58 protein-coding genes (2 of these 58 cut by a window edge) are annotated in these 57312 nt (G+C 58.5%); 22 read left to right on the top strand and 36 right to left on the bottom strand.

All coding sequences use genetic code 11. The features are described from left to right. The 7 genes from gltA to E4P32_RS21640 form a co-directional block, all read right to left on the bottom strand. Nucleotides 1-216 carry the 5' portion of a citrate synthase gene (gltA, locus tag E4P32_RS21670; protein WP_116435633.1) on the bottom strand. The gene continues 1089 nt to the left of window position 1, outside the view, so the window shows 216 of its 1305 coding nt (coding positions 1-216); the start codon lies at nt 214-216; its stop codon lies off the left edge, out of view. A 191-nt stretch (nt 217-407) separates the two neighbouring features. Next, nucleotides 408-677, bottom strand: a complete 270-nt coding sequence (locus tag E4P32_RS21665; RefSeq protein ID WP_116435632.1) for a succinate dehydrogenase assembly factor 2 — start codon at nt 675-677, stop codon at nt 408-410. 149 nt (nt 678-826) lie between these two features. Further along, on the bottom strand, nt 827-1537 hold the full coding sequence (locus tag E4P32_RS21660; protein WP_016833000.1) for a succinate dehydrogenase iron-sulfur subunit: 711 nt from the start codon (nt 1535-1537) through the stop codon (nt 827-829). Nucleotides 1538-1548: 11 nt separating this feature from the next. Next, complete coding sequence (gene sdhA, locus E4P32_RS21655; protein ID WP_029363160.1) at nt 1549-3327, bottom strand: succinate dehydrogenase flavoprotein subunit; 1779 nt, start codon at nt 3325-3327, stop codon at nt 1549-1551. Between the two features lie 2 nt (nt 3328-3329). Further along, a complete protein-coding gene (sdhD, locus tag E4P32_RS21650; RefSeq protein ID WP_029363159.1) occupies nt 3330-3695 on the bottom strand; it encodes a succinate dehydrogenase, hydrophobic membrane anchor protein in 366 nt (121 codons plus the stop codon). Nucleotides 3696-3697: 2 nt separating this feature from the next. Further along, nucleotides 3698-4108 carry a succinate dehydrogenase, cytochrome b556 subunit gene (sdhC, locus tag E4P32_RS21645; protein ID WP_116435631.1) on the bottom strand — a complete coding sequence of 137 codons (411 nt, stop codon included), beginning with the start codon at nt 4106-4108 and terminating at the stop codon, nt 3698-3700. A 142-nt stretch (nt 4109-4250) separates the two neighbouring features. Next, entirely contained in the window at nt 4251-5036 is a 786-nt protein-coding gene (locus tag E4P32_RS21640) for a GntR family transcriptional regulator (protein WP_116435630.1), read from the bottom strand. A 419-nt stretch (nt 5037-5455) separates the two neighbouring features. Between E4P32_RS21640 and E4P32_RS21635 the strand changes: the two genes are divergently transcribed. The 5 genes from E4P32_RS21635 (at nt 5456) to E4P32_RS21615 (ending at nt 12305) form a co-directional block, all read left to right on the top strand. Then, a complete protein-coding gene (locus E4P32_RS21635; protein WP_050477250.1) occupies nt 5456-6445 on the top strand; it encodes a malate dehydrogenase in 990 nt (329 codons plus the stop codon). 67 nt (nt 6446-6512) lie between these two features. Further along, a complete protein-coding gene (locus E4P32_RS21630) occupies nt 6513-7544 on the top strand; it encodes an aldolase/citrate lyase family protein (RefSeq protein ID WP_116435629.1) in 1032 nt (343 codons plus the stop codon). Between the two features lie 17 nt (nt 7545-7561). Beyond that, entirely contained in the window at nt 7562-8080 is a 519-nt protein-coding gene (locus E4P32_RS21625) for a hypothetical protein (protein WP_116435628.1), read from the top strand. A gap of 122 nt (nt 8081-8202) precedes the next feature. Next, nucleotides 8203-10896, top strand: coding sequence for an aconitate hydratase AcnA (gene acnA, locus E4P32_RS21620; RefSeq protein ID WP_116435627.1), 2694 nt, complete (start codon nt 8203-8205; stop codon nt 10894-10896). A gap of 182 nt (nt 10897-11078) precedes the next feature. Next, the gene (locus E4P32_RS21615) at nt 11079-12305 is read left to right on the top strand and encodes a DUF2863 family protein (protein WP_116435626.1); all 1227 of its coding nucleotides are present in this window, start codon (nt 11079-11081) and stop codon (nt 12303-12305) included. Between the two features lie 155 nt (nt 12306-12460). Here the strand turns inward: E4P32_RS21615 and E4P32_RS21610 are convergent, their stop codons facing one another. The 15 genes from E4P32_RS21610 to phaC all read right to left on the bottom strand — a co-directional run bounded on the left by E4P32_RS21610 (nt 12461) and on the right by phaC (nt 27183). Continuing rightward, on the bottom strand, nt 12461-12967 hold the full coding sequence (locus tag E4P32_RS21610) for a chemotaxis protein CheW (RefSeq protein WP_016832990.1): 507 nt from the start codon (nt 12965-12967) through the stop codon (nt 12461-12463). Between the two features lie 21 nt (nt 12968-12988). Further along, nucleotides 12989-15118, bottom strand: a complete 2130-nt coding sequence (gene cheA / locus E4P32_RS21605) for a chemotaxis protein CheA (protein ID WP_116435625.1) — start codon at nt 15116-15118, stop codon at nt 12989-12991. A 55-nt stretch (nt 15119-15173) separates the two neighbouring features. Then, nucleotides 15174-15539 (bottom strand): response regulator, encoded by a 366-nt coding sequence (locus E4P32_RS21600; protein WP_007876463.1) that lies wholly within the window; start codon nt 15537-15539, stop codon nt 15174-15176. Nucleotides 15540-15689: 150 nt separating this feature from the next. After that, nucleotides 15690-16244 (bottom strand): chemotaxis protein, encoded by a 555-nt coding sequence (locus E4P32_RS21595; RefSeq protein WP_116435624.1) that lies wholly within the window; start codon nt 16242-16244, stop codon nt 15690-15692. Between the two features lie 43 nt (nt 16245-16287). Continuing rightward, nucleotides 16288-17217, bottom strand: a complete 930-nt coding sequence (gene motB, locus E4P32_RS21590) for a flagellar motor protein MotB (RefSeq protein WP_116435623.1) — start codon at nt 17215-17217, stop codon at nt 16288-16290. A gap of 33 nt (nt 17218-17250) precedes the next feature. Continuing rightward, entirely contained in the window at nt 17251-18111 is an 861-nt protein-coding gene (gene motA, locus E4P32_RS21585) for a flagellar motor stator protein MotA (RefSeq protein ID WP_116435622.1), read from the bottom strand. A 174-nt stretch (nt 18112-18285) separates the two neighbouring features. Continuing rightward, entirely contained in the window at nt 18286-19062 is a 777-nt protein-coding gene (locus tag E4P32_RS21580; protein WP_116435621.1) for a class I SAM-dependent methyltransferase, read from the bottom strand. Nucleotides 19063-19127: 65 nt separating this feature from the next. After that, entirely contained in the window at nt 19128-19718 is a 591-nt protein-coding gene (flhC, locus tag E4P32_RS21575; RefSeq protein ID WP_116435729.1) for a flagellar transcriptional regulator FlhC, read from the bottom strand. A gap of 127 nt (nt 19719-19845) precedes the next feature. Continuing rightward, on the bottom strand, nt 19846-20163 hold the full coding sequence (gene flhD / locus E4P32_RS21570) for a flagellar transcriptional regulator FlhD (protein WP_116435620.1): 318 nt from the start codon (nt 20161-20163) through the stop codon (nt 19846-19848). 471 nt (nt 20164-20634) lie between these two features. Continuing rightward, nucleotides 20635-21813, bottom strand: a complete 1179-nt coding sequence (locus E4P32_RS21565; protein ID WP_116435619.1) for a cystathionine beta-lyase — start codon at nt 21811-21813, stop codon at nt 20635-20637. Between the two features lie 72 nt (nt 21814-21885). After that, complete coding sequence (locus E4P32_RS21560; protein ID WP_233526713.1) at nt 21886-22329, bottom strand: hypothetical protein; 444 nt, start codon at nt 22327-22329, stop codon at nt 21886-21888. Further along, nucleotides 22329-23705: a 30S ribosomal protein S12 methylthiotransferase RimO gene (gene rimO, locus E4P32_RS21555; RefSeq protein ID WP_116435617.1), complete on the bottom strand. Its 1377-nt coding sequence runs from the start codon at nt 23703-23705 to the stop codon at nt 22329-22331. Before rimO ends, E4P32_RS21560 begins: the two co-directional genes overlap by 1 nt. 108 nt (nt 23706-23813) lie before the next feature. Next, nucleotides 23814-24371, bottom strand: a complete 558-nt coding sequence (gene phaR / locus E4P32_RS21550) for a polyhydroxyalkanoate synthesis repressor PhaR (protein WP_116435616.1) — start codon at nt 24369-24371, stop codon at nt 23814-23816. A gap of 169 nt (nt 24372-24540) precedes the next feature. Next, complete coding sequence (locus E4P32_RS21545) at nt 24541-25281, bottom strand: 3-ketoacyl-ACP reductase (RefSeq protein WP_116435615.1); 741 nt, start codon at nt 25279-25281, stop codon at nt 24541-24543. Between the two features lie 165 nt (nt 25282-25446). Next, nucleotides 25447-27183, bottom strand: coding sequence for a class I poly(R)-hydroxyalkanoic acid synthase (gene phaC, locus E4P32_RS21540; protein ID WP_116435614.1), 1737 nt, complete (start codon nt 27181-27183; stop codon nt 25447-25449). Between the two features lie 66 nt (nt 27184-27249). Between phaC and E4P32_RS21535 the strand changes: the two genes are divergently transcribed. Further along, nucleotides 27250-27495: a hypothetical protein gene (locus E4P32_RS21535; protein ID WP_116435613.1), complete on the top strand. Its 246-nt coding sequence runs from the start codon at nt 27250-27252 to the stop codon at nt 27493-27495. 108 nt (nt 27496-27603) lie between these two features. Here E4P32_RS21535 and E4P32_RS21530 read toward each other — a convergent pair whose 3' ends face one another. Both E4P32_RS21530 and E4P32_RS21525 read right to left on the bottom strand, forming a co-directional pair. Then, nucleotides 27604-27840, bottom strand: coding sequence for a hypothetical protein (locus E4P32_RS21530; protein WP_116435612.1), 237 nt, complete (start codon nt 27838-27840; stop codon nt 27604-27606). After that, on the bottom strand, nt 27837-28568 hold the full coding sequence (locus tag E4P32_RS21525; protein WP_116435611.1) for a sulfite exporter TauE/SafE family protein: 732 nt from the start codon (nt 28566-28568) through the stop codon (nt 27837-27839). Before E4P32_RS21525 ends, E4P32_RS21530 begins: the two co-directional genes overlap by 4 nt. A 165-nt stretch (nt 28569-28733) precedes the next feature. Between E4P32_RS21525 and E4P32_RS21520 the strand changes: the two genes are divergently transcribed. Next, nucleotides 28734-29639, top strand: a complete 906-nt coding sequence (locus E4P32_RS21520; RefSeq protein WP_116435610.1) for a LysR substrate-binding domain-containing protein — start codon at nt 28734-28736, stop codon at nt 29637-29639. Here E4P32_RS21520 and pgeF read toward each other — a convergent pair. Both pgeF and E4P32_RS21510 read right to left on the bottom strand, forming a co-directional pair. Continuing rightward, nucleotides 29632-30381 (bottom strand): peptidoglycan editing factor PgeF, encoded by a 750-nt coding sequence (gene pgeF / locus E4P32_RS21515; protein WP_116435609.1) that lies wholly within the window; start codon nt 30379-30381, stop codon nt 29632-29634. The genes E4P32_RS21520 and pgeF overlap by 8 nt on opposite strands. Nucleotides 30382-30387: 6 nt before the next feature. Further along, nucleotides 30388-31446: an RluA family pseudouridine synthase gene (locus E4P32_RS21510; RefSeq protein WP_116435608.1), complete on the bottom strand. Its 1059-nt coding sequence runs from the start codon at nt 31444-31446 to the stop codon at nt 30388-30390. 63 nt (nt 31447-31509) lie between these two features. Between E4P32_RS21510 and E4P32_RS21505 the strand changes: the two genes are divergently transcribed. Together E4P32_RS21505 and E4P32_RS21500 are read left to right on the top strand one after the other, a co-directional pair. Continuing rightward, nucleotides 31510-32310 carry an outer membrane protein assembly factor BamD gene (locus E4P32_RS21505; protein WP_116435607.1) on the top strand — a complete coding sequence of 267 codons (801 nt, stop codon included), beginning with the start codon at nt 31510-31512 and terminating at the stop codon, nt 32308-32310. 247 nt (nt 32311-32557) lie between these two features. Next, on the top strand, nt 32558-34168 hold the full coding sequence (locus E4P32_RS21500) for a methyl-accepting chemotaxis protein (protein ID WP_116435606.1): 1611 nt from the start codon (nt 32558-32560) through the stop codon (nt 34166-34168). Nucleotides 34169-34217: 49 nt separating this feature from the next. Here E4P32_RS21500 and yaaA read toward each other — a convergent pair whose 3' ends face one another. Beyond that, nucleotides 34218-34994: a peroxide stress protein YaaA gene (gene yaaA, locus E4P32_RS21495; protein WP_116435605.1), complete on the bottom strand. Its 777-nt coding sequence runs from the start codon at nt 34992-34994 to the stop codon at nt 34218-34220. 332 nt (nt 34995-35326) lie between these two features. Here yaaA and E4P32_RS21490 point away from each other — a divergent pair, with 332 nt between their 5' ends. The 9 genes from E4P32_RS21490 to E4P32_RS21450 all read left to right on the top strand — a co-directional run bounded on the left by E4P32_RS21490 (nt 35327) and on the right by E4P32_RS21450 (nt 43784). Then, entirely contained in the window at nt 35327-37045 is a 1719-nt protein-coding gene (locus E4P32_RS21490) for a methyl-accepting chemotaxis protein (protein ID WP_116435604.1), read from the top strand. A gap of 307 nt (nt 37046-37352) precedes the next feature. Next, nucleotides 37353-37640: a hypothetical protein gene (locus E4P32_RS21485; RefSeq protein WP_116435602.1), complete on the top strand. Its 288-nt coding sequence runs from the start codon at nt 37353-37355 to the stop codon at nt 37638-37640. Then, on the top strand, nt 37630-38151 hold the full coding sequence (locus E4P32_RS21480; protein WP_233526712.1) for a putative toxin-antitoxin system toxin component, PIN family: 522 nt from the start codon (nt 37630-37632) through the stop codon (nt 38149-38151). The genes E4P32_RS21485 and E4P32_RS21480 overlap by 11 nt, the downstream gene beginning before the upstream one ends. 115 nt (nt 38152-38266) lie before the next feature. Next, nucleotides 38267-39427, top strand: a complete 1161-nt coding sequence (locus E4P32_RS21475) for a pyridoxal phosphate-dependent aminotransferase (protein WP_116435600.1) — start codon at nt 38267-38269, stop codon at nt 39425-39427. Between the two features lie 28 nt (nt 39428-39455). After that, the gene (locus tag E4P32_RS21470; RefSeq protein WP_116435599.1) at nt 39456-40163 is read left to right on the top strand and encodes an enoyl-CoA hydratase-related protein; all 708 of its coding nucleotides are present in this window, start codon (nt 39456-39458) and stop codon (nt 40161-40163) included. Nucleotides 40164-40294: 131 nt separating this feature from the next. After that, nucleotides 40295-41464 carry a GNAT family N-acetyltransferase gene (locus E4P32_RS21465; protein WP_158559741.1) on the top strand — a complete coding sequence of 390 codons (1170 nt, stop codon included), beginning with the start codon at nt 40295-40297 and terminating at the stop codon, nt 41462-41464. A gap of 151 nt (nt 41465-41615) precedes the next feature. Next, nucleotides 41616-42308, top strand: a complete 693-nt coding sequence (locus E4P32_RS21460) for a glutathione binding-like protein (RefSeq protein WP_116435597.1) — start codon at nt 41616-41618, stop codon at nt 42306-42308. Between the two features lie 166 nt (nt 42309-42474). Continuing rightward, nucleotides 42475-43218: an NAD(P)-dependent oxidoreductase gene (locus E4P32_RS21455; RefSeq protein ID WP_116435596.1), complete on the top strand. Its 744-nt coding sequence runs from the start codon at nt 42475-42477 to the stop codon at nt 43216-43218. Continuing rightward, nucleotides 43215-43784, top strand: a complete 570-nt coding sequence (locus E4P32_RS21450) for a cupin domain-containing protein (protein WP_233526711.1) — start codon at nt 43215-43217, stop codon at nt 43782-43784. Before E4P32_RS21455 ends, E4P32_RS21450 begins: the two co-directional genes overlap by 4 nt. 12 nt (nt 43785-43796) lie before the next feature. Here the strand turns inward: E4P32_RS21450 and E4P32_RS21445 are convergent, their stop codons facing one another. From E4P32_RS21445 to mfd, 6 genes are all read right to left on the bottom strand, one after another. Beyond that, entirely contained in the window at nt 43797-44249 is a 453-nt protein-coding gene (locus E4P32_RS21445; RefSeq protein ID WP_116435595.1) for a MaoC family dehydratase, read from the bottom strand. A 124-nt stretch (nt 44250-44373) separates the two neighbouring features. Continuing rightward, the gene (locus E4P32_RS21440) at nt 44374-45024 is read right to left on the bottom strand and encodes a CoA transferase subunit B (RefSeq protein WP_116435594.1); all 651 of its coding nucleotides are present in this window, start codon (nt 45022-45024) and stop codon (nt 44374-44376) included. A gap of 12 nt (nt 45025-45036) precedes the next feature. Continuing rightward, on the bottom strand, nt 45037-45732 hold the full coding sequence (locus E4P32_RS21435; RefSeq protein WP_116435593.1) for a CoA transferase subunit A: 696 nt from the start codon (nt 45730-45732) through the stop codon (nt 45037-45039). A gap of 111 nt (nt 45733-45843) precedes the next feature. Continuing rightward, complete coding sequence (locus E4P32_RS21430; RefSeq protein ID WP_116435592.1) at nt 45844-46224, bottom strand: hypothetical protein; 381 nt, start codon at nt 46222-46224, stop codon at nt 45844-45846. Between the two features lie 48 nt (nt 46225-46272). Further along, nucleotides 46273-47121, bottom strand: coding sequence for a phosphoserine phosphatase SerB (serB, locus tag E4P32_RS21425; RefSeq protein WP_116435591.1), 849 nt, complete (start codon nt 47119-47121; stop codon nt 46273-46275). Between the two features lie 29 nt (nt 47122-47150). Next, on the bottom strand, nt 47151-50597 hold the full coding sequence (mfd, locus tag E4P32_RS21420) for a transcription-repair coupling factor (protein ID WP_116435590.1): 3447 nt from the start codon (nt 50595-50597) through the stop codon (nt 47151-47153). Between the two features lie 167 nt (nt 50598-50764). Between mfd and ispD the strand changes: the two genes are divergently transcribed. From ispD to E4P32_RS21405, 3 genes are all read left to right on the top strand, one after another. Next, nucleotides 50765-51514, top strand: a complete 750-nt coding sequence (gene ispD, locus E4P32_RS21415; RefSeq protein WP_116435589.1) for a 2-C-methyl-D-erythritol 4-phosphate cytidylyltransferase — start codon at nt 50765-50767, stop codon at nt 51512-51514. 20 nt (nt 51515-51534) lie between these two features. Beyond that, a complete protein-coding gene (gene ispF, locus E4P32_RS21410; RefSeq protein WP_116435588.1) occupies nt 51535-52038 on the top strand; it encodes a 2-C-methyl-D-erythritol 2,4-cyclodiphosphate synthase in 504 nt (167 codons plus the stop codon). A gap of 162 nt (nt 52039-52200) precedes the next feature. Beyond that, nucleotides 52201-52404 (top strand): cold-shock protein, encoded by a 204-nt coding sequence (locus E4P32_RS21405; RefSeq protein WP_053197264.1) that lies wholly within the window; start codon nt 52201-52203, stop codon nt 52402-52404. Nucleotides 52405-52646: 242 nt separating this feature from the next. Here the strand turns inward: E4P32_RS21405 and aceB are convergent, their stop codons facing one another. Further along, the gene (gene aceB, locus E4P32_RS21400; RefSeq protein WP_116435587.1) at nt 52647-54233 is read right to left on the bottom strand and encodes a malate synthase A; all 1587 of its coding nucleotides are present in this window, start codon (nt 54231-54233) and stop codon (nt 52647-52649) included. A gap of 181 nt (nt 54234-54414) precedes the next feature. On the opposite strand from aceB, the gene E4P32_RS21395 reads away from it, so the two are divergent. Continuing rightward, nucleotides 54415-55323: a LysR family transcriptional regulator gene (locus tag E4P32_RS21395; protein WP_116435586.1), complete on the top strand. Its 909-nt coding sequence runs from the start codon at nt 54415-54417 to the stop codon at nt 55321-55323. Between the two features lie 31 nt (nt 55324-55354). Here the strand turns inward: E4P32_RS21395 and E4P32_RS21390 are convergent, their stop codons facing one another. After that, the gene (locus E4P32_RS21390) at nt 55355-56611 is read right to left on the bottom strand and encodes a serine hydrolase domain-containing protein (RefSeq protein ID WP_116435585.1); all 1257 of its coding nucleotides are present in this window, start codon (nt 56609-56611) and stop codon (nt 55355-55357) included. Nucleotides 56612-56620: 9 nt separating this feature from the next. Next, a protein-coding gene (thrC, locus tag E4P32_RS21385; RefSeq protein ID WP_116435584.1) for a threonine synthase crosses the window boundary here: on the bottom strand, nt 56621-57312 show its 3' end. It continues 769 nt past the right edge of the window; only the last 692 of its 1461 coding nucleotides appear in the window; its start codon lies beyond the right edge, outside the window; its stop codon occupies nt 56621-56623.

The raw sequence follows: 57312 nt of genomic DNA, 5'->3' as shown, positions 1-57312 counted from the left end.
CAGCAGCTCGCCCTTGTCTCCGTCGATGTAAGTGATCGACGAATTACATGCCGCAGTCGACATGAAGCCCGGGTCATAAGTGAACTTGCCGGTGGCGCCGTACAGTTTGCGGATGTCGATGACATCCGGACCGATGGTGCCCTTGTAGACGGGGAAATCCAGGGACGGCGTGCCATCCGAGAACGACAGGGTCGCTTTGATATCTGAGGTGGGCATAGTTCTTCCTTCAGCTGTGATGATGAATCGTTAATCAAAAATCGAAAATCAACCGCTTTAGAGCCTGTTGCAAAATGAACTGCGCCTCTGCGCCCTGCCCGACGCAGGATGCCGCCAAATTCACTTTGCAACAGCCTCTAATACAACGCCGGCCGCTTTTGAACCAATCTTGCCAGAACTCCGTGGAACGTTCAGGCGCTACGCAATTTTTTGAGCAAGGCGTGGACTTGCGGCAAGTCCACGGCTGCTTCAGGCTCCTTGCGCACAAGGAGCAAGTCCATCAGGTCGTTGTCGCCAAGATCCATCAGGCGAGAAAACGCATCGACTTCGTCGTCGCTCATGCTCTCTTCATTGGCGTCGAGATAACGCGTCAGGATGAGATCGTTTTCCAGCAATCCGCGACGGGCGCGCCAGCGCAAGCGTGCACGTTTGGCGGGATCGTCTTGATGGCTTTGGGACATGGATTCAAATCACTTCTTAATCGGTGCTGACTTCATTCTTCCGGCCACACTGGCGAACCGACGCGGAAGGCAATCACTGGTGAAACATGCATTGAACATGGATAAAACCACGGGCGGGAGTCGCCTCCCGCCCGCTTGCTGCAAACTGCTTATACCGCGCGGCGAACCATCAGTTCCTTGATCTTGCCGATGGCCGCGTTCGGGTTCAGACCCTTCGGGCAGACATCGACGCAGTTCATGATGGAACGGCAACGGAACAGGCGATACGGATCTTCCAGATCGTCCAGGCGCTGGCCGGTCGCTTCGTCGCGGCTGTCCGCGATGAAACGATAAGCCTGCAGCAGGCCGGCAGGACCGACGAACTTGTCCGGATTCCACCAGAACGACGGGCACGATGTCGAGCAGCAAGCGCACAGGATGCACTCATACACGCCGTCGAGTTCTTCACGCTGTTCAGGCGATTGCAGACGCTCTTTTTCAGGAGGAATGCTGTCGTTGATCAGGTAAGGCTTGATCGAATCGTATTGCTTGAAGAAGTTGGTCATGTCCACGATCAGATCGCGGATCACAGGCAAACCTGGCAACGGCTTGAGAACGATAGGCTCGCTCAGTTCGTTCAGGTTGGTGGTGCAGGCCAGGCCGTTCTTGCCGTTGATGTTCATCGCATCGGAACCGCACACGCCTTCACGGCACGAACGGCGCAGCGCCAGCGAATCATCGACGTCGGACTTGATGCGTTGCAGGGCATCCAGCAGCATCTTGTCGGTTGGCTTCAGCTCGACGGTCAGGTCTTGCATGTACGGCTTTTCATCCTTGTCCGGATCGTAGCGGTAGATCTTGAATTTCAGAGTACGTGTCATGTTCTGACCTTTTAGAAAGTACGTGCTTTAGGTTTAAATGTTTCGACTGTCAACGGTTGCATGTTGACTGGTTTGTAGTCGAGACGATTCCCCTCGGAAAACCACAGCGTGTGCTTCAGCCATTCGACGTCATCGCGCTTTTCATAGTCGCGGTGAGCATGCGCGCCACGCGATTCCTTGCGGGCTGCTGCGGAAGTGATGGTTGCCTTGGCTGTTTCAATCAGATTGTCCAGCTCAAGCGCTTCGACGCGTGCAGTGTTGAAGACCTTGGACTTGTCCTTGAACGAGACGTGCTTGCGACGCTCATCCAGCTCCATGATCTTGGCACGGCCTTCGTTCAGCAGTTCGTCGGTACGGAACACGCCGCAGTAGTGCTGCATCGTGGCGCGGATCGCGTTGGCGACGTCCTGCACGCGCTCGGAACCGGTGCTGGTTTCCAGACGTGCGACACGTTCCATGGCGCGATCGGTTGCATCCGATGGAATCGGCTTGTGGCTGCGATCCTGCAAACGGCTTTCAACGATGTGATTGCCGGCGGCACGACCGAACACCACCAGATCCAGCAGCGAGTTGGTGCCCAGACGGTTGGCGCCGTGCACCGATACACAGGCGCATTCGCCGATGGCGTACATGCCCTGTACCACTTCCTTGTACGAACCGTTCTTCGGTGCGACGACCTGACCATACACGTTGGTCGGAATACCGCCCATCTGATAGTGAATGGTCGGCACGACAGGAATCGGTTCCTTGGTCGCATCAACGTTGGCGAACTTGTGCGCGATTTCCAGAATCGACGGCAGACGCTTTTGAATCGTATCCGCGCCGATGTGGCGCAGGTCCAGCAGCACGTGATCCTTGTGCTGACCGACGCCGCGGCCTTCCTTGATTTCCTGGTCCATCGAACGCGACACGAAGTCGCGCGGCGCCAGATCCTTCAGCGTCGGCGCATAGCGCTCCATGAAACGTTCGCCATTGCTGTTGATCAGGATGCCGCCTTCGCCGCGCACGCCTTCAGTAATCAGCACGCCCGCACCGGCCACGCCGGTCGGATGGAACTGCCAGAATTCCATATCCTGCAGCGGCAGACCTGCACGCGCCGCCATACCCATGCCGTCGCCGGTATTGATGAACGCGTTGGTGGATGCAGCCCAGATACGGCCTGCGCCGCCGGTTGCAAACAGCGTGGTCTTGGCGTGCAACATCATGATTTCGCCGGTTTCCATTTCCAGCGCAACCACGCCGATCACATCCCCTTCGTTGTCGCGAATGACGTCAATCGCCATCCATTCAACGAAGAAGTGCGTCTTGGCGCGGACGTTGCGCTGATACAGCGTGTGCAGCAGTGCATGACCGGTACGATCGGCTGCAGCACAGGCGCGCGCCACCGGCTTTTCGCCGAAGTTGGCGGAGTGACCGCCGAACGGACGCTGGTAAATGGTGCCGTCCGCATTACGGTCGAAAGGCATGCCGAAGTGTTCCAGCTCGTAGACAGCCTTCGGTGCTTCGCGGCACATGAATTCGATGGCGTCCTGGTCACCCAGATAGTCCGAACCCTTGACGGTGTCGAACATGTGCCAGTACCAGTTGTCTTCCGACATGTTGCCCAGCGATGCACCGATGCCGCCTTGGGCAGCGACCGTGTGCGAGCGGGTCGGGAAAACTTTGGACAGAACCGCGACGTTCAGACCGGCTTCAGCCAGTTGCAACGAAGCGCGCATGCCGGATCCGCCGGCGCCGACAATAACCGCATCAAAGCGGCGTGTAGGAATTGTGGATTTGATAGCTGCCACGATTACACTCTCCACAAAATCTGTGCAGCCCATCCGGCGCACACAACCAGCCACAGGATCGTGGCAACTTGCAAGACCAGGCGCACGGCGACCGGCTTGACGTAATCCATCCAGATATCACGCACGCCAATCCAGGCGTGGTAGAACAAGGCCATGAAGGCTGCGAACGTCGCCATCTTGAACCACTGATGCGAGAACATTGCCGCCCAGCCGTCGTAAGAGAAACCGCTGGAAGTCAGGAAGCACACCAGCAGAACGACGGTGTACAAAGCCATGACGACGGCGGTAGCGCGTTGCGCCAGCCAGTCGCGCATGCCGTAATGAGCACCCACGACGAGGCGCTTCGATCCGATATTATTGTTTGCCATTTTTAGAATGCTCCGAACAGTTTCAATGCCACTACGATCATCAGTGCGATGCTGACGACCAGGACGCCGGCCGACGACTTGCGCGCGCTGTCCTTGTCCAGACCGATGTGGTTGTCCATGATCAGATGGCGGATGCCGGCACAGAAGTGATGAAGATATGCCCAGGACAGGGCGAGGACGACAAGCTTGACGAACCAGTTGGAGGCAAAGCCTTTGAGGTACTCAAAAGTGCCTTCGGAGAGCAGACTGTTATCCAGCAAATACAGGATGAACGGCAGCATCAGGAACAGGAACAGGCCACTGACACGGTGCATGATCGACACCAACGCAGCCAGCGGCATACGGTAACCAGCAATTTGGGTAATATTAATGTTACGAAATTGTGGCCGTGGTGGTTTAGCGGCTTCAGACATAACAAGGTTCTCCTCAGATTTAAAACAATCCCGCAATTTTCGCCGATTTCATGAACCTTCACCAACACTTATTCTGCTTCGCAGCAAATTAGGTATTTCAAAGTCGACGAACGGATGCGAGCAAAGGACATCCCCTGCAGGTTTAATTCAGTTCGCTCTGGTAGTGATAATTCAACGTCAAATACAAGCCGCGCCGCATCTCTACCGGCTTGTCGCCATAGGTAAAGGAAGCGCGGTCCACACTCAACAAAGGCGTTTGGGGCGGAACCCCCAGCAATTCCGCAGACTCCGGATCCGCCCCCACGGCACGAATCTGCTCTTCAGCGCGAATCATGCGTGTCCCGAATTCGGTTTCAAACAGGCCGTACAACGGCCCTTTATATTCAATCAGACGTTCCGCGGTGAGCCCTTTGAAGATCAGACCGGGCAACCAGATTTCTTCAAGTATGGTCGGAACGCCGTTAAATGATTTTACCCGTTTGATGAAGATCACGGAGTCGCCCGACTTCATGTCGAGCTGACGCGCCACTTCGGCCGATGCGCGCACGCGCTTGACTTCGATGATCTTGTTTTCTGCGCGCTGCGGACCGTCCGTATCGGCGGTCAATCGCAGGAAACGGAATTGCGCATGCGTTTCATGATGCGTGGCAACAAACGTGCCCTTCCCTTGCCGCCGCACCACCAGGTTTTCAGCAGCCAGCTCGTCGATCGCCTTGCGCACGGTCCCCTGGCTCACCTTGAAACGGTTGCCGAGTTCGACTTCGCTGGGGATCAGTTCGCCCGGCTTCCACTCGCCTGATTCCAGACGCTGCGTGATCAAAGCCTTGATTTGCTGATAGAGGGGACTGAAGGTAGGAGCTGCTCCGGCGACACTGGTGCCCACGCTTTGCGCGTCGCTGTTGTTCAGATTGGGCAGGCTGGAGCTCATAACCCCAAATTTGACCACAAAAACCCTGCTTGCGTCCAGTAAAAAGTATTTAATAAGATGTCTTATATAAGACATAAGATAGCGATTGACAGACCACAAAGGCAAGCCTACACTCGCGGGCATATTCGGAGACGAGCGGGGTTTTTGACCCGCGTTCGTATCGCCAGACCTCAAGGCTGCGCAATTTTCCTTGCTCCGGTTTGCTGCCGAGATGGCAAAACAACTGACTGCCTGCGCTTTCGACGGTATGATTACAGTCTCTTGAAAGAATACGAAGTAATTGCCGGTGTCTTACCGAGACCGGCGAGGAGTTGGGAAGCACTTCCAGGGCTTGTTTCAGCGCGTTTGCAGCAGGTTTTGCGAGCGCCTCCCGACTCCGGCAGTATTGAACGCTTTCTATCACCACTTTGGAGATTCACATGGCTAAAGCCCCCAAGCGTGTTGCCGTAACTGGCGCCGCCGGTCAAATCGGTTACTCCCTCCTCTTCCGCATTGCTAACGGCGACCTGCTCGGCAAAGACCAGCCAGTGATCCTGCAACTGCTGGAAATCCCAGACGAAAAAGCACAGAAAGCCCTCAAGGGCGTCATCATGGAAATCGATGACTGTGCATTCCCGTTGCTGGCCGGCGTGACCGCGCACAGCGACCCGATGACCGCATTCAAGGATGCCGACATCGCCCTGCTGGTTGGCGCCCGCCCACGCGGCCCAGGCATGGAGCGCAAGGATTTGCTGGAAGCCAACGCACAAATCTTCACCGTGCAAGGCAAGGCGCTGGACGCAGTTGCTTCGCGCGACGTCAAGGTTCTGGTGGTCGGCAACCCAGCCAACACCAACGCTTACATCGCCATGAAGTCGGCACCAAATCTGCCGGCCAAGAACTTCACCGCCATGCTGCGTCTGGACCACAACCGCGCGCTGTCGCAAGTTGCGGCCAAGATCGGCCAACCCGTTTCGGCCATCGAAAAGCTGTGCGTCTGGGGCAACCACTCGCCAACCATGTACGCCGACTACCGTTTCGCGACAGCAGACGGCAAGGCCGTCAAGGATCTGATCAACGATCAGGTCTGGAACAAGGACACCTTCCTGCCGACAGTCGGCAAGCGCGGCGCAGCGATCATCGAAGCGCGCGGCCTGTCTTCGGCAGCATCGGCAGCCAACGCAGCGATTGATCACGTGCATGACTGGATCCTCGGCACCAACGGCAAGTGGACCACCATGGGTGTGCCATCGGACGGTTCTTACGGTATTCCTGAAGGCACCATGTTCGGCTTCCCGGTCACCACCGAGAACGGCGAATACAAGATCGTCCAAGGCCTCGAAATCGACGAATTCTCCCAAGAGCGCATCAACATCACGCTCAAGGAATTGTCGGAAGAGCGCGAAGGCGTCAAACACCTGGTCGGCTAATTGACCAGCGCGCGGCGGGCTTTCACAGCCGCCGCGTCATTTTGCATACATTCGGAATTCAGCAGCAATGCATCCCACCCAGGTCTTGTTCCCAGGCACCCGACAACCGGTCTCACTACCGGTCTGCGACCATTACGCCGGCTCTGAAAAGCTGATGCGCAAGTCGATCGCCCTGCAACAAGAGCTCGGCCCGGTTTTTGATATCACCCTCGACTGCGAAGACGGCGCCAGCGCCGGCAACGAAATCGCACACGCGCAACTGGTTGGCTCCTTGATCGCCGGCGACGACAATCGCTTCGGCCGCATCGGCGCCCGCGTGCATGACGTGACCAGCCCCTTTTTCGAACAAGACGTTGCGACGATCTGCGCTGCCGCCGCCGTTGCCAATGCCTCGCAACTGGCTTACCTGATGCTGCCCAAGGCGGACGGTCTGGCCGATGTGCAACGCGCCATCGCCACCATCTCCCGCCACACCAGCGAAGCTGGCCGCCGCACGCCGCCGCTGCACGTGCTGATCGAGACTCACGGCGCCCTGGAAGACGTGCACCAGATCGCAGCGTTGCCGCAGGTTGAATCGCTGTCCTTCGGCGTGATGGATTTTGTGTCGGCGCACTATGGCGCCATCCCGGCCGCGGCGATGCGCTCGCCCGGCCAGTTCACGCACCCGCTGGTGGCGCGCGCCAAACTGGAAATTTCCGCCGCCTGCCACGCGCACGGCAAAGTGCCGTCGCATAACGTCACCACCGAGATCCAGGATGCTGCGGTGGTCACCGGCGACGCCGGCCGCGCGGCGCAAGAATTTGGCTATACCCGGATGTGGAGCATCCATCCGAACCAGATCAAGGCGATCGTGCAAACCCTCTCCCCCGCCGACGACGAAATCGGCGAAGCGGCACAAATCCTGCTTAAAGCCAGGGACGTGCAATGGGGCCCGATACAGCACGGCGGCACGCTGCATGACCGTGCGAGCTACCGTTATTACTGGAGTATTCTGCAGCGCGGCCATGCCGGCGGCGCTGTTTTGCCTGTGGAAGTCGCAGCCTGGTTTGCAGAAACCGGCACGACCGCTGCACCGATTTCAACCACCCTGCAACATTGAACATTAACTGACGCACGATGAAAAAATATCTGACCGCCCTGACCCTCGTAAGCGCCCTCTTCGCCGTCGGCATGCCGTCGGCATTCGCCGAGACCGGTGCGCCTGCGACAACCCCCACCAAGAAAAAGCCGACCAAGAAAAAAGAAGCGCATCCCAAAGCTGCTTCCGTAGCCGCCAAGCCTGCTGAAAAAATGGCGCTCTCTTCGGACGCGGACGATGACGAAAACGAGCCGGAAATCGGCGGCACCAAGTCGGCCGACTTCAACTGCGAAATGGGCAACAAGCTGACCATCTACAAGAACGACGACGATGACAAGCACATCGCCATCCGCTGGAACAAGCGCATCAACCGCCTGACCCGCGTGACCACCACCACCGGCGCCAACCGCTTCGAAAACCGCAAGGTCGGCCTGGTCTGGATCGGTATTCCCGCCAAGGGCATCCTGCTCGACTCCAAGAAGGGTCAGCAACTGGCGAACGAATGCAAGAACGTAGAACCGGCGACTGCAGAAGCGCCGGCAGCCCCGAAAAGCTAAGCAGCAAACAGGCAACAAGATTCAGCACGAACTCAGAAGTAAAGCAGTCCCGTATTTGCAACGAAACCAAGCTTCGTAGCGCCAACAAACTTATACCATCCGTAATCTAAGGAGAAGAGGCCATGTCCCGCAACACATTGAACACCCTAAAGGAATTCAGCATTTCCGGTTCCAAGAAAGGCAAGTTCTACTCACTGCCCGCCCTGGAAAAGAAACTCGGGATCAACATCTCCCGTCTGCCAGTGTCGATCCGTATCGTGCTGGAATCCGTCCTGCGTAACTGCGACGGTCAGAAGGTGACTGAAGAGCACGTCAAGCAATTGGCAAGCTGGAGCGCCAAGGGTGCCCGCGTCGATGAAATCCCGTTCGTGGTAGCCCGCGTGGTGCTGCAGGACTTCACCGGCGTTCCTCTGCTGGCCGACCTGGCCGCGATGCGCAACGTCGCCAAGAAGCTGGGCAAGAATCCAAAGAACATCGAGCCGCTGGTTCCGGTGGATCTGGTCGTCGATCACTCGGTACAGATCGACCACTACCGCGAAAAGAAAGCCCTCGACCTGAACATGAAGCTGGAATTCCAGCGCAACAACGAGCGCTATCAGTTCATGAAATGGGGCATGCAGGCATTCGACACCTTCGGCGTCGTGCCTCCGGGCTTCGGCATCGTCCACCAGGTGAACCTGGAATACCTGGCGCGCGGCGTGCACAACAAGACCGGTGTCTACTACCCTGACACGCTGGTCGGTACTGACTCGCACACCACCATGATCAACGGCATCGGCGTGGTCGGCTGGGGCGTCGGCGGCATTGAGGCGGAAGCCGGCATGCTGGGGCAACCGGTCTATTTCCTGACACCTGACGTGGTCGGCGTGCACCTGACTGGTCAGTTGCGCGAAGGCTGCACCGCAACCGATCTGGTCCTGACCATCACTGAACTGCTGCGCAAGACCAAGGTTGTGGGCAAGTTTGTCGAATTCTTCGGCGAAGGCACCAAGTCGCTGTCGCTGACCGACCGCGCCACCATCGCCAACATGGCGCCTGAATACGGCGCCACCATGGGCTTCTTCCCGGTCGACGAAGCAACCATCGACTACTTCAAGGGCACCGGTCGCACCAAGGCGGAAATTGACGCGTTCGAATCCTACTTCAAGGCACAGAACCTGTTCGGTATTCCAAAGGCCGGCGACATCGACTACACCAACGAAGTGTCGCTGGATCTGGGCACCGTTGCACCGTCGCTGGCTGGTCCTAAGCGTCCGCAGGACCGTATCGAAATCGGCAACGTCAAGTCGACTTTCGCCGACCTGTTTGCCAAGCCTGTCGCAGAAAACGGCTTCAACAAGAAGATCGAAGATCTGACGAAGACCTACACCAACGCCGACGGCGTCGATGTCAAGAATGGCGACGTGCTGATCGCTGCGATCACATCGTGCACCAACACATCGAACCCAAGCGTGCTGCTGGCAGCAGGCCTGCTGGCCAAGAAGGCGGTTGAAGCCGGTCTGAAGGTTGCTCCGCATATCAAGACGTCGCTGGCGCCTGGCTCGCGTGTCGTGACCAAGTACCTGGAAGCAGCCGGCCTGTTGGGCTATCTGGAAAAACTGGGCTTTGGCGTGACCGCTTACGGTTGCACCACTTGCATCGGTAACGCCGGCGACCTGACACCAGCAATGAACGAAGCAATCGTCAAGAACGACATCGTGGCTTCCGCCGTATTGTCCGGCAACCGTAACTTCGAAGCGCGTATCCACGCGAACATCCGTTCGAACTTCCTGGCATCGCCTCCGCTGGTCGTGGCTTACGCCATCGCCGGCAACATGAACGTCGACCTGATGACGCAACCGGTCGGCAAGGGCAAGGGCGGCAAGGAAATCTTCCTGGGCGACATCTGGCCGACTTCGCAAGAAATCGAAAAGCTGTTGAAGTTCGCGATGAACGCCAAGGTGTTCAAAGAGAACTACGCCGACGTCAAGGGCGCTCCAGGCAAGCTGTGGGAAGCCATCAAGGGCGTCGCTGCCGGTCAGGTCTACAACTGGCCGACTTCGACTTACATCGCAGAACCACCGTTCTTCGAGAACTTCACCGAAGTACCGACAGCTGCAGCAACAGGCATCAGCGGCGCACGCGCCTTGGGCGTGTTCGGCGACTCGATCACTACCGACCACATCTCCCCGGCCGGTTCGATCAAGGACTCCAGCCCAGCGGGCAAGTGGCTGCAAGCCAACGGCGTGCTGAAGGCGGACTTCAACTCCTACGGCTCGCGCCGCGGCAACCACGAAATCATGATGCGCGGCACATTCGCCAACGTGCGTATCAAGAACCTGATGGTGCCTGGCGTTGAAGGCGGCGTGACTGTTCACCAACCGACCGGCGAACAAATGGCGATCTATGATGCAGCCATGAAGTACGTCAACGACGGCGTGCCAACCATGGTGTTCGGTGGTGAAGAGTACGGTACCGGCTCCTCGCGCGACTGGGCTGCCAAGGGCACCCAATTGCTGGGCGTGAAAGCTGTGATCACACGTTCGTTCGAACGTATCCACCGCTCGAACCTGGTCGGCATGGGCGTGCTGCCGCTGCAATTCATCGGCACCGACAGCGTCCAGACTCTGGGCATCACAGGCGAAGAAACGTTCGACCTGAAGGGCCTGGAAGGCGAGATCAAGCCACAGCAAGAAGCAACTCTGGTGATCCATCGCAAGAATGGCGAAACCAAGGAAGTCAAACTGCTGTTGCGCATCGATACGCCAATCGAAGTCGACTACTACAAGCACGGCGGCATCCTGCCGTTCGTTCTGCGTCAACTGCTGGCAGCTTAATCAGCCTCTTGCAATGAAAAACGCCGGTTTCGACCGGCGTTTTTTTATGCGCGCTGCAAGACACTCTGTGAAGCCCTCCCCATAAGCGCGTTGACGAACTGACATGCCGGTCAGCAACACCCGCCCCGATGTCGAATCAACTACAATAGACATTCTCATCATTTGATTGTCAATATTTCATCATGCGCCGCCCCGCCAAACGTTCGTCCTCCAGGTTGTCCGCTGAAAGCCAGCGCCTGGTCAATTCATCACAAGCGGTCGCCGGCTCCACCAGTCGTCTCGAAGAACGAGCCTGGGAACGCACCCTCGATCTGCAATTGCACAAGCAGCTGAAAAGCAATCACCAGGGCATGATCGACGCCGCCCTCGATCACCTGTTCAAATCCGATCTGGACGGCTACGACGTCTTGGTGGAAGCAGTCGAAGCCAACAGCGAAGCCTGCGCACTCGATTACGACGGCAAGGTCTACAGCGTGCAATTGCTGGCGCTGCCGGTGCTGGCCTGGACGCGTTTCAGTATTGCCTCCGGCAACCTGCCCGCCGACGTGCGCAACGGTTTGTTCGCCCACCTCCATGCCCACGTGCTGGCCGACAACGTGCATCTGGCGCTGGCGCCGGCCTTGTACGCGATTGAACAGCTGCCGCGCCACCATGCCGATGTCTTCGCACTGGCGCAGCGCATGGGCCAGTCCGCGCTCAAGCAAAGCGCGCCGCAGCTGTCGCTGGAGCAAACGCCGACCGCGCCGTTCCTGGCCGACACGCGCTACCTGATCGCTGCGGTCGCAGTGCCGACCGGCGCGCCGGTGTTCCGCTGGCAGATGGATGAGCATGGCTCGGTCGTGCACGAGAGGGAAACCGCACTCAAGGCCTGGACCACCCAGGCGACACCGCTGCTGACCCGCTTCCTGCCCGGCTGCAACGTCGAGCTGCTGCTGCCGCAGCCGTATTACTTCGCTTGCCGCGAAGCGGACAAACGCATCCGCCCAGCCGCCATTCGCGCCGCCGATCATTACCTGACCCAGACGCTGGGCCTGGCTTCGTCTGAGCTGCATGCCAACATCGGCAGTTTTTGCGAGAACATCAACGGCCAGATAGACGAGTACCGCGTCGGCTTCAGCCTCGGCAACGATGACGGCGTTGTGTACGGCATCGTGTGGCCGCTGTACGAACAGGAAGATGGCGATGAAGTGCGTGACCTGTCTGCGCCGGACAGTGCCCTCACGCCGATGGAAGAGATCCTCGCTGTATTGCGCGAGTGCGGCATCGTGCAGATCAAGCTGCATGAGGAACGCTATACGATGGAGTTCTGCGACGATTGCGGTACGCCGTTATTCCCGGCGCCCGATGGTGATCTGGTGCACGCCGAAATGCCGGAAGACGTACCCGCATCGACTGAACACTTCCACTAAGCCGCGTCTTCTGCCTACCGGCAAGCGTGCAGAATGCTTGCCGGCTTGCCGGCACACGCGTCCTTCGCTACTCTCACAATCCAAAAAAGAAAACGGGCGCCTGCCGCAGAGCCATGCGGCAGGCGCCCGTTCCCGGACTTGATGCTTGCAGCGGCTTAAGCGGCCAGCTTCTCGATCAGGCCCATATCAGCGCTGGACATCAGCTTGTCGATGTCGACCAGAATCAGCATGCGCTCATCCAGTGTGCCCAGACCGATCAGGTAGTCGGAATCGAACGTCGTGCCCATTTCCGGCGCCGGCTTGATTTGTTCCGGCGACAAGGTGATCACGTCGGACACGCTGTCGACCACCATGCCGACCACGCGGCCGGAAATGTTCAGGATGATCACAACGGTGAATTGATCGTAGGTCGGTTCGCCGAGCTGGAACTTGATGCGCATATCGACGATGGGAACAATGATCCCGCGCAGATTGACGACACCCTTGATGAACTCCGGCGAATTGGCGATACGGGTCACGGCTTCATAGCCGCGGATTTCCTGAACTTTCAGGATGTCGATGCCGTATTCTTCCTTGCCAAGCGTGAAGGCCAGGAACTCATTCCCGGCGCTGTCGGACTTCTCGCCGAAGCCGGAAATATTTTTAGAAATGGTGTCAGACATGATAATGGCCCTTATAAAAAATCAGGAAAATACAGATTCGTCGTTCAATTGCCGGCTTGATCGTAACAAGGCGGCAACGTCGATAATCAAGGCTACGCCTCCGTCACCCAGAATAGTAGCACCAGAAATCCCTGCAACCTTACGATAATTGGATTCCAGGTTCTTGACAACAATTTGCTGCTGGCCGATCAGATCATCGACGAACAATGCAGCTTTCTTGCCATCCGATTCCAGGATTACCACCAGCCCCAGCGACGGATCGGTGAATGTCGGCTCGATATTGAAAATTTGATACAGCGGAATCAGCGGCAGATATTCGCCACGGACTTTGATGACCTTGCCCTGGCCGCTGATTTCCTTGACGTCCTGCGTCGCCGGTTGCAGCGACTCGACCACATAGCCGAGCGGCAGGATGTAAATCTCGTGGCCAATCCGGATCGACATGCCATCCAGGATCGCCAGCGTCAACGGCAGCGAAATCGAAATCGTCGTGCCAAAACCCTTGCTGGAACGAATATCGACTGCACCGCCCATGGCCAGGATGTTGCGCTTGACGACATCCATGCCGACGCCACGACCGGACACATCGGTAACTTGTTCCGCGGTCGAAAAGCCCGGCTCGAAAATCAATTGCCAGACGTCGCCGTCGCTGAGGCTGTCGGACACTGCCATGCCTTGCTGCTTGGCCTTGGCCAGAATCTTGTCGCGGTTGAGACCGCCGCCGTCATCGGTGACTTCAATGATGATGTTGCCGCCCTGGTGTTCGGCGGACAGCGACAGCGTGCCGTAATCAGCCTTGCCTGCGGCCAGACGCGTCTCGGGAATTTCGATGCCGTGATCGACACTGTTGCGCACCAGATGGGTAAGCGGATCGACGATGCGTTCGATCAGGCCCTTGTCCAGTTCCGTCGCAGCGCCATGAGTAACGAATTCGACGCGCTTGCCGAGTTTGGCGGCCAGATCGCGCACCATGCGCGGGAACCGCGAGAATACGTAGTCCATCGGCATCATGCGAATCGACATGACCGATTCCTGCAAGTCGCGTGTATTGCGAGTCAGCTGGCTGACGCTGTTGAGCAGATGTTCATACAGCATCGGATCCAGTGAGCCGGTTCGCTGCTCAATCATGGCCTGCGTGATCACCAGCTCGCCCACTAGGTTGATCAACTGGTCGACTTTTTCGATGCCGACGCGGATCGACTGCGATTCATGCACGGTCGCAGGCTTCTCGCCCTTGGCTTTCTTTTCGCCGCCTTCGGTCACGGCCAAGGCTGGCGGCTCGTCGTCGGCGTGCGCGGCGGCTTCTGCCGCCTGCTTGGCTTGTTCGATCTCGCCTTGCGGCACGAACGGCTCAAAGAAACCGTAGCCGCGTTCCTTGTCCGTCGCGTTCACCGGTACAAACGGCGCGAAGAAGCCATAACCACGCTCTTCGTCGGTTGCATCCTGCGGCACGAACGGCGCGAAGAAACCGTAGCCCTGCTCTTCTTCCTTGGAACGTTCGGCGACCGCCTGTGAAATCTTCAGGTCATCCGTGTTCACCAGGAAGGAACAGATTTCGACGATGCTGTCAGCACCTTTGGCGGTGTCCAATATGAACACGCAGCGCTCGCCTTCAGCTTCGGCTTTTTCAATTTTCCCAAGCAGACCGAGTTCCTGTTGGAGAGCCTCGATGTCGCGCTCGGCCAACTTCGGCAATTCAATGCGATAACGGCTCACACCGCCCGGGCCGACCAGCGGCTGCGCTCCCTTGGCTTTCTTGCCGGCGCCTTCCGACAGCGACTGCAACAGCTTGCGCACGTCGGCGGCCGCGGTCAGATCAACGGTCGCGCCATGGCGATGACCGTCCAGCATGGATTTGATAACGTCTTTGGCCGCAAGAAAAGCGTCGACGTGCTGACTCGTCAGCGCCATTTCATGCTGGCGGATGCGGTCAAGCAGCGACTCCAGCACGTGGGTCACTTCAGTAATGTCGTTCAGGCCGAATGTGGCCGAACCGCCTTTGATGGAATGCGCGGCGCGGAAGATCGCGTTCAGATCTTCGTCGTCGGGATCCGACACATTAACGGCCAGCAGGAGCTTTTCCATTTCGGCGAGGCCTTCCTCCGCCTCGTCGAAAAACACCTGGAAAAACTGGCTCATATCAATGGTCATGATTGGGCTCCGTCATGGATGCTGTAGGTCTGTCTTTTATCGTTGATTATTGACACTAGCCAATGACTTTTTTAACTACTTCGGTCAGACGCTGCGGATCGAACGGCTTCACCAGCCAGCCGTTGGCGCCGGCAGCCTTGCCCTTGGCCTTCATTTCGTCGCTGAACTCGGTGGTCAGCATCAAAATAGGCACGCGCTGATAGCTGGTAAGAGCACGCAGGGAACGGATCAGCGTCAGGCCATCCATGCGCGGCATGTTCTGATCGGTCAGCACCAGGTCGAAAGTTTGCAACTTCGCCTTGTCCAGCGCATCTTGCCCGTCCACCGCTTCGGTGACTTGATAGCCGGCTGCTTTCAGGCTGAACACCACCATCTGGCGCAATGACCCCGAGTCGTCTACCGCAAGAATTGTTTTAGACATCATTACTCCCTGTTCTTCATTTACGGGTATGAGTTGTTCAAACTCATTATGCCGTATCCATTATCAAAAAATTACTATCTTGCGAGTGATTCAGCCCATCTTCAGATCACCGAAGAGCCTCGCCGAATCTGCATATCGAGGCGGCTTCGCTTAAAACAATTCGATGTCGCCGCTTTCCATCCGCGTTTGCCGCACTGTTTTCCACAAGCCGTTTTCAAGTGCGGTCAGGCGTTCTTCCATCGACTCCACCGTGTTCTTGAGCAGGATCTCGAGCATCTCCACTGATTGCGCGGAATCGGGAGTAATTTCAAAACTGTTCGCGCTGAGCACACCCAGCGCATCGCGCAAGCCGATAACGCGGCGGACAATACGCTCCAGCAACTGGCTGGTCATGTCCTGGAATTGCAGGCCCGTCACCGCAGCGTTGACGTGCACCGTAATGTCATCCTGCATGAGCTTGAGGCGAGCAATATCCTCAGCAGACAAGATGCCGTTGCCGGCCATGACCACTTCAAGTTCCTTTTGCTGCGCGAGGACAGCGGTGTGCAACTCCATGAAGCTGGATCCCAGCTTCTCGATCGCTTCGCCGAGCAGGATGTTGGTTTGAACCAGATCCGTCTCAACTTCGGTCAGTTGCCTGCTTCCACCGCTAGCCGTATCGAGCAGCAAGCGTTTAAGCTCTTGCAGCATTTTGGGTGTCGACATAGGAAGCCCTCCTTTTCAATTGGGCCTGATGTTTAAAATCCGGTTAATTCTTGGCCGGTTCGCTCAAGCCGTCTTTTACTTCCGCTTCCGACGACACATCGAGTGAAGACGATCCGCCGTTCTGTACCAACTCTTCCGCCTTCTTGTTCATCACGATGATGCTGATGCGACGGTTGATCGGATTGAACGGATCTTCCTTGTCCAGCAGTACGGCCGACGACAAGCCCACCACGCGCAATACCTTTGATTCATCCATGCCGCCGGAAATCAGCTCACGACGCGACGCATTGGCGCGATCGGCGGACAACTCCCAATTGCTGTAACCCTTTTCGCCACTCGAATACGGCGTGGCGTCGGTGTGGCCCGACAGGCTGATCTTGTTCGGCACATCGTTGAGCGTTTTGCCGATCTCGCGCAGAATTTCACGCGTATAGGGCTGCAACTGTGCGCTGGCCAGCGCGAACATCGGACGGTTCTTCTCATCCACGATCTGGATGCGCAAGCCTTCGGACGTGATATCGATCAGCAGTTGATTCTTGAACTGCTTCAAGGTCGGGCTGCTGTCGATGGCGGTCTCGATGCGCTTTTTCAACTCGTCGAGACGCGCGCGCTCTGCCTTTTCCAATTCAGCCTGGGCTGCGCGTACGCTGCGCTTGCTGGTGACATCGTTCTCGCCCTTGCGCAACTGGCCTTCCTGACGTGTCAGATCCTTGCCCCCGCCGGGCAGCACCGTGTTGGCGTCGCCGCTACCGGAGCCGCCAGCCATCGCCACTTTGAGAGGGGTCTTGAAATATTCTGCAATACCGTTGAGATCGCCCTTGGCGGTCGATCCCAACAGCCACATCAGCAGGAAGAACGCCATCATCGCCGTCACGAAGTCGGCGTAGGCGATCTTCCAGGCGCCGCCGTGATGACCGCCGCCGCCCTTCTTGATGCGTTTTACAATAATGGGACGTAGCCCTTCGTCGGCCATGCCTTACTCCTGCTGATGACTGGTCATATCGGGTTACTTGCTTTTTGCCTGTTTGACGTGTTCTTCCAGTTCCAGGAAGGACGGACGTTCCGTCGAGAACAGGACCTTGCGACCGAATTCGATCGACAAGGCAGGTGCGTAACCGTTCAGGCTGGCGAGCAGAGTGACTTTGACGCATTGATAAATCTTGGTCGACTCGTGCAGCTTCTGCTCCAGCAAGCTCGACAGCGGGCCCACGAAACCGTACGCCAGCAGAATACCGAGGAAGGTACCGACCAGCGCGTGCGCAATCAGCATACCCAGTTCGGACGGTGGGATACCCACCGATTCCATCGTATGCACCACGCCCATCACCGCCGCCACGATACCGAACGCCGGCATGCCGTCACCCAGCTTGGCAATGCAATGCACCGGGATTTCACCTTCGTGGTGATGGGTTTCGATTTCGTTGTCCATCAGATTTTCGATCTGGAACGCGTCCATGTTCCCCGACACCATGAGGCGCAGGTAATCGGTCATGAACTCGATCAGGTGATGGTCGGCCAGAACGCCCGGATATTTACTGAAAATCGGGCTCGACTCAGGTTCTTCGATGTCGCCTTCGATCGACATCAAACCCTCTTTACGGGATTTGGTCAGAATCTCAAACAACAACGACATCAGCTCCATGTACAGAGCCTTGGTGTAGGTCGACCCTTTGAAAACGGTCGGCAACGCCTTTATCGTGGCCTTGATGGCCTTGTTGTTGTTACCGACAAGAAAAGCGCCCCCCGCTGCTCCGCCGATCATCAGCAACTCGATTGGCTGAAACAACGCCCCGAGATGCCCCCCTGCCATTGCAAATCCGCCGAAGACGGACAACATGACGATTACATATCCAATTATGACTAACAAGTGCCTACTCCCGTCCCAGTGGCGTTCAGTTTTTTTACCTGCTATCAGATTACATGCAATCCTCTCAAGCAAATGATGGAATACATGACCGAAAGCGGGCTTTCATTTTCAATTACGACACCAAAGATAAAAACTTGATAACGTGCGGAGAATGTAACACAGCTCTTTTTTGTTTCACATACGCCAACCATACAAAGCTGGCCCATTTTCCTTCGGATGCACAATGACATCCGGCTGCACGCCTTCAATGATGAATTCATAGCTCAGCAACAACGTCCCTGGGCGCATTTCCGCTCGCGCTTTTTGCCATAGCGCCGCCATTGCCGCCGGCGACAGATAAGCGAAGATCGCGTCGTAGTCGCAAAAATCCAGGCGCGTATAGTCGCCACGCACAAAAGCGCCGCGGCTACGAGTAAGCAAGGCGCGTACCTGACTCACCAGCCAAGGCAACGGTGCCAGCTCGATACCGATGAAACGGCTGTCGACGCGCAATCTCGACAAATAGAGAACCGCACCGCCCAGGCCACTGCCGATATCGATCACGTGCAACGGCTTGTCGGCCGGCAGCAGAGCCGCCACGGCATCCCAGGTTGACTGACCGGATGGATAGAAAGGCACCTGACTGCGAAACGTCGACCAGAACAACAGCAGCAGAAAGAGGAACAGCGCAAGGAACAGCGCGGGCGGCAAATGGAAGGAATTCACCAGCACGACGGCTGGCGGAAAGAAAAACAGAATCGGCGCCCACCACGACGCCATGCGACGCAGGTAAGCAATGCCGGCGGCCAGCGCACCGTGCAGGAAAGCGAAAGGAATGGGGGAAACAGCGACGCCGAACAGGCGCTCACCCGCCTGTCCTGCCAGTAACGCCAGAATTAGTGCTGCACAAAGAATGAACAACGCTTGAATTGCAGGTGCTTGCAGAACGGGTCTGCGCTGCCCCAATGTCATCTCGGCCTCCAAGCCTGCATCAAAAGCCGATTATTGTAACGCGACAGTCTTCAGAATGATCCGGATCAGGCAACGGCGGCGAGCAACTGCGCTTCGAGCGCTGCAGCGATGGCCGGAGCGGCAATCGCGTCCTTGGCCTTCTTGGTTTTACCGGCGCGCGATGGCATGTGGCACAGACCGCACAGGTAGTCCTGATGCAGATCCAGACGATGCACAACAAAGTGACCGCGGCATTTGCTGCACGGAGTGGTCGTCAGCATCTTGCTTTCGAAGAAACGCACCAATGTCCAGGCGCGTGTCAGCGACAGCACGGACTCGTCGCCATCGGCAACCTGACCGGCTTGCTCAAGATACAGCTTGTAGGCCTTCATCACGGCCTCGATGCCGGAGATCTTGGCATACGCGACGAGGTATTTGTGAATATTGATGAACAGCGAGGAATGGATGTTCGGCTGCCAGGTGATGAACCAGTCTGTGGAAAACGGCAGCATGCCCTTCGGCGGCGAGACGCCCTTCAGTTCTTTGTAGAGCTTGAGCAGACGCTCGCGCGACAAAGAGGTTTCGGACTCCAGCAATTGAAGACGCGCCCCCAGATTGATCAACTCTATGGCCAATTGAATCTCTTGCGATTCAGTAATCACGCTTTTCTTAGCCATGAACACACCCCCGATATTTTTTAATTACAACTAAACTTCTTTGCCAACCTGACTGACGCTTAACGTCGAATCATTCTCCCGGGTTGACCAAGTCAACCCAAACATACCACGAAGGATGATTGCAGCGTCAGGAAATTTGTTCGACCGGCTGACAAGCCATCAGAATCGCTGCATGCGATTGGGCCAGACCCTTGTCTTTGTTGTAATTGGTCAGCATGCCGAGGATTGCACCGTCGTCGAAGCGGAATCGCGTCAACATCATGTTGGTGCCGGCAAGTTTCAGAATTTGCGCGTTACTCAGACCTTGAATCATGTCTGCTATTTCGTCGCTGATACCAAGACGAAATATGGCGGTTGCCTTGTCGGATCGAATCATTTGCTGAGCCAACATCAAATAACTCAGATTTGCGTCACGAATTTCGGCCATCATGTCATCGGTATTCATTTAACCCCCAACTCAAAATCAATTTACACCCGGTTACTTTTTCTTACCGGTAAGGCTGATTCTGAGGGGGTGTTGAAAGGCAGGAAATTAGTGGATGTCGGTATTTTTCGTCGGTTTCGACCCAAGCAACATATAGGACTTTGTCTTACAAAAATACCGCAAAGTTTCTGCAAAATTCAAGATTTTTTTCCAAGACCCGCAGCCACATTGGGTTTAGAGCGCAATAAAAATTTCATTTTTAAAAAAATTTCCACGAGGAAATCAAGATGAAAATTGAATTTTTATCAATATTTCCTACTATTCAAAATCATCCTGTTTTCCTACTTTGTTGTCGCCAAACGACTACGAAAAACCGAAATAACTTCAATTTTCAGACTTTGTAACAAGAACTGCCGAGAAAACTCCTTAACTTTTACAAATACTTACCTTCAAAGAGAAATTCGGCGGCTTTGATATCAGGGCGACAAAAACCTACTTGGCAGCATGCATTGCATCCAAGCTTTGTGCGATGTCGGCAATCAAATCTTCCGCCGACTCCAGTCCGATATTGAAGCGGACCAGCCCGCCCTTCTCCGCCCAGGTCTGACGCATGGTCTGCATGCGATAGGGGACGCACAGACTGTGAGCGCCGCCCCAACTGAAGCCGATCTTGAACAGTCTCAGCCCATCAACGAAACGATCGATTTGCGCCTCGGTGAATCGCTCATCAAAAATCACCGAGAACAAGCCGCCTGCACCGGTGAAATCACGCCGCCAGAGTTCGTGGCCTGGACAGTCCGGCAATGCCGGGTGCAAGACTTTACTGATCTCCGGCCGTTGCTTGAGCCACGCGGCCACTTTGCGCGCAGCCGCATCGTGCGCATCGAAACGCAGCCGCATTGACGACAGGCTGCGCAATACCATATAGACGTCATCCATGCCCACGCCGAAACCCAGGCGCATATGCGCCAGTTCCATCTTATGGTTGAGCTCATCGTCGCGCGTGATGACGGCCCCCATGAGGACGTCAGAACCGCCGGATTGATATTTGGTCAGCGCCTGCATGATGATGTCGACGCCATGATCGAAAGCCCGGAACGCCAGTCCTGCCGACCAGGTATTGTCCATCGCCACCGGCACGCCGCGAGCACGCGCAGCCTTGCAGATGGCCGGTACGTCAGACACTTCCATCGATACGGATCCCGGTGCTTCGGTCCAGATCAGGCGGGTGTTGTCTTGAATCAGATCGGCAATGCCAGCACCAATCAAAGGATCATAAAACCGCGCCGTAATGCCGAAGTCGCGCTCCAGCCAGACGACCTGGTCACGATTCGGGCCATAGACGTTATCGGGCAACAGAACGTCGTCGCCGTTCTTGAGCAATGCCAGGTTGACGAGGGCAATTGCGGCAAGGCCGCTGGGCACGATACGGCAATGACGGCCGTCTTCGATCTCCGCCAGGCGTGCCTCCAATGTGAACGTGGTCGGGGTACCGTGCAGCCCGTAGGTGTAACCGCTCTTCTCTTTCCAATTACGCGCCCGCATGGCGGCAACATTTGGAAACAAAACAGTCGACGCATGGCTGATGGCAACCGGCAAGGCACCGAAATTGTCAGGCGCGATGTACTCGCTGTGAATCAGGCTGGTTTGAGGGGTGTATTTTTCTGCCACGAATAACCTCGAATGAATTCTTGTTGGGAAGACGTCGCACTGTCAGGAATCATCCTGTTTTTGCCGCAGGCGTCAGGGAGCGCCGACCTTGAGGGAAAACGGTTTGGTGACGGAGCCGTCGAGCGTGGACCAGGTCCCGCTGAGCAGACCGTCCTTGAAGCTGCCTTCCCACTGGCCGGACACATCCTTGCCATTGTGGGATTCCTCCATCATCAGGTCGTTCTGATCGACTTCGCCGGCCAGCAATATCTGCGCACTTTGACCAAAAACAAAATACTTGCCTTCCAGACCGTCTTCATCCGCCTTGGGCTTTACGCTGAGCTGGACCCGCTCATCGCCGAGGGTGCCGCGCAGCACCGCAGGCTTGCTCAGTGCTTCCTGCAGACTGCCCGGCGCGGCAACGGCAGGCGTCGTTGCCGCGGTTACAGCGGCACCGGCTACAACTTGCTGTGCATGGAGACAAACGGTCAAACCGGACAACGCCAACACCAGCAACAACCTTGAAACGCCTGCCATCATTGTGCCGCAGCCCACAAATCGTGCGCGTCGGCAGCGGTGACCACGACATCGACAAACTCGCCGACCACGAGCTTTTTATGCGGTTCGAACGGTGGTTTGACGTAGACCACGCCGTCGATTTCGGGCGCATCGGCGGAAGAGCGTCCAATGCCGCCGCTGCGATCGACTTCATCAATCAGCACGCGCAGGGTTTTCCCGATTTTGGCTTGCAGACGTTTCTTGGAGATCTCTTCCTGCAGTTGCATGACGCGCCCACGGCGCTCTTCACGAACTTCTTCCGGCACCGGATTGTCGAGCAAATTCGCAGTCGCGCCTTCCACGGGGGAATAGGCGAAGCAACCCAGCCGGTCGATTTCGGCTTCCTTGAGGAAGTCGAGCAGGTATTCGAACTCGGCTTCGGTTTCGCCAGGGAAACCGGCGATAAAGGTCGAGCGGATGGTCAGGTCCGGACACATTTTGCGCCAGGCCTGGATGCGCTCAATGTTCTTCTCACCGCTGGCCGGACGCTTCATGCGCTTGAGCACATCCGGATGGGCGTGCTGCAGAGGTACGTCAAGGTATGGCAGCACATGGCCTTGCGCCATGAACGGAATGATCTGGTCCACGTGCGGGTACGGATAAACGTAGTGCAGGCGCACCCAGGCGCCGTAACGACTGGCCAGTTCGCCGAGCGCTTCGACCAGTTGCGTCATGTGGGTCTTGACCGGCTTGCCGTTCCAGAACCCTGTGCGGAATTTAACGTCGACGCCGTAGGCGCTGGTGTCCTGTGAGATGACCAGCAACTCCTTGACGCCGGCGTTGAACAGGTTTTCGGCTTCCAGCATGATGTCCGCGATCGGGCGGGACACGAGGTCGCCGCGCATGGACGGAATGATGCAGAAGCTGCAGCGATGATTGCAGCCTTCGGAAATCTTGAGGTAGGCAAAATGCTTGGGCGTAAGCTTCACGCCTTGCGCCGGCACCAGGTCCAGGAAGGGAGCATGCGGCTTGGGCAGATGCTTGTGAACCGCCTGCATGACTTCGCCGACGGCGTGCGGGCCGGTGACTTCGAGCACCTTGGGATGGATTTTCTGGATCAGGTCGTCGCCATCACCATCTTTCTTGGCGCCGAGACAACCGGTGACGATGACCCTGCCGTTTTCGCTCAACGCCTCGCCGATCGCGTCCAGCGACTCTTGCACGGCGGCATCGATGAAGCCGCAGGTATTGACGATGACCAGATCGGCGCCGTCATAGGACTTGGCGGTATCGTAGCCTTCGGCTCGCAATTGCGTGAGGATTTGTTCGGAGTCCACCAGCGCCTTGGGGCAGCCGAGTGAAACGAAGCCGACCTTGGGGGCTACCTGGGGTACGACGGGAGAAGCATTGGACATGACGGATGGACTAAAAAAGGTAAGAAAGCGTGGTTCAGGACGAATCCGCTATTGTACCCTTTGACAGGCCGGGCAGCCGTAAACGGCATACCCGCCTTGACAGAATGACTACTTTTTCGCCGGGTCGGTTGGAACGAACGGGAAAGTCCCGAACATGTTCTTGGTCTGACTCTGCATCTGCTCTTGCATCTGGACGAACAGGCTCTTGCTCTGTTCGATGTAGTTACTCATCATGCCTTGCATCATCGGACCTTGCACGTTCATGAATTGCGCCCACATTTCAGGACTGAACGGCTTGCCTTCGTAAAAGCCCTTGGAGTTTTCCGTCAGCTTGTTCTGAATGTCGATAAATGCCTGGATATTCTTTTCCAGGTAAGAGCCCATCATGCCTTGCATGGCGTGGCCGTAGTAGCGAATGATCTGCGACAACGCTGCACTGGAGAACATCGGCGCACCATGCGACTCTTCTTCCAGAATGATTTGCAGCAGAATGCTGCGCGTCAGATCGTCGCCATTCTTGGCGTCGACGACAGCAAATTCCTCGTCGTCGAGGACCAGCTGTTTCACGTCGGTCAACGTAATGTAAGAACTTGTTTGTGTATCGTACAGGCGGCGATTTGGATATTTTTTAATTAAACGCTCGCCTGATTTTTTTGCACTTGTCATCTGAAATTCCAGTCTGTTTTCAGCTATATAAGCGGACCCATATTTTTAGGTTGAAGTCGATCCGCTGGCGTAACGCATTATAGGCGGGAAACCACGCATGCATACAAGTACGCAGTTTCCCTTAAAAGTCGAGAAACCGGAAATGCATCTCCGATTTCCCCACCAATGCTTAGCCCATATGCAAGCCGCCATTCAGCGAAAAGTCGGAACCGGTGGCGTAACCACCTTCATTCGACGCGATCCAGGCGATGATGGAGGCGATTTCCTCAGGCTCCGCCAAACGCTTGACCGGGATGCCGGCGACGATTTTTTCCAGAACTTCAGGGCGAATCGCGCGCACCATGTCGGTACCGACATAACCCGGTGACACTGTATTGACCGTCACCCCCTTGGTGGCGACTTCCTGCGCCAGCGCCATGGTGAAACCATGAATACCGGCTTTTGCGGTCGAATAATTAGTCTGGCCGAACTGGCCCTTCTGACCATTGACCGACGAAATATTGATGATGCGTCCCCAGTTGCGGTCCACCATGCCCTCGATGACCTGTTTGGTCACGTTGAACAGAGAATTCAGGTTGGTGTCGATGACCGCATCCCAGTCGGACTTGCTCATCTTGCGGAACTGACCATCGCGGGTGATGCCGGCATTGTTGACCAGCACATCAACCTCGCCGATCTCTGCCCTCACTTTGTCAAACGCTGCCTTGGTCGATTCCCAGTCGGCGACGTTGCCTTCAGACGCGTGGACGTCGAAACCCTGCTCGCGCATGGAAGCCAGCCATTTGTCCTTGCGGGCAGAATTCGGGCCGCAACCGGCAACTACCGTGTAGCCGTCTTTGGCCAGACGTGCGCAAATTGGGGTACCGATGCCCCCCATGCCGCCGGTCACATATGCGATACGTTTTACCATGGTCCTGCCTCCTATTTGTGTCGGGTGGATAAGTTCCGGGGATGACGACGACTGCTATTCCACATTGCTGTGCATGCAGACATCTTTATGAAACCGCATCCCGTTCTTGTTGATTGCTGCTTTTATTGCCTGTTGATCTTCGCAGACCCTATTCGTCTCATTGCCTCATTCGGCTCTGACTTTGACGTACCTCCCCGGCGCCGGTTCAATCGGTTTGAATTTGGCATTGCCCGCTTTTTTCGGTGCTGCGACTTGCTTGCCGGCATGCTTGACAAGGAAACCTGACCATTCGGTCCACCAGCTGCCGGGATGTTCCACGGCGCTGGCAAACCATGCTTCGGGATCAGCCCCGATCTTGTCGTTGGTCCAGTAGCTGCGTTTCTTTTTTGCCGGCGGATTGATCACGCCGGCGATGTGTCCAGAAGCACCCAGCACGAAACGATTGTTTGCCGGCTTTTTGGCGTTGAGGATAGCGGTCGACGCAAAGGCCGAAGCCCACGGCACGATGTGATCCTCACGCGAAGCGTAGATGAACGCCGGCATGTTGAGCTTGTAGAGATCGATCTTTTCACCGGCGATGGTCAGCTTGCCCGGTTCCTTGAGCGCGTTTTCCAGATACATGTGCCGCAGGTAATAGCAGAACATCGGTCCCGGTAAATTGGTGCTGTCGGCATTCCAGTAAAGCAGATCGAACGCCTGCGGCGTTTCGCCCTTGAGATAATTCGATTCGACGTAATTCCACAGCAGGTCGTTCGGCCGCAGACTCGAAAACGCCGAGGCGAAATCGCGCCCCGCCATCAGGCCGCTCTTGCCGATCATCTGCTCGCGCATTCCGATCTGGACGTCGTCGATGTAAACGTCAATCGCGCCGGTATCGAGGAAATTCAGGAACGCAGTCAACAGCGTCAGACTGGCCACCGGCTCTTCACCACGCGCAGCAAGCACCGCCAGGGCGCACGAAAGAATGGTGCCGCCGACGCAGAAGCCGAGCGCATTGATCTTGTCTTGCCCGGAAATTTCCTGCGCCACATGGATCGCGCTGACCACGGCGTCATCGACGTATTGATCCCAGGTCGCGGTCTCCATTGAGGCATCGGCATTGCGCCAGGAAACCAGGAACACTGTATTGCCCTGCTCCACCGTATAACGAACGAGCGAATTCTGCGGCTGCAAATCGAGGATGTAAAACTTGTTGATGCAAGGCGGCACAATCAGCAGCGGACGCGCATGCACCGTTTTGGTCAGCGGTGCATACTGGATGAGCTGAAACAATTCATTTTCGAACACCACCGAACCTGCGGTCGTGGCGACATCCTTGCCGACTTCAAAGGCGGTTTCATCCGTTTGCGAAACGCGGCCTTTCTGCAAATCCGTGAACAATTGTGCAATGCCGCGCGTGAGGCTTTCACCGTGCGTATCGATAATCTTTTGCTGGGCTTCGGGATTGGTCGCAAGGAAGTTCGCCGGCGACAGTGCATCGATCATTTGCTGCACCGCAAAACGAAGCTTCTGTTTGATCTTGTCAGACGATTTGACCGCATCGACAATAGAGGTCAGAAAGCGCGCATTGAGCTGGTAAGCCGCCGCATGAAAGGCGAAAAACGGATTCGTCTGCCATGCCGGCGCGGACATGCGGCGATCGGTAACGGCGGGAATCTGCGAGCTGGCCGCACTCTGCCACAGACTGGCGAACTGATCCGCATAGTCTTGCTGCAACCGGACGACATCGGCTGGATCGAGTGTGGCGCCGAGGTCGCCCAACTGCTTCTGAATCGACTGTACGTCAAGCTGGCCGGCGGGCGTGTGTCCGGTCTGCCAAGATTGCCACGTCTGGGGATCAGATAACTGGCTTAGCCATGCTGAAACAACGGGAGGGACACTATGCGGGTTCTGCGTATTCATGCTCGCTTCTACAATTTTCGCGTATTGTTACGGTTTGTCGCTCAGTCTGTAAAACCAGAAACCACAATGTACATCGTCGCAATCGCATGGTTATATGTCGTCTTCATGATGTCGATTACCGAACAGTCCGTCACTGCAGGAATCATGACGTTTTTCCTGTACGGCGTATTTCCCTTGACAATTGTTTTATACCTGATGGGTACACCGCAACGCAAGCGGAATCGTCAAATCCGGGAAAAATCGAAAGCAGCGCATGAGGCCGCACAAAGCCCGGAAAATGAAGTGGTGCAGGATCAGAAAAACGAGTCCTGACACGCAATGAGAAATGCGCCTTCATGTCGACATGAAAGCGCGAGAATTACACAGCGGCGCAAAACCGCCAATAGAAGAAATACGATAGTTGAAAATTGAAAATTGCGCTCAGCCACGTATGAGCAACGTCTTCGCCGCATGCAACGCAAGGCATTCTCGTAATGCGTCCTCAATGCCGTTGCTGCGCCAGCGCGGAACAACATAAACTACCGCAGCGCTCAGTTCACCATCCTTGCGTGGACCGCAATTTTCCACATCGAGTGCGCCGACGGTTTGCTGACCCAGCCTGGCATAAATGCGCAAGCCATCCGCCCGGATTTCGATGTCGAACTGCAAGCCGTTCATCGCCACAGATGTGAACTCAGGTGCAGTCCCAGCAGCAGCAAACCGATGAAGAAGCAGCGGCGAAACAGGGTCGCCGAAATCTTCCCGCGCAGCCACTGCCCGAGGAACATGCCTCCCAGCGCCGGCACTAATGCCATCACCGAAATCGCCGCGCCTTCCATCTGCAACGCACCGCCCTGCGCGAGTCCGACCGCCATCGCGATGGTCGACACCGTGAACGACAGACCGAGCGCCTGAATAAGCTCATCCTTTTCCAGGTCAAGCGCCTGTAAATACGGTACTGCTGGAATCACGAATACCGCCGTCGCCGCAGTGACCAATCCAGTGGCCAGACCGATTGACGGTGACAGATACCTTTCCCTGTCGGTGCTGACGGAAAATTTCACCGCTGCCAACCCCAATACGGCATACACGACCAATGCCAGGCCGAGAAAAATCGTCGCGCGCCCGCTCATATCGGTTGCCATGAAATTCGCACCCAGCAAGGTGCCGACGACGATCCCCAGCAACATCAGCCAAAGCCGCCGCAGCAACCACATGAAGCGCCCGCCGGCCAGCAATTGCCAGAGGTTGGTTACCAGCGAAGGTACGATCAGAAGTGCAGCGGCCTGCAACGGCGGCATGAACAAACCGAGCAGCCCTACCGCCACGGTGGGCAGGCCGAGTCCGACCACGCCCTTGACAAAGCCGGCCAGCAAAAAGACGGCCGTAACCGCAGACAGCAGCATGAAATGAGTAGAATCAAAAGATAAACTGGTCGGCACGGCGGCTCCTCTGGTATTCATTCAACAATGCGCCAAGTCTGCCAGCTATCGTCACACGTGAAAATCTGGAATACACTAAGCCAGCCTTCGGCACCGACGAAGGCTGGCCCGCCAACTCCATTCGCCACCATGAGCACACGCCTTGATCTGAGCGACCTGCGATTATTTCTGCATGTCGCGGAAACCGGCAGCATCACCGCCGGCGCCGACCGTTCGCATCTCGCATTGGCGTCCGCGAGCGCCCGCATCCGCAGCATGGAAGACGCACTCGGCGTGGCCTTGCTGCTGCGGGAACGGCGCGGCGTGCGTCTGACCCACGCCGGACGTGCCCTGCTGCACCACGCCCGCGCCGTGCATCAGCAAATGGACCGGATGCGCGATGAACTCAGTGAATATGCCCACGGCCTCAAAGGCCACATCCGCCTGCTGGGCAACACCGCAGCGGTCAGCGAATTTCTGCCCGATGCGCTGGGGACGTTCCTGGCGCAAAACCCGTATATCGACATCGACCTGGAAGAGCGGCTCAGCCACGAAATCGTGCAGGCCATTGTCGACGGCGTGGCCGACATCGGCATCGTCGCCGACTCGGTGCCGACTGGCCCCCTTCAGACCATTCCTTTTCGTCAGGACCGGCTGGTCGCCGTGCTGCCGCGCAAGCATGCGCTGGCGCGGCGCAAGGCGCTGCAGTTCGTGGAAATCGCGGACAAGAATTTCATTGGATTGAGCACCGGCAGCGCGCTACAGGAACATCTGGCCGGTCACGCGTTGCGCGCCGGAAAACGCCTGCAATATCGCGTCAGGCTGCGCAGCTTTGACGGCATCTGCCGGATGGTGGAACGCGAGGTCGGCATCGCCGTGATTCCCGAGACCGCCGCCTTGCGTTGCAAGAAGACCATGGAGATCAATTGCATACCGCTCAGCGACGCATGGGCGAAGCGGCAGTTGTTGATTTGCGTGAGAAGTCGGGAAGAGTTGCCGGGACACACCCGGCAGTTATTGGAGCAGTTGACTGAAGCAACCGTGCCGACTATTTGAGCCAGATCAGCGAAGCCATGCGACCGGTCTGCTTGTCGCGCCGATAGGAATAGAACCGCTCGTCGCTGACGGTACACAATCCACCGCCGGCAACCCGCTGCACGCCAGCTTGTGCCAGCCGCCGGCGCGCCAGTTGGTAGATATCGGCCAGGTATTTGCCTTCGCGTCCGGCGATGGCATCGAAAGCTGCACGGCTGGCCGCATCGTGTGAAACAAACGCTTCCAGCACGTCTTCGCCGACTTCAAATTGCTGTGGACCGATCGCCGGACCGAGCCAGGCGATGATCTCGCCGGCGCCGCGGTCGCGCATGGCGGACACGGTGTTTTCCAGCACACCTCCGGCCAGTCCGCGCCACCCCGCATGCGCCGCACCGACCACGCTGCCGGTAGCGTCACATAACAGTACAGGAAGGCAATCCGCCGTCATCATGACGCACACCACGCCGGGTTCGCTGGCGATACAGGCATCAGCGTCCGGCGCGCCCTGCACCAGCGCCGCGTCCGCGACGTTGATGCCATGCACCTGGGTCAGCCAGGCCGGTTCGGCGGGCAAAATACTACGCAGCAAAGCGCGATTGCGCTGCACGTGTGCAGGCTCGTCCTGCACATGCACGCCCAGATTCAGGCCGCCGCCGCCCTGTCCGTCGTCATACTGACCGTGACTGAAACCGCCGCTGCGCAATGTCGACAGCGCGCCAACGTTGGCAGGAATATCGGTCCAGTCGGGAATCAGCAATTCCATGCGGCCTCAGTCTTCCAGTGCAGTCAGGACTTTCACGTCGATGCCGGCGCGCTTCAGCAAGTCGGTGAAATCCTCCGGCAGGCCGACTTCCCATTCCACCGGTTTTCCGGTGGCGGGATGGATCAGGCCAAGCTTCCAGGCCTGCAGCGCCTGGCGCGGGAAGAACGGCATCAGATGCGACTTGCCGTACAACGCGTCGCCGACCAGTGCAAAACCAAGCGATTGCATGTGGACGCGAATCTGATGGGTACGTCCGGTTTCCAGTTGGCAACGCATCAGACTGACGGCACGGCCGTCGAGCGCGCCCACCGCCGCACGACGATAGTGCGTGACCGCCGTTTTTGCCGTTATGCTTTCTGATACCGCCATCTTGATGCGGTCGCGCGGATGGCGCGCCATCGGCGCATCAATGGTGCCGGACAGCTGCGGCATACCCCAGACCAGCGCAAGATATTGGCGCTTGACGGTGCGCGCCTGCAACTGGCGCACCAGGTCGGTCTGCGCCGCCAGCGTCTTGGCCACTACCATCAGACCGCTGGTGTCCTTGTCCAGGCGATGGACGATGCCCGCGCGCGGTACGCCGCCCAAAGCGGGGCAATGATGTAATAAACCGTTAAGAAGCGTACCTGACCAGTTGCCGGCAGCGGGATGGACTACCAGCCCGGCCGGCTTGTCGATCACCATGATGGTTTTATCTTCATGGATGATGCACAAGTCCATCGGCTCCGGCGTGAAGGCATTGTCTTCCGGTGCAGCCTGCGGAGTAATGACCACGAGCTCATCTCCCAGCACCGTTGTTTTGGTGCGGGCGGGCTTGCCGTCGACAGTGACGTGACCGGCTTCTATCCATTGCTGGATGCGGCTGCGAGAGTATTGCGGCACCAGTCCCGACAAGACTTTGTCGAGCCGGGCGCCACAGTCGTCATCGCTCAGTTTCAAGGTTATGGGTTCTGCACCATCGGTAAATTCCTCGACGACTTCATCGAGCGAATCATCTCCCTCGGGTATTTCGACAGGTTCGGTTGCAAATGCTTTAACAACCTTAGGGGGAGTGGTACGTGACATCAGCTATAATCAGAGGATTGAAATTTCTTGTTTCTTTGCACCCGCTCAAACTGCTCATACGTCATGCAAAAAATCTTATTGAAGTTGCTTACCGTCGCATTCATCCTTTCATTATCGGCTTGCGGCTTGCTACCGGAACAAAAAGACGAGACGATTGGCTGGTCTGCGTCCAAATTATACTCGGAAGCCAAGGACGAGCTGACTGCCGGTGGTTACGAGAAGGCGATCAAGTACTTTGAGAAGCTCGAATCGCGCTATCCGTTCGGTACTTATGCGCAACAGGCGCAAATGGATGTCGCCTACGCCTACTACCGCCTGAACGACCAGCCGCAAGGCCTGGCGGCAGTCGACCGCTTTATCAAGCTGCATCCGAATCATCCCAATGTCGATTACATGTACTACTTGCGCGGGCTGATCAATTTCAACGATCGAACAACCATTTTCGACACCTTCACCGATCAGGACAACACCGAACGCGATCCCAAGGCCGTGCGCGACGCCTTCGACTCGTTCAAACTGCTGGCCGAGCGCTTCCCGGACAGCACCTACACGCCGGATGCCCTGTTGCGGATGAAGTACCTGGTCAATTCGATGGCGCAATACGATGTTCACGTGGCCAATTATTACTACCGTCGCGGCGCGTATGTGTCAGCCGTCAATCGCGCCCAGGCTGCGGTGAAAGAATATCCTGATGCGCCGGCCGTTGAAGAAGCCTTGTTCATCATGATGCGCGCCTATGAAGCCATGGGTCAGAAACAACTGCGTGACGACACCGAACGCGTGATCCAGGCGACTTATCCGAACAGCAGCTACTATCACGGCGGCCCCAAGGGCAAAGACAAGCCTTGGTGGAAAATCTGGTAACACAGGTCTGCCTCAACGAAAAAACCTCGCATCGCGAGGTTTTTTTACGTCAATACTCTTTCTTCTTTCTCAAATATCGGCAAATAACATTATTTAAGTAGAAAAAATACTGCAAGCGACATATGCTCGTTGACAGAACGTCATCAAAAACGACGTCGCAACATTCTCCTCGCTCTCCCGAAGGCCGACACGTTGTGCCACCGCACAGCGCATCACTGCTCAAACGCAGACCTTCTGGAGAAGCATCATGGCATGGTTTTACAATTTGCGAATTTCGCGGAAATTACTCATTTCCTTTTGCCTCATCCTCAGCCTGACCTGCTCGCTGGGCGCTTTTTCTGTTTTTCAGCTGGCCAAAGTCAATCAGGCTTCCGTCGACATCGCCACCAACTGGCTGCCCAGCATATCGGTCGCGCTGGAACTCAAAGTCGCTCTGTCACGCGCGCGCGCCATCCAGCTCCAGCACATCCTGTCCGTCAAAGAAACAGAGTTCGCACAGAACGAAAAAGAGCTTGATCAACAAAACCGGCTGATCCTGCAAAAGATCGCCGACTTCGCACCACTGGCCAATACAGAGGTCGAAAAGACCGTCATCGCCAAGCTTGCGCGAGAATTCGACGGCATCCTGTCGATTCAGAAAAAAGTATTGGCGATCTCACGCACGAACAATATCGCGGAGGCTCATGCACTCCACATGACGGCCTTCACGCCACTCTATTTTCGTATCCTGGCCGATGCCGACACGTTGGCCTCGGTCAATCTGAGCGGAAGCAAACAGGCCGATCAGGTGGCGCGCGACACGTTCGAATCGTCGCGCATCATGATCGTGAGCCTGTTGCTGATCTCCATGTTTGGAGGCCTCGCAATGGCGACATGGGTCTCGCGACTGGTCGTCAAACCCTTGCAACAAGCCGTCGCTGTGGCGCAACGCGTGGCAGACGGCGATCTGACGACCCCCATCCATCCGCTCAGCAAAGATGAGACTGGTCAACTGATGATCGCGCTCAAGGCAATGACTGACAGCCTGTCGAAAATCGTCAACGAAGTGCGACTTGGCACGGACTGCATGGCGACTGCCTCGACCCAGATCGCCTCCGGCAATCTTGACCTGTCCTCGCGCACAGAACAACAAGCCTCTTCATTGCAGGAAACATCGTCCTCCGTCAACGACCTCACCGTGGCAGTCAAGCAGAATGCCGACAACGCCAATCATGCCAATCAGTTGGCCGTCTCCGCCGGAAAAATCGCAGCTGAGGGAGGCAATGTGGTCGCGCAAGTTGTCGAGACCATGGAGTCCATCAATACCTCATCAAAGAAAATTTCCGACATCATCGGCGTGATCGACGGCATTGCGTTCCAGACCAATATCCTGGCTTTGAACGCTGCGGTTGAAGCCGCCCGGGCGGGAGAACAAGGCCGCGGCTTTGCAGTCGTCGCTTCGGAAGTGCGCAGTCTCGCGCAACGATCTGCCAGCGCCGCGAAAGACATCAAGTCGCTGATCGATGATTCTGTCGTCAAGGTCGATACCGGCAGCAAACTGGTGGAGCATGCCGGCGCGACCATGTTCAATATTGTCAGCAGCGTGAAACGCGTGACCGATATCGTGGGAGAAATCTCCAGCTCGAGTCAGACGCAAAGTACACGCATCGCCCAGGTGAATCAAAGCATCCTGCAAATGGACGAAGTGACGCAACAAAACGCCGCCCTGGTCGAGCAAGCTGCGGCAGCAGCCCAATCGCTGCAGGATCAGGCCGGCAAACTGGCACAGGTAGTGAGCGTATTCAAACTCAGTGCGACGGAGACCCATGCAAGGGCAACACCCGCTTCAGAACGGCTGCCGATGGTTGATGTCGCGTGACCTGACAGCCTTGGTGCACCTGGCGTGCTGGCGGGGTAGCACGTGGAAATCATGCCTCCACACGCCGGCGGAACACCCAAGAGGTTTCGCTTGAAACCGATTCGTCGAATCCATAACCGTCGAGGTCGAAGTTCTTCAGTTTTTCCGGCTGGTTCACGCCCTTCTGCGCGGCGTAGCGCGCCATCAGGCCGCGCGCACGCTTGGCATAGAAGGAAATGATCTTGTACTTGCCACCCTTCCAGTCTTCAAACACGGGCGAAATCACCTTGGCCTCGAGTACTTTCGGCTTCACAACCTTGAAGTATTCTTCCGACGCCAGATTCACCAGCACCTTGGCCTTGTGTCCCGCCAGCTCGGCGTTGAGCGCCTTGGTGACGTCATCGCCCCAGAACGCGTACAGATCCTTGCCGTGCGGGTTCGGCAGCCGGGTACCCATCTCCAGGCGGTAAGGCTGCATCAGATCCAGCGGACGCAGCGCGCCGTACAGGCCTGACAGGATGCGCACATGCGACTGTACGTAATCCAGTTGCTTGGCAGAAAGCGAGCCGGCATCCAGTCCCCCGTAGACGTCGCCGTTGAATGCCAGCACCGCCTGCTTGCTGTTCTTGGTGGTGAATTTGCGCGACCAGGATGCAAAACGCTCAACGTTGAGGGCCGCCAATTGATCCGAAATTCCCATCAGGGTCGAGATCTGCGCCGGCGACTTCTGCTTCAAGACCTCAATCAGCTCGGCGGAGCGCGCAACGAAATCTGGCTTGGTGTGGATGTCGGTGGTCGCGGGAGTGTCGTAGTCGAGGGATTTGGCGGGCGATAAAACAATCAGCATAGAGGGTCCTGTTAATTTTTTCGACATCATACCGAAAGCCTCGGACCTCGTCTGCGAGGATGCCATTCGTTGACGCGGAAACAAGTGCCCAGCCCTGCGGAGGCAGCCGGACCCGACCGGGTGTTGCTAATCCGCCAAAGCCAAAACTAATTCTCCCGCGCCCTGAACTTCTTCATAGAATGAACGTTCAGGTCATACGCGGTATGGGGCATCCAACGAGAACAATCCAAGCCCCCCATGGATACGGAATTTGCACCAAGAACAAGCAGTGAAGATTGCATTGCCGCGGCACGATCAACATCGGCCGTCACATCCACCGACAGGGAGGCTCTATGAAATGGTTCTATGATTTGCAAATTTCCAAAAAGCTGCTGATTTCCTTCATCCTTGTGCTGGCGCTGACCAGCGCGCTCGGCGCTTTCGCCATCGTCCAGCTCGGCAAGGTCAACCAGGCATCGACCGACATCGCCACCAACTGGCTGCCCAGCGTCAGGACCTCGCTTGAATTGAAAGTCCTTCTGGTGCGCATCCGCTCGGTCCAGCTTCAACATGTCCTTTCTTCCACCGAAGCTGATTTCGTCGCCAATGAAAAGCTGCTCGACGACATGGTGCCGGCCATGAAGAAGAAACTCGCCGACTACGAAAAATTGATCGACACGGACATTGAAAAGGCCGTCTACCCCCAGCTCGTAAAAAACTTCGACGCCTTCCTGGCATTGCAAAAGAAAATCCTCGACCTCTCGCGCCAGAACAAAAATGAGGAAGCGCGCGCAGTCATCATGAAGGAAGCCACGCCGATCTACCTGGCGATGTTCGCCAATGCCGACAAGCTCGTCGCCGCCAACCAGGAAGGCGCCGACCTCGCGGACACGACGGCCGAAGCCACCTACAACTCTTCGCGCATCATGATCGTCGCCATGCTGGCGGCCTGCATCGTGCTCGGCATGCTGATGGCGGTGTGGGTCGCGCGCATCGTCTCCAACCCGCTGCGCCTTGCGGTCAATGTGGCGCAGCGCGTCGCCGACGGCGACCTCACGGCCGACATCCGGCCGTCCAGCAAGGATGAGACCGGACAGTTGATGACTTCGCTCAAGGCCATGAATGACAGTCTGTTCAAGATCGTCAGCCAGGTACGCCAGGGCACCGACACCATCGCCACCGCTTCCAATGAAATCGCGGTCGGCAATCTCGACCTGTCCAGCCGCACCGAACAGCAAGCCAGCTCGCTGGAAGAGACCGCCTCATCCATGGAAGAACTCACCTCCACCGTCAAGCAAAATGCCGACAACGCACGCCAGGCAAATCAACTGGCGGTGTCGGCGTCGGAGGTCGCGATTCAAGGTGGCAGCGTGGTGGAACAGGTGGTCAACACCATGGGCTCGATCAACGATTCCTCGAAAAAAATCGTCGACATCATCAGCGTCATTGACGGCATCGCCTTCCAGACCAACATCCTGGCGCTGAACGCTGCCGTGGAAGCTGCCCGCGCCGGCGAACAGGGTCGCGGCTTTGCGGTCGTGGCCAGCGAAGTGCGCAGCCTGGCGCAGCGCTCGGCATCCGCCGCCAAGGAAATCAAGGCGCTCATCGATGACTCGGTGGAAAAAGTCGACACCGGCAGCAAGCTGGTGGCCCAAGCCGGTTCGACCATGAGCGAAGTGGTCAGCAGCGTCAAACGCGTGACCGACATCGTCGGCGAAATCACCGCCGCCAGCCAGGAACAAAGCGCCGGCATCGAAGAAGTCAACCAGGCCATCACACAGATGGACGAAGTCACCCAGCAAAACGCCGCGCTGGTCGAAGAAGCTGCTGCTGCCGCACAATCGCTGCAAGACCAGGCTGCGAAACTGGCGGAGATCGTCAGCGTATTCAAACTCGACAACGCACAGGCAAGGCCCTCCCCGGTTTCCGCAGTCAGCGCAAGCCGGGCGCGGCCCCCCGTATTTGCCAAGGCAGCAGCCCCTGCTCGCCTGCCTGCTCAACAAGCCGCAGCAGCGCCGCGCCAGATCAAACAGGCGACGCCCGACGACGGCAACTCCTGGGAACAGTTCTGAAGCGGGCCAGACCAGGCCCCTCACCGTCCTGCCCGCTCCACAAGCCGCGTCAGACCGACGCGGCTTTTTTCATGTCGCCGCAGCCATCTTGCATGCGGGACAACAGGGGCGCGGACAGGCCGGCGAAAAGCTGCGCGGCGTCAACTCCACACGAGCAAAGCAGGCCTACATGGATTAGTATCTGGGGTATGGAACAACGCAGGATGACGACATCGTCCACGCCTCCCGACAGAAGCAACAGCAAGCCGTCGGCGGCATCAAGGACGGGACCGCCCCCTGCACGATTCGACACCTACCAGGAGGAGATATGAAACGCGACAAAGCTCTGATGACTGATATCCTCACCACACTGTCCACCTTTGGCACCAGCTACGGCGACATTGAGAAGATTCAAACCAATCTCACCACGCAGAACACCCCGCCCGAGCTGATCCAGCATCATCTGCGGCTGCTGCATGATCGCGGCCTCGTGGCGGTCGACATCCATCAATTCTGGCGCCTCACCGACCAGGGTTACGACGTCGTCGAAAGCGGCGGCAACCTCGGCGATGCACCTTCGGACGCCACCAGGAAAGCCCGCGGTTTTGACAATTAGCGCCATCACCTCCTCCAGCGGCGCACCGTCTGCCGTTGCCATTGCTGCTGCCGTCAGTCCGCGCCCTATCGTTCGAATTGTTCTCGACACCAACGTCTGCCTGGACCTGTTCGTCTTCCGCGATCCGCGCTGGGCGCTGTTGCTGCAAGCCATGCGCGAACACCGCGTCGAGGCCGTCACGCGCGAAGACTGCCGCATGGAATGGCTGGTGGTGCTCAACTACCCGCATCTGCCGCTCACCGAAGAAGACAAGCCGACCGTCCGCGCCGCGTTCGATGACCTGATCACCTGCCTGCCCAATGCCCCCGTCAATACGTTCGGCCTGCCGGTCTGCACCGATCCGGACGACCAGAAATTCCTCGAGCTGGCGCTGCAATCGCAAGCCGGCGTGCTGATCACCAAAGACAAGGCCCTGCTCAAGCTGGCCAAAAAGACCGCGCGCAAAAACATGTTCGCCATCATGACGCCGCAAGGCTGGCACGCCGCCATGGCGGAAGAAATCGCGGCATAGCGCCACGCCAACCGCCGGACTGACGCGTCGTCGCCGTCGATTTGCACCAAGCCAGTGCCGCCGCCGGAAATCCGGCTAAAATGCTTTCTTTCCGCTTTCTTCCAGATTCATTTCCATGAGCCAGCCAGCCAACATCGTCTCCAAACTGCCCCGCGTCGGCACCACCATTTTCACCGTCATGTCCGCGCTTGCGAGCGAAAAAGGCGCGGTCAATCTGGGCCAGGGATTTCCCGATTTCGATTGCGATCCGGCGTTGGTTGACGCCGTCGCAAACGCCATGAAAACCGGCCTGAATCAATACCCGCCGATGGCCGGCGTGCCGCTGTTGCGCGAGGCAATTGCGCAAAAGATCAAGACGCTGCACGGCCACACCTATGACGCGCTGAACGAAATCACCGTCACCGCCGGCGCTACGCAAGGCATCCTGACCTCGATCCTGTGCGCCGTGCATGCCGGCGACGAAGTGATCGTGATAGAACCGGCCTACGACTGCTACGTCCCCGCCATTGAGCTGGCCGGCGGCATCCCGGTGTTCGTCCAGATGACCGTCAGCAGCGACGGCTACAGCGTGCCGTGGGACAAGGTCGCCGCCGCCGTCACGAGCAAGACGCGCCTGATCATGGTCAACACGCCGCACAACCCGACCGGCTCGATCCTCAAGAAGACCGACATCAATGCGCTGGCCGACATCGTGCGCGGCACCGACATCCTGATCCTGTCCGACGAAGTCTACGAGCACATGGTCTACGACGGCCAGGCGCATGAATCGCTGTGCCGCCATCCTGAGCTGGCGCCGCGCACCTTCATCAACTCCAGCTTCGGCAAGACCTACCACGTCACCGGCTGGAAAATCGGCTTCGTCGCCGCCCCCGCCGCGCTGACCGCCGAGTTCCGCAAGGTGCACCAGTTCAATGTCTTTACCGTCAATACGCCGGTGCAATACGGCATTGCCGAGTACATGAAAAATCCGGCGCCTTATGTCGAGCTGCCCGCCTTCTACCAGCGCAAGCGCGACCTGTTCCGCGACGGCCTGAAGAACACCCGCTTCAAGCTGCTGCCGTCGGACGGCACCTACTTCCAATGCGTTGAATATGGCGCGATCTCGGATGTGTCCGAAGCCGAATTCTCCAAATGGCTGACCACGGAAATCGGCGTCGCCGCGATTCCCGTCTCGGCCTTCTACAACACGCCCAAGGAATCGGGCATCGTGCGCTTCTGTTTCGCCAAGAAGGACGAGACGCTGCGCCTGGCGCTGGATCGTCTGGCCACGCTGTAAGCCATCGCAACAATAACAACACCAACTCATGACAGCCGAACTCAAAGCCAGCCGCAACGACGCCACACTGATCCTGACCTTCGCCAATCCAGGCCAGCGCAACGCCGTCGACAGCAATGTCCTGGCGGCGGCGATCGAGACGCTGTCCAAGGCCGAGCGCGACGACTCCGTACACGCGCTGGTGCTGACCGGCGCCGAGCGCGACTTCTGCAGCGGCGTTGAAGCGGGCAAGGATCTTTCCAAGCAGATCGCCGCACTGGAAGCCCTGCAGAATCTGATCGAGATGCTGCGCAGCTTTCCCAAGCCGGTGATCGCTGCAGTCGAAGGCGTTGCGCTCGACGCCGGCTTTTCGCTGGCGCTGGGTTGCGACCTGATCGTGGCGGGACAGAATGCTTCATTCGGCGTTTCGCCGTCGCAGGTCGGCACCTGGGCCGTCGGCGGCGCCGGCTGGTTCCTGCCCAAATCATTGCCGCCGCAATGTGTGGCAGAGATTCTGCTGGACGCCGCTCCGCTGCCAGCCGTGCGACTGCATGGCGCAGGCATCGTCAACCGCCTGACGCCGGACGGCACCGCGCTGGACAAGGCGCTGGCGTGGGGCGAACAGTTGGCTGCGACCACACCCGCCGCGTTTGAACAATTCAAAACATTGCTCGCCAGCGCTTCCGGCACTACACTGACGGAGTATTTCTCGCTGGAAAGACATTCGCTGCTGACCAAGCGTCCCGGGGCAACCTGATCAGACCGCGATAGCAATACCGGCAACATCAGCAATACCAGCAACATCGGAAGAAGCACAACGCGACTGCCCGCAATTCTTCCCATCCTTCTTTTTCTATGGCTGCATTGTCTTCACCGGGTCAGGAGAACATGCAAGGCAACCAAACGGACACACGTCGCAACGACATCTCCACGCCGGCGCTGACGCTCACGACCATTCACACCGACACCGAGCTGGCGGCGCTGACGCCCGAATGGAGTGCCTTGTGCGCCACCCTGCCGCTGCAGCATCCGTTTGCCGAACCCGACTGGAATCTCCATTGGTGGCGTCATCTGCGCGCCCGCCGCCTGCTGATCCATGACCGCCTGCATGCTTTTGTACTGCGCGACGCCGACGGCAAGCTGGTGGCGGTGGCGCCGATGATGATCAGCGTGCGCCCCGGCCTCGGCGCCTTTGGCGTCAAGGTGCTGCAATTTTTCGGCGCCGACCCCAACATTACCGAAGTACGCGGCCTGATCTGCCATCCTGACGACAGCGACGCTGCACTCGCCGCGCTGCAAACCTATCTGCTCGCCCACCGGCACTTGTGGGACTGGATCGAATGGCAAGGACTGTCGCCGGCGCAGGCGCAGCAATTGTCCTCGCCCGGCATCGAACAGCCGAAAGCGCGCGTGATGTGCTACCGGCCCTTGCCATCCGACTGGGATACGCTCAAAGCCAGCCTGTCGCGCAACATGAAGGAAGCGATCCGCAAATGCTTCAATTCGCTGCGCCGCGACGGCCTGCAGCACGCCTTCGAGGTGGTTGAACGGCCTGTCGATGTCGCGCCGGCGCTGGACGATTTCTACCGCCTGCACGCCTTGCGAGCGCGCAGCGGTGAAGGCGTCCCGCATGCCGACGCCTTCCGTGCCCGCAAGAGCCGCAGCTTCCTCTCGGATCACGCCATGATGCTGGCGCGCGAAAACCGGCTGCGTGTATTCCGCCTGCGCATCGGCGGCAAGGTCGCCGCGACGCGCATCGGCTTCGTGCTGGGCGACCAGCTGTATCTTTATTATTCGGGCTACGATCCGCGCTGGCGTTCCTACAGCCTCATGACCACGCTGGTGATAGAAACCATGCGCTGGGCCATCGCGCAAGGCTTCGCCGGCGTCAATTTGTCGACCGGGCGTGACCAGTCCAAGCTGCGCTGGCAACCGCAGGAAGAAGTGTTGCACAACGCCATCCAGATCTCGCCGCGCGCCCGTTCCGCCCTGGTGTTCCGGGCTTACACACGGCTGCGCAGCTATCCGCTCATGCATCGCTTGTCGCGCAAGAAATAGGTCTTCAGGCCGGTTTCGAAAACGCCTCATCCTCTGCGCGTTTGCAATGCTTGGGCTACACTAGCCCGGCACTTCTCCTGACGACTTCAGAGGAGAACCGCTCTCCGTTCACGATTGTTTTTCATCACCATTTCGCCTCATAAGGAAGACCATGATTGATGTATACAGCTGGGCCACGCCCAACGGCCACAAGGTCCACATCATGCTGGAAGAACTCGGCCTGGATTATCGCGCGCACGCCATTGATATCGGCGCCGGTGACCAGTTCACCGATGAATTCCTGAAGATTTCGCCGAACAACAAAATCCCCGCGATCGTCGATTCGGACGGTCCCGATGGCCAACCGATTTCGCTGTTCGAATCAGGCGCGATCCTGATTTACCTGGCCGGCAAAACCGGCAAGCTGCTCGGCACGACCGACCGCGAAAAATACAACGTGCTGCAATGGGTGATGTTCCAGATGGGCGGCCTCGGCCCCATGCTCGGCCAAGCCCACCATTTCCGTATCTATGCGCCGGAAAAGATCGAGTATGCCGTCAATCGCTACTCGAACGAAGCCAAGCGCCTGTACGGCGTGCTGGACAAGCAATTGTCCAAGACCGCCTACCTGGCCGGCGACGAATACACCATCGCCGATATCGCCAGCTTCCCGTGGACGCGCTCGTGGAAGAACCAGGGCATCGAATTGAGCGATTATCCAAACGTGCAACGCTGGTTCGACGCCATCAACGAACGTCCGGCCGTGCAACGCGGCGTCACCGTGCTGGCCGACAAGCGCAAGGCGCTGACCGACGACAAGGCGCGCGACATCCTGTTCGGCAATTCGCAATACAAAAAGCGCTGATCCTTCCACATTGCCCTTCGCCGGGCGGCCCGTCGCGCTGCCCGGCAACCCCCTTCTTTCACCGCATTTTCGGCCTGATCTTGGCCTAGTTCTTTCAGACGTTTTTGGCCCTTTTTACCGGACGCGCACACTCCTACACTTGTGACATCAACCACAAGGAAAGATGATGAGCGAAACGATATTTCTGGCCGGTGCAACCGGCGCCATCGGCACCGTGCTGATTCCCTTATTGCGCAATGCGGGTTACACCGTCTACGGCGGCACGCGTCGTCAGGCACGCGCCAATGCCTTGCGTGAACTGGGCGCGATTCCAGTGATGATTGACGTGTTCGATGCCGACGCTCTCACGTCCGAACTGATCCGCATTGCGCCATCCGTCGTCATACATCAATTGACCGATCTGCCCCGTCTGCCGGACCCGCAGGCGATGGCACAAGCCGCCGCCGGCAACGCCCGGGTACGCAGCGAAGGTACCCGCAACCTGGTCGCTGCAGCGCTGGCCGCCGGGGCTGAGCGCCTGATCGCGCAGAGCATTGCCTGGGCCTATGCGCCCGGCGACAAGCCTTATCTGGAAGAACATCCGCTGGACGTTGATGCGGAAGGCCTGCGCCGCGTCAGCGTCGGCGGCGTGGTCGCGCTGGAGAAGCAAGTCTTGCACACGCCGGGACTGAAGGGAACCGTGCTGCGCTACGGCCAGTTATACGGCCCGGGCACCTGGTCCGCCGTGCCGCAAGGCGCCAGTCCGGTCCATGTCGCCGCTGCCGCGCAAGCGGCCCTGCTGGCTCTGCAGAGCAATGCATCGGGCGTGTTCAACATCACGGAAGACAACACCGAGGCAAGCAATCAGAAAGCGCGCCGCGTGCTCGACTGGAGTCCCGCCTTCCGCTCACCGTATGGTGTCCAATCGTGAACTTGCCGCTGTCTCTTGTGCCAACGCGCCGCCATGGCTATCGCCTCGTCTTGCTCAGTGCCGCCGGCGCACTGCTGCTGACGCAATTACCGGCGCCGAAAGCGGCAGGTCGCTGGATCGCCGATATCTGCATCGGCGCCGGTGCGGACGTGCTGCCGTTTTCCAGCGCACCGCTGGCGACGATCGGCAGTGGTGGCGCAGTGAATCCCGCGACAGCAGCTCCTGCGACCAGCGTCAAAGTGATTTCCTGCGAGCCGTTACCCAACGCACCGGGCAAATCGATCACGACGATGATGGTGGATTTCCCGCCACTGGCTTATTCCGCGCCGCATCGGCATCCGGGGTCGGTGACCGCAATCGTGATGGACGGAACCGTGCGTTCGCAGATGGAAGGCGGGCCCGTCGTCAATTACCAGAAGGGCCAGACCTGGATGGAAGCGCCCTACCAATTGCACGCAATGGCCGGCAATCCCGACCCGGTCAAACCGGCGCAACTGCTGGCGATCTTTGTCACCGACAGCAATTGCGGCCCGCTGGTGATTCCGGAACCGCAGTTGAAGAACTGACTCGTTACGCCATCAATATCGACGCACGATGAACTCGGCGACGCAGACCGGCTTGTCGGCGTCTTCACGTTCCATGGTGATTTCCCACACCACTTGCGCGCCGCCGGGAATCTCTTCCACCGACTGCAGCACGATACGTCCACGCACCTTGCTGCCGACCGGCAGCGGCGACGGAAAACGCACGCGGTTGAGGCCGTAGTTGAGCAGCATCTTGACGTCGCCCATGGAGATGCTCTGGACCATGATTTTGGGCAGCAGACCCAGCGTCAGGAAGCCGTGCGCGACGGTGCCGCCGAACGGCAGTTCGCGCTTGCTGCGCTCGACGTCGACGTGAATCCACTGGTGATCGCCGGTGGCGTCGGCGAACAGGTTGACCTGCTCTTGCGTGACCTCGATCCAGTCGCTGACCGCCACTTCCTGGCCGGCCAGTTCGTGCAGTGCTTCAATGCTTGCTATCTCGCGCATACCTGTCCTTGATGATTCGTTGTCGGGTTGATTTTGGTTGATTCGGATTGATTCCGATGAATGAGGAATCGAAAAAAAGCGCCGGATGATTGCTCAGCCGGCGCCCTGTTTGCTGCACTTTTCTTTATACCGCGCTGACGTCCAGCACCGCTTCGGTGGCGGCGATCACGTCTTCCTTGGTCACGCCCGTCGCCAGCTCGATCAGCTTCAGACCGTTCGGCGTCACATCGATCACACCGAGATCGGTGATGATGCGATTGACCACGCCCACGCCGGTCAGCGGCAGGTTGCATTGCTTCAGGATTTTTTGCGAGATGCTGCCGTCCTTGCCCTTGGCCACGTGCTCCATGAGCACCACCACGCGGCCGACACCAGCCACCAGGTCCATCGCGCCGCCCATGCCCTTGACCATCTTACCGGGGATCATCCAGTTGGCCAGGTCGCCCTGTTGCGACACCTGCATCGCACCCAGGATCGCGATGTTGATCTTGCCGCCGCGAATCATGCCAAAGGAGTCCGCCGAAGCGAAGAAGGACGAGCCGGGAATGGTCGTCACGGTTTGCTTGCCGGCGTTGATCAGGTCGGCGTCGACCTTGTCTTCGGTCGGAAACGGGCCGATGCCGAGCAGGCCGTTTTCCGATTGCAGCCAGACTTCAATATCCTTGGGAACGTGATTCGCCACCAGGGTCGGCAAGCCGATGCCGAGGTTGACGTAGAAGCCGTCCTGCAATTCCTTGGCTGCGCGTGCAGCCATTTCGTCTCTGGTCCATGCCATGATTATTTCTCCTTATTTGGACACAGTGCGTTGTTCGATACGCTTTTCCGGCGTGGCGTTGACCACGATGCGGTGCACGAAGATGCCGGCGGTATGAATCTGGTCCGGGTCGAGCTCGCCAACTTCCACCAGTTCTTCGACTTCGACGATGGTGATCTTGCCGGCCATGGCGACGTTGGGGTTGAAGTTGCGCGCGGTCTTGTTGAAGACCAGGTTGCCGGCCTTGTCGGCCTTCTGTGCCTTGACCAACGAAATGTCGGCCACCAGCGAGCGTTCCATGACGTATTTGGCGCCGTCAAACTCACGGATTTCCTTGCCTTCGGCCACCAGCGTGCCGACACCGGTCTTGGTGAAGAACGCCGGGATGCCGGCGCCGCCCGCGCGCAGCTTTTCTGCCAGCGTGCCTTGCGGGGTGAATTCGAGTTCGAGTTCGCCGGCCAGGTATTGGCGTTCGAACTCCTTGTTTTCGCCCACGTAGGAGGCGATCATCTTCTTGATCTGGCGCGTGGTCAGCAGTTGGCCGAGGCCGAAACCGTCGACGCCGGCGTTGTTGGAAATGGCGGTCAGATTCTGTACGCCGGAGTCGCGCAAGGCCGCGATCAGCGCTTCAGGAATGCCGCACAGGCCGAAGCCGCCGACGGCAATCGTCTGGCCGTCCTTGACGATGCCGGATAACGCGCTGGACGCGTCGGGATAGACTTTGTTCATGCTGTCGCCTCTCTTTTCTATTATTTCCAGTTGCTGCAGTTGCTGGTGTTGCCGAAACTTGCCGGCCCATTCTAATCCATCCGCATGACAGGAGCTTGACGCCCCACCCGGTTAAACCGGCATGGCCTTGTTGTCGTTGAGATCAAGCCAACCCTTGATGATGCGGTAAGCCTTCCAGATCCACGCCAGCGACCAGATCAGCACCGCCAGCGGGATGCCGATCAGGGTGATCCACGCGATACCGCCGGCAAACAACCAGAACAGATACCACCAGAAGGAACGGATCTGCCAGCGATGATGGCTGTAGACGAAGGTATCGGCGGCGTCGCTACGCTTGATGTAGTTGACGATCAGAGGCAGCCACGACAGCATGCCCAGCGACAAGACCAGACTCAGCCCGTGGAAAATATACAGCCACCACGCCAGGTCCTTGGCCGATTGCAGCCTGGTGTCGAACACCAGTTCCTGATTTCCCTGACTTGTAGCGTCCATGCGTTTCTCCTGAGTTGCCTGCGGTTGCTGATAATTTCTTGCGGTTGCTTATGCTTGAGCCAATATGTTCAAGATGCCGTCGAGCCCCACAAAGTTCAATGCCACGCTCGCCTGCGCGCGCACCACCGGTTTGGCGCGGAACGCCACCGAGAGTCCGCTGACGCCCATCATCTTCAGATCGTTGGCGCCGTCGCCCATGACGATGGCTTGCGACGTCGGCACGCCCAGCTCGGCGCAGACGCGCTCCACGGTCAGGCGCTTTTCCTCGGCGTTGACGATGCCGCCGACCACTTTGCCGGTCAGCTTGCCGTCGACGATTTCCAGTTCGTTGGAATGCGTGTAGTCGAGATTGAGGCGGCTCTTCATGCGGTCGGTGAAGAACGTAAAACCGCCCGACACCAGCAAGGTCTTGAGGCCGGCGGCCTGGATCGCCTGCAGCATCTTTTCTGCACCCAGGGACAGTTGCAGGCGTTCGTCATAGACGCGCTGCAAGGCGCCGGCGTCGAGTCCCTTGAGCAAGGCGACGCGACGCGTCAGGCTTTCGTTGAACTCAATCTCGCCGCGCATGGCGGCTTCGGTGATTTCGGACACTTGCGGCTTCAGGCCTTGCATGTCGGCGATCTCGTCGATGCACTCGATTGTGATCAGCGTCGAATCCATGTCCATCGCCACCAGCTTGAAATCCTTGAGCGTGCGGCCTGCTTCGACGAAGGCGTAGTCGACTTGCTGCGCCAGGCAGGCGGCGTCGATTTGCGTCTTGAGTGCGGCGCTGTGGGCAACGCCCTCGCAACGCCAGGCATGCGCGTTGATATCCACCACGCGCTGCGGCTGCGCCAGTGCAATGATGGCCTCGATGTCGGTGCGGTTGGGGTTCAGTCCCTGCAAGATCAGATTCATGGTGCGTCTTCTTCGTATTTGAAAATGTGTCAGCCGACCAGCGAACGCATGGTGGCTTTGAGTTGCATCACGCGTGCATTGAGATCGGGCATGTTGGCGGTGATGCGCAGCTTGTCCTGGCCGTTGAGCTTGATGTGGCGATTCTTCTGGATCAGTTCGATGATGCGCATGGCGTCGACCGGCGGATTCGGCACGAATTGCAGCAACGCCGATTCGGCGTGCGCGTCGATTTTGATAATGCCGAGCGGCTTGGCGGCGATGCGCAGGCGATGCGTTTCGACCAGCGCCTTGGCGACTTCCGGCAGCTTGCCGAAGCGGTCGATCAGTTCTTCCTGCAAGGCGTCGATGGCATCCTGCGAAGTACAGTTGGCGAAGCGTTTGTACAGCGACAGGCGCTCATGCACGTCGCCGCAGTAATCATTGGGCAGCAAGGCCGGCACGTGCAGGTTGATTTCTGTGGTGCTGGCCAGCGGCGCCGCCAGGTCCGGCTCGCGACCATCCTTGAGCGCACGCACCGCTTCGCTGAGCATGTCGGAATACATCTGGAAACCGATCTCGTGCATCTCGCCCGACTGGCTGTCGCCGAGCACTTCGCCGGCGCCGCGAATTTCGAGGTCGTGCATGGCGAGGTAGAAGCCGCTGCCGAGTTCTTCCATCTGCTGGATCGCGTCAAGCCGACGCTGCGCCTGCTTGGTCAGGCCCTTGACGTCGTTGACCAGCAGATAGGCGTAGGCCTGGTGATGCGAACGCCCCACGCGGCCGCGCAACTGGTGCAGCTGCGCCAGGCCGAACTTGTCGGCGCGATGCATGATGATGGTGTTGGCGGTCGGCACGTCGATGCCGGTCTCGATGATGGTGGTGCACAGCAGGATGTTGGATCGCTGCGCGACGAAATCGCGCATGACCTTTTCCAGGTCGCGCTCGTGCATCTGGCCGTGCGCGATGACCACGCGTGCTTCCGGCAACAGCGCTTCAAGCATGGCCTTGCGATTCTCGATGGTGTCGACTTCGTTGTGCAGGAAGTAGACCTGGCCACCGCGCTTCAACTCGCGCAGACAGGCTTCGCGGATGGTCGATTCGCCTTCGGCGCGCACGAAGGTCTTGATCGCCAGACGCTTTTGCGGCGCGGTGGCAATGATCGAGAAATCGCGCAGGCCTTCCAGCGCCATACCCAGCGTGCGCGGGATCGGCGTGGCGGTCAGTGTGAGTACGTCAACCTCAGCGCGCAAGGCTTTGAGGGTTTCTTTCTGACGCACACCGAAGCGATGTTCTTCGTCGATGATGACCAGGCCCAGGCGCGAGAACTTGACGTCGTCGGACAGCAACTTGTGGGTGCCGATGATGATGTCAAGCGTACCGTCGGCCATGCCTTTGATGGCCTGGGTGATTTCTTTTCCGGTACGGAACCGCGACAACTCGGCGATGCGCACCGGCCAGTTGGCGAAGCGGTCGGCGAAAGTTTGCGCATGCTGCTCTGCCAGCAGAGTGGTCGGCGCCAGGATGGCGACCTGCTTGCCGCCCATGACCGCGACGAAAGCAGCGCGCAGCGCCACCTCGGTCTTGCCGAAGCCGACGTCGCCGCAAATCAGCCGGTCCATCGGCTTGCCGCTGGTCATGTCGCCGATGACGGCGTTGATGGCGGCGGCCTGGTCGGGGGTTTCTTCAAAGCCGAAACTCTCGGCGAAGGTTTCGTAATCGCGTGCAGAGTACTGGAATGCGTGGCCCTGGCGCAGCGCACGGCGCGCGTACAGGTTGAGCAGCTCGGCGGCGGTGTCGCGGATCTGCTGCGCCGCCTTGCGCTTGGCTTTTTCCCACTGGCCGGAGCCGAGCGAATGCAATGGCGCGTCTTCCGGCGAGGCGCCCGAGTAGCGTGCGATTACATGCAGTTGCGAGACCGGCACGTAGAGCTTGGTTTCCTTGGCGTATTCCAGGTGCAGGAATTCGGTCTCGCCCTCGCCCAAGTCCATGCTGAGCAGCCCCATGTAACGGCCAATGCCGTGGTTGGCATGCACCACGGGATCGCCGATCTTGAGCTCGGACAGATCGCGCACCATGTGCTCGACCTGGGTGACGTTTTCCTGCTTCTTGCGGCCGACGCGGCGACCGGAACCGGAATACAGTTCGGTCTCGGTAATGAAGACGACTTGCTCCTGTTCCAGCTCGAAGCCGGCATGCAACGGCGCCACGCCCAGCATCAGCGGTTCGGTGTTGCCGAGGAAGCTGTCGTAGCCGTCGCACAGCGCCGGATGCAGATCGTATTCGGCGAAGTATTGCTGCAATGTTTCGCGGCGGCCGTTGGACTCGGCGCACAGCAAGACGCGCTTGCCGGTCTTGAGCAGATAGCCGCGCAGGTTGGTCAGCGGATCGTCGGTGCGGCGATTGACCGCGACGTTGGGAATCGGCGCCGACAAGGCCGACGGTGCGTCGTCGGTTTGCAATACCCAGCGGCCGTAAGGCTTGACCAGCGTGAAGAAATCTTCGTCGGTGAGGAACACCTGCTCCGGCGCCAGCACCGGACGTTCGCGGTCGGCCTTGAGGAAATTATGGCGCGAGCGCGTGTCGCTCCAGAAGCGCTTGATGGCCTGATCGATATCGCCGACCGTGGCGAACATGCTGTCTTCGGGCAGATAGCGGAACAGCGTCGCGGTCTCTTCAAAAAACAACGGCAAGTAGTATTCGATACCGGCCGAGGCGATGCCGTTGCCGATGTCCTTGTAGATCGCCGATCGCGAAGGATCGCCTTCGAACACTTCACGCCAGCGGCTGCGGAAAGCGGTACGAGAAACTTCGTCCATCGGGAATTCGCGCCCCGGCAGCAGGCGCACTTCGCGCACCGGATACAGCGAACGCTGGGTGTCGGCGTCGAAGGTGCGGATGGTTTCGATGGTGTCGCCGAACAGGTCGAGGCGATACGGCAGCGCCGAGCCCATCGGAAAAATATCGATCAGACCGCCACGCACCGAATACTCGCCGGGCGACATGACTTGCGTAACGTGGGTGTAGCCGGCCAGCGTCAACTGCGACTTCAGACGCGCCTCGTCAAGCTTCTCGCCCTGCTTGAAGAAGAAGGTGTAAGCCGCCAGGAAGCCCGGCGGCGCCATGCGCAGCAAGGCGGTGGTAGCCGGCACGATCAGTACGTCGCACTGGCCGTTTTGCACTTCATACAAGGTGGCCAGACGTTCCGACACCAGATCCTGATGCGGCGAGAAGGCGTCATAAGGCAGTGTTTCCCAGTCGGGCAGCAGATGGCAGCGCAACTTGTCTTCATTTTCCGTACTACGCTGAAACCACGGGATTTCCGCCAGCAGACGCTGGGCGTCGGTGGCGTTGGCCACAACCACGGTCAGCATGCGCTTGTCGGCTTTCAACGCGATGGCGGCTTGTGCCAGAAGATACGCGTCGGCGGAGCCATGCGGCGCCGGAGGAACGAAGCGCGCGCCCGGCTTGGGAAGGGATTTTTTCAGGTCAAAAGACATTGGCTGGATCGGGAGGCGCCTGGGGCGCGCAAAATACTGCGAAAGAAGCCAAATTTGGCTTTAGAATTCAGCCTCACATTATAAACGAAGCCCTCTGCTGGCAAGGCTGCGCTCCAAGGCGCCGCACGCAGGCATTTCCTGCGCTCTTGCCGTCACGGCGCCCCGGCATGACCGCTTCCGCATCATCACCTCAGGCCCGTCATTTTGCGCTGATCCCCGCCGCCGGCATCGGTGCGCGCGTGGGCGGCGCCACCCCCAAGCAATACCTGCCGCTGGCCGGCAAACCGATGCTGCAATATGCGCTCGACACCTTCGCCGCCAGTACGCTGATCGCCCATACTTTCCTCGTGGTCAGCGCCGATGACGGTTACATCGACGACTTCCTGAAGACGCAGCCGCAACTGGCGGGCAAGCTGACGGTGCTGCGCAACGGCGGCGCGACGCGCCAGGACAGCGTGCTGAATGGTTTGCAAGCCATCAACACGCGGCTCGGCGCCGACGATTGGGTGCTGGTGCATGACGCTGCGCGTCCGGGACTCACTGCGGAATTGCTGGAGCGACTCATCGCCGCGCTGCATGACGACGAGGTCGGCGGCTTGCTGGCGCTGCCGGTGGTGGATACGTTGAAGCGTAGCGGCGGCACGCCGACGCAGCAGGAGCAGCAGGACCGGGTTCAGGCCACCGTGCCGCGCGACGCGCTGTGGGCGGCGCAGACGCCGCAGATGTTCCGCTACGGTTTGCTGACGCGGGCGCTGGAACAGGCTCACGCACAGAACCGCGTCGGCGACATCACCGACGACGCCAGCGCCATCGAGATGCTGGGACTGCAGCCGAAGCTGATCGAAGGCAGCCCGCGCAATTTCAAGGTCACGCTGGCGCACGATGTCGCGCTGGCCGAACTCTTCCTGAAGACATAAGGATATAAAGGATATACCGCATGACGTTTTCCCCTCCTCCATTCCGCATCGGCCAGGGCTACGATTGCCACGCACTGGTTGCCGGGCGCAAGCTGATCATCGGCGGCGTCGACATCCCACACAAGACCGGCCTGCTCGGCCATTCTGATGCGGATGTGTTGCTGCACGCCATTACCGATGCGATTTTCGGCTCGGCCGGACTGGGCGACATTGGCCGCCATTTTCCTGATACCGACCTGCAGTTCAAGGGCGCCGACTCACGCATGCTGCTGCGCGAAGCGGTCAAGCGCCTGGCTGCCGCCGGTTATGCGATCGGCAATGTCGACGCCACCATCATCGCGCAAGCACCCAAGATGGCGCCGCATATTCCGACCATGGTGGCGCATGTGGCCGCCGATCTGGGTGTTGCATCGGGGCAAGTAAACATCAAAGCCAAGACCAACGAGAAACTCGGCTACCTCGGTCGCGAAGAAGGCATCGCCGCCGAGGCGGTGGTTTTGGTATACAAACCGGGCGCAAATTAAATCATTCTCATAGAGTGAAAAACGCTTGCATTGGCGATTTAATCGGTATAATTAAAGGGTCGTTAAGATTCGAGTTGGTAGTGCGGTATCAGTCTGTCATTCCTCTCTAGGTTTAAACGATAATAACGGGCAAAGCCCACACTAACTTATTTAGGAATTAACATGGCAACTGGTATCGTAAAGTGGTTCAATGACTCGAAGGGCTTCGGCTTCATTACTCCTGACGAAGGCGGCGAAGATTTGTTCGCTCACTTCTCGGCTATCCAATCGAACGGCTTCAAGTCCCTGAAAGAAAACCAACGCGTTTCTTTCGAAGTGACTACTGGTCCTAAGGGCAAGCAAGCTTCGAACATCGTCCCGCAATAATTGCGCAGATAAGCGAATCGATTAGTCGGTTCGCTTCGATGATGAAAAATCCCCGACATGTCGGGGATTTTTTTCGTCTGCAGGTTTTGCTGCGCATGCGTTGTGCGTACGTTGTGCGTGCATCATCCGCGCCCTGCTCCAATGAAAAACGCCCGGCATGACCGGGCGTTTTTGCGTGTACAGCGATGCCGGAGAAATGGCGACCTCAGTGCAGATCGCCGCCTCGCCGCATCAGCACCTCATCAGATTTCTTCGTACAGCGGCAATGTCAGGAATTCGGCAAACGTCTCCGACGTCGACATGTCTTCGAAGATCTTGGCAGCGCGGTCGTAGGTCGGACCGGTGCCGGCCACTTCCTTGACCTTGGCCAGCTCTTCCGGAATCATCGCGCGCACCATGTCGGCAGTGACCTTGCGGCCATCTTCCAGGTTGCCCTTGCTGCTGCGGATCCATTGCCAGACTTGCGCGCGGCTGATTTCTGCGGTTGCCGCATCTTCCATCAGGTTGTGGATAGGCACGCAACCGTTGCCGGCCAGCCAGGCGCCCAGGTAGTGGATGCCGACGTTGATGTTGTAGCGCAGGCCGGCTTCGGTGATCGGCGTTTCAGGCTGGAAGTTGAGCAGGTCGGCCGCCTTGACGTCGACGTCCGGACGTTGCTTCTCGAACTGGTTCGGCTTGTCGCCCAGCACCGCCACGAATTCCTTCATCGATGGTTCGACCAGGCCTGGGTGAGCCACCCAGCCGCCGTCGTAGCCGTCGGTCGCATCGCGACGCTTGTCGTTGATGATGCCTTGCATGGCGATGGCGTTCTTTTCCGGATCGTTCTTGATCGGGATCAGTGCGCTCATGCCGCCGATGGCCGGCGCGCCGCGCTTGTGGCAGGTCTTCAGCAACAGCAACGCGTACGAACGCATGAACGGCGCGGTCATCGTAACCTTGGCGCGGTCGGCCAGGCAGAAGTCCTTGTCGTTCTTGAACTTCTTGATGCAGGAGAAGATGTAATCCCAACGGCCGGCGTTCAGGCCCGAGCTGTGTTCGCGCAGTTCGTACAGGATTTCTTCCATTTCGAAAGCGGCGGTAATCGTTTCGATCAGCACGGTCGCCTTGATGGTGCCTTGCGGCAGGCCGATTTCGTTTTGCGCCATCACGAAGATGTCATTCCACAGACGCGCTTCCAGGTGCGATTCCATCTTCGGCAGATAGAAGTAAGGACCGGCGCCGCGCGCCAGTTGCTCCTTGGCGTTATGGAACAGGAACAGCGCGAAGTCGAAGATGCCGCCGGAGATGCGCTTGCCGTCGATGGTGACGTGCTTCTCGTCCAGGTGCCAGCCGCGCGGGCGCACCACCAGGGTGGCGATCTTGTCGTTGAGCTTGTAGCTCTTGCCGTTCGATTCCAGCGAAATGGTGCGGCGGATAGCGTCGAACAGATTGATCTGGCCGCTGATCTGGTTGTCCCAGACCGGCGAGTTCGAATCTTCGAAGTCGGTCATGTAGCTGTCGGCGCCCGAGTTGAAGGCGTTGATGACCATCTTGCGCTCGACCGGGCCGGTGATTTCGACGCGGCGGCATTTCAGTGCTTCAGGAATCGGTGCGATCTTCCAGTCGCCGCTGCGGATGTTCGCAGTCTCAGGCAGGAAGTCGGGACGCTCGCCGGCGTCCAGACGCTTTACACGCTCAACGCGCGCGGCCAGCAACTCTTGGCGACGCGACTCGAAGGCGCGGCTTAATTTGGCTACCAGCGCGAGCGCGTCAGGCGTCAGGATCTGTTCATAACCAGGCTTGATTTCACCAGAAATCTGCATCCCGGCCGGCAGTGTCAATTGCGTCATGCTGTGCTCCTAAGTAGATAAAAAATCGGATGACAATGTCTTGTCGAATTGTATTTTTGTGCACTTAGTATATTTAAACTAAATCCACATGAGTGAAACGTTTTATCACTTTATCTTTGCGTTTTAGTCACAAGTGACGAGATAATGGCTGTGCCGCTTTCCAGCCTTCGAGAGTACCGCCATGGATCAGTTCAAGCAAATCTCCACCTTCGTCGATGTCGCCGCCAAGGGCAGCCTGTCGGCCGCAGCCCGCGCCGAGGGCATCGCCCCCGCCATGATCGGACGCCGGCTCGACGCCCTGGAGGAGCGCCTGGGCGTCAAGCTGCTGCAGCGGACCACGCGCAAAATCGTGCTGACCAATGAAGGCGCGGCCTTCCTGGAAGACTGCCAGCGCATCCTGACCGACCTCGAAGACGCCGAATCCTCGGTCTCGGAGCGCAGCGCGCGCGCCAGCGGCAATCTGCTGATCTCGGCCCCGGCCGGCTTCGGCCGCCAGCACGTGGCGCCGCTGGTGCCTTCGTTCCTGACCGAACATCGCGACGTCACGCTCACGCTCAACCTCAACGACCGCATCGTCGACCTGATCGGCGAAGGCGTCGACGTCGCCATCCGTATCGCTGCACTGACCGATTCCAACCTTATCAGCGTCAAGCTGGCCGAGAACCACCGCGTGGTGGTGGCTGCGCCCTCCTACCTGCGCCGCCATGGCATTCCCGAGACACCCGACGACCTGGCGCGCCACAACTGCCTGGCCATCAGCAGCGAAGGCAGCCAGCGCGGCTGGACGCTCAGGCAGCACGGCAAGGTCAGCGTCTACAAGGTTGGCGGCAATATGGTCTGCAACGACGGCGAAGTGCTACACAACTGGGCGCTCAACGGCAAGGGACTGGCGTGGCGCTCCATGTGGGAGGTCGGCGCCGCGCTCGAATCGGGCGAACTGGTGACGGTGCTGGACAAGTTCGACGCGCCGGCGCCGGCGATTTATGCCGTCTTTGCCCAGCGCCGGCATTTGCCGCTGCGGATACGCGCCTTCGTGGATTTTTTGCGGCATACCTATGCCCAGCCGAATTACTGGCGGCATCCCGCGTAAGCAGCGCCTAACGCCGCTCGTCGCGGCTACCCTACCATTTGCCGTAGGTCGCCACGATCCCGCGCAACAAGGCATCGCGCTCCGCACCGAGATGCGTGCCGCTGGCGTCGCCTGACGCATCCTTGCCCACCGCCGTGTGCACGACCACCAGCCCGAGCGCCGGATCGACGAAAATCGCCTGGCCATACACGCCCAGCAGCGCAAAGCGGCGCCGGCTGCCCGGCAGAATCCAGGTCTGCAAGCCGTAGCCGGAATATTTGCTGCCGTGATACGACATGACGCCGGGACGGAATGCCGCAGGCTGACGCTGCGGATCAGTCATGTCGAGCAGATGTTCGCGTTGCACGACGGCGTTGCCGCGCACTTCACCATCGGCGGCCATCATCATTCCCAGGCGCGCATAGTCGTACACCGTGGCGTTGAAGCCGCCTTGCGCCACCTCGATGCCGTCGCCGGGATTGAGCATCCAGGTGGCTTTGGCCTGGGCGCCGATCGGCTGCCAGATTTTTTCGCCGATGTAGTCGCACAGGCTGCGCCCGGTGGCGGCGCGCAAGACCAGCGCCAGCACGTTGGTCTGCGCACCCGCATAGTTGAAACGCTCGTCTTCCGGATCGCTGCGTTCAGTAACACTGCGCACAGCCTGCAGGGTGCCGGCCTTGTGCATGATGTCGTTGAAGGCGGCCCGGTCATCATGTGCCGAATAGTCTTCGACGTACCTGGCGCCGGAGGCCATGCGCAGCAGATTGATGATGCGTGTTTCGCCGTAGAGAGAACCGGCCAGTTCGGGGAGATAGGTTTTCGCCGGATCGTCCAACGAGCGGATGCTGCCCTCTTCCAGCGCCTTCATGACGCCCAGCGCGACGATGGTCTTGGCCATGGAATTGGACAGCATGCGCATGTCCGGCGTGCGTGCGTAGTTGTAGCGCTCGGCCACGATACGGCCATCTTTCACCACCACGACGGCCGTGGCGCGCTGGCGTGCCATGTAGTCGTCCAGCGTGAACGTGTCGCCGCGAAAGCGATAGGTGAAGACGGTGTCGGCAGCGCTCTTTTCCAGCGCTACCGGCTCGCGCGACGGCGCCAACGTGCAGGAGGGATTGAAGCTGTCCATCGCGCTGAAGGAACCGACGAGGTAGTGCTGCTGATAGGCCTGGCGGAGATTGCCTGCGACCGGATAGCCGGCAGATTTTCCTAGCGTGTCCTCATCCGGAGCTGGCCCGGCAGTGGCGACCTTCCCGATCGCCAACAACGACGCGGCCAGAAAACCGATGGCCGCGACCTTGCTCATGGCAGTTAATTACAGCCCGGTATGCTTAGCCACGAAGGCCTTGACCTTGGCGGCGTCGGCGGACATGACCTCGAAACGCTGCGGCAGCGCTTCGATGTTTTCGAAGCCGGCCGGACGGTCCGCATCGCGGCCCAGCGCCTCACGGATGGTCTCGTTGAACTTGGCCGGCAAGGCGGTTTCCAGCACGATCATGGTCACGCCTGCGGTGAGGTTTTCACGCGCCACCTTGATGCCGTCTGCGGTGTGCGTGTCGACCGTGATGCCGTAGCTCTTTTCGGCGAAGCGGATGGTTTCCAGGCGATCTGCATGCGTCGACTTGCCCGAGGCGAAGCCGTAGCGGATCACGCTGGCGAATTCATCGCCATCGCTGCCCGGTTTGCCGGTCAGGTCGAAGCCGCCTGCGGTCTCGACCTTGTGGAACAGGGCCTTGACGCGTGTGCTGTCGCGACCGAGCAAGTCGTAGATGAAGCGCTCGAAGTTGGACGCCTTGCTGATGTCCATGCTCGGGCTGCTGGTGTGGTAGGTCTCGGCCGACTTGCGCACGCGGTAGACGCCGGTGCGGAAGAATTCGTCGAGCACATCGTTCTCGTTGGTGGCGACCACCAGCTTGTCGATCGGCAAACCCATCATGCGTGCGATGTGGCCGGCGCAGATGTTGCCGAAATTGCCCGACGGGACCGTGAACGAGACCTTCTGTTCAT

It is taken from the genome of Herbaspirillum sp. 3R11, from assembly GCF_004563925.1.
Classification (GTDB): domain Bacteria; phylum Pseudomonadota; class Gammaproteobacteria; order Burkholderiales; family Burkholderiaceae_D; genus Herbaspirillum.
The sequence above is the reverse complement of the archived record's forward strand: the minus strand, read 5'-3'. Positions and strand labels throughout refer to the sequence as shown.

Coding starts and splice junctions, on each gene's coding strand:
- sdhD (WP_029363159.1), bottom strand. CDS start 3,695: ATGGCAAACAATAATATCGGATCGAAGCGCCTCGTCGTGGGTGCTCAT.
- E4P32_RS21510 (WP_116435608.1), bottom strand. CDS start 31,446: ATGTCACGTACCACTCCCCCTAAGGTTGTTAAAGCATTTGCAACCGAA.
- E4P32_RS21475 (WP_116435600.1), top strand. CDS start 38,267: ATGAGCCAGCCAGCCAACATCGTCTCCAAACTGCCCCGCGTCGGCACC.
- ispF (WP_116435588.1), top strand. CDS start 51,535: ATGACGTTTTCCCCTCCTCCATTCCGCATCGGCCAGGGCTACGATTGC.
- E4P32_RS21560 (WP_233526713.1), bottom strand. CDS start 22,329: ATGGCAGGCGTTTCAAGGTTGTTGCTGGTGTTGGCGTTGTCCGGTTTG.
- E4P32_RS21460 (WP_116435597.1), top strand. CDS start 41,616: ATGATTGATGTATACAGCTGGGCCACGCCCAACGGCCACAAGGTCCAC.
- mfd (WP_116435590.1), bottom strand. CDS start 50,597: ATGTCTTTTGACCTGAAAAAATCCCTTCCCAAGCCGGGCGCGCGCTTC.
- E4P32_RS21525 (WP_116435611.1), bottom strand. CDS start 28,568: ATGCTGCTGTCTGCGGTTACGGCCGTCTTTTTGCTGGCCGGCTTTGTC.
- E4P32_RS21665 (WP_116435632.1), bottom strand. CDS start 677: ATGTCCCAAAGCCATCAAGACGATCCCGCCAAACGTGCACGCTTGCGC.
- cheA (WP_116435625.1), bottom strand. CDS start 15,118: ATGACCATTGATATGAGCCAGTTTTTCCAGGTGTTTTTCGACGAGGCG.
- E4P32_RS21405 (WP_053197264.1), top strand. CDS start 52,201: ATGGCAACTGGTATCGTAAAGTGGTTCAATGACTCGAAGGGCTTCGGC.
- aceB (WP_116435587.1), bottom strand. CDS start 54,233: ATGACGCAATTGACACTGCCGGCCGGGATGCAGATTTCTGGTGAAATC.
- E4P32_RS21600 (WP_007876463.1), bottom strand. CDS start 15,539: ATGTCTAAAACAATTCTTGCGGTAGACGACTCGGGGTCATTGCGCCAG.
- sdhC (WP_116435631.1), bottom strand. CDS start 4,108: ATGTCTGAAGCCGCTAAACCACCACGGCCACAATTTCGTAACATTAAT.
- E4P32_RS21455 (WP_116435596.1), top strand. CDS start 42,475: ATGAGCGAAACGATATTTCTGGCCGGTGCAACCGGCGCCATCGGCACC.
- E4P32_RS21640 (WP_116435630.1), bottom strand. CDS start 5,036: ATGAGCTCCAGCCTGCCCAATCTGAACAACAGCGACGCGCAAAGCGTG.
- yaaA (WP_116435605.1), bottom strand. CDS start 34,994: ATGCTGATTGTTTTATCGCCCGCCAAATCCCTCGACTACGACACTCCC.
- E4P32_RS21625 (WP_116435628.1), top strand. CDS start 7,562: ATGAAAAAATATCTGACCGCCCTGACCCTCGTAAGCGCCCTCTTCGCC.
- E4P32_RS21580 (WP_116435621.1), bottom strand. CDS start 19,062: ATGACATTGGGGCAGCGCAGACCCGTTCTGCAAGCACCTGCAATTCAA.
- E4P32_RS21610 (WP_016832990.1), bottom strand. CDS start 12,967: ATGTCTGACACCATTTCTAAAAATATTTCCGGCTTCGGCGAGAAGTCC.
- E4P32_RS21520 (WP_116435610.1), top strand. CDS start 28,734: ATGAGCACACGCCTTGATCTGAGCGACCTGCGATTATTTCTGCATGTC.
- E4P32_RS21545 (WP_116435615.1), bottom strand. CDS start 25,281: ATGGTAAAACGTATCGCATATGTGACCGGCGGCATGGGGGGCATCGGT.
- E4P32_RS21595 (WP_116435624.1), bottom strand. CDS start 16,244: ATGTCGACACCCAAAATGCTGCAAGAGCTTAAACGCTTGCTGCTCGAT.
- motB (WP_116435623.1), bottom strand. CDS start 17,217: ATGGCCGACGAAGGGCTACGTCCCATTATTGTAAAACGCATCAAGAAG.
- flhD (WP_116435620.1), bottom strand. CDS start 20,163: ATGAATACCGATGACATGATGGCCGAAATTCGTGACGCAAATCTGAGT.
- E4P32_RS21635 (WP_050477250.1), top strand. CDS start 5,456: ATGGCTAAAGCCCCCAAGCGTGTTGCCGTAACTGGCGCCGCCGGTCAA.
- E4P32_RS21505 (WP_116435607.1), top strand. CDS start 31,510: ATGCAAAAAATCTTATTGAAGTTGCTTACCGTCGCATTCATCCTTTCA.
- phaC (WP_116435614.1), bottom strand. CDS start 27,183: ATGAATACGCAGAACCCGCATAGTGTCCCTCCCGTTGTTTCAGCATGG.
- E4P32_RS21465 (WP_158559741.1), top strand. CDS start 40,295: ATGCAAGGCAACCAAACGGACACACGTCGCAACGACATCTCCACGCCG.
- E4P32_RS21470 (WP_116435599.1), top strand. CDS start 39,456: ATGACAGCCGAACTCAAAGCCAGCCGCAACGACGCCACACTGATCCTG.
- E4P32_RS21440 (WP_116435594.1), bottom strand. CDS start 45,024: ATGGCATGGACCAGAGACGAAATGGCTGCACGCGCAGCCAAGGAATTG.
- serB (WP_116435591.1), bottom strand. CDS start 47,121: ATGAATCTGATCTTGCAGGGACTGAACCCCAACCGCACCGACATCGAG.
- ispD (WP_116435589.1), top strand. CDS start 50,765: ATGACCGCTTCCGCATCATCACCTCAGGCCCGTCATTTTGCGCTGATC.
- E4P32_RS21500 (WP_116435606.1), top strand. CDS start 32,558: ATGGCATGGTTTTACAATTTGCGAATTTCGCGGAAATTACTCATTTCC.
- flhC (WP_116435729.1), bottom strand. CDS start 19,718: ATGGCTAAGAAAAGCGTGATTACTGAATCGCAAGAGATTCAATTGGCC.
- E4P32_RS21435 (WP_116435593.1), bottom strand. CDS start 45,732: ATGAACAAAGTCTATCCCGACGCGTCCAGCGCGTTATCCGGCATCGTC.
- E4P32_RS21630 (WP_116435629.1), top strand. CDS start 6,513: ATGCATCCCACCCAGGTCTTGTTCCCAGGCACCCGACAACCGGTCTCA.
- E4P32_RS21485 (WP_116435602.1), top strand. CDS start 37,353: ATGAAACGCGACAAAGCTCTGATGACTGATATCCTCACCACACTGTCC.
- E4P32_RS21535 (WP_116435613.1), top strand. CDS start 27,250: ATGTACATCGTCGCAATCGCATGGTTATATGTCGTCTTCATGATGTCG.
- E4P32_RS21430 (WP_116435592.1), bottom strand. CDS start 46,224: ATGGACGCTACAAGTCAGGGAAATCAGGAACTGGTGTTCGACACCAGG.
- E4P32_RS21390 (WP_116435585.1), bottom strand. CDS start 56,611: ATGAGCAAGGTCGCGGCCATCGGTTTTCTGGCCGCGTCGTTGTTGGCG.
- E4P32_RS21490 (WP_116435604.1), top strand. CDS start 35,327: ATGAAATGGTTCTATGATTTGCAAATTTCCAAAAAGCTGCTGATTTCC.
- E4P32_RS21615 (WP_116435626.1), top strand. CDS start 11,079: ATGCGCCGCCCCGCCAAACGTTCGTCCTCCAGGTTGTCCGCTGAAAGC.
- E4P32_RS21530 (WP_116435612.1), bottom strand. CDS start 27,840: ATGAACGGCTTGCAGTTCGACATCGAAATCCGGGCGGATGGCTTGCGC.
- rimO (WP_116435617.1), bottom strand. CDS start 23,705: ATGTCCAATGCTTCTCCCGTCGTACCCCAGGTAGCCCCCAAGGTCGGC.
- acnA (WP_116435627.1), top strand. CDS start 8,203: ATGTCCCGCAACACATTGAACACCCTAAAGGAATTCAGCATTTCCGGT.
- phaR (WP_116435616.1), bottom strand. CDS start 24,371: ATGACAAGTGCAAAAAAATCAGGCGAGCGTTTAATTAAAAAATATCCA.
- E4P32_RS21395 (WP_116435586.1), top strand. CDS start 54,415: ATGGATCAGTTCAAGCAAATCTCCACCTTCGTCGATGTCGCCGCCAAG.
- E4P32_RS21445 (WP_116435595.1), bottom strand. CDS start 44,249: ATGCGCGAGATAGCAAGCATTGAAGCACTGCACGAACTGGCCGGCCAG.
- pgeF (WP_116435609.1), bottom strand. CDS start 30,381: ATGGAATTGCTGATTCCCGACTGGACCGATATTCCTGCCAACGTTGGC.
- E4P32_RS21660 (WP_016833000.1), bottom strand. CDS start 1,537: ATGACACGTACTCTGAAATTCAAGATCTACCGCTACGATCCGGACAAG.